Annotated in this window: 53 protein-coding genes (2 of these 53 cut by a window edge); 22 read left to right on the forward strand and 31 right to left on the reverse strand. The window is 63.5% G+C overall.

Features of this window, described 5'->3' with window-relative positions; genetic code table 11:
• The 8 genes from VI26_RS03500 to gatC form a co-directional block, all read right to left on the reverse strand.
• Window positions 1–181: the start of a UDP-N-acetylmuramoyl-L-alanyl-D-glutamate--2,6-diaminopimelate ligase gene (locus VI26_RS03500; RefSeq protein ID WP_048408357.1), read on the reverse strand. It extends 1,298 nt beyond the left edge of the window; 181 of the gene's 1,479 nt are visible here — the first part of the coding sequence; its start codon is at window positions 179–181; the stop codon falls past the left edge of the window.
• A 7-nt stretch (window positions 182–188) separates the two neighbouring features.
• Complete coding sequence (locus tag VI26_RS03505) at window positions 189–1,937, reverse strand: penicillin-binding protein 2 (protein WP_048408358.1); 1,749 nt, start codon at window positions 1,935–1,937, stop codon at window positions 189–191.
• Entirely contained in the window at window positions 1,937–2,209 is a 273-nt protein-coding gene (ftsL, locus tag VI26_RS03510) for a cell division protein FtsL (RefSeq protein ID WP_048408359.1), read from the reverse strand. Before ftsL ends, VI26_RS03505 begins: the two co-directional genes overlap by 1 nt.
• A complete protein-coding gene (rsmH, locus tag VI26_RS03515; RefSeq protein ID WP_048408360.1) occupies window positions 2,206–3,168 on the reverse strand; it encodes a 16S rRNA (cytosine(1402)-N(4))-methyltransferase RsmH in 963 nt (320 codons plus the stop codon). The genes ftsL and rsmH overlap by 4 nt, the downstream gene beginning before the upstream one ends.
• The gene (gene mraZ, locus VI26_RS03520; RefSeq protein ID WP_043635472.1) at window positions 3,165–3,611 is read right to left on the reverse strand and encodes a division/cell wall cluster transcriptional repressor MraZ; all 447 of its coding nucleotides are present in this window, start codon (window positions 3,609–3,611) and stop codon (window positions 3,165–3,167) included. Before mraZ ends, rsmH begins: the two co-directional genes overlap by 4 nt.
• 530 nt (window positions 3,612–4,141) lie before the next feature.
• Window positions 4,142–5,569, reverse strand: a complete 1,428-nt coding sequence (gatB, locus tag VI26_RS03525; protein ID WP_048408361.1) for an Asp-tRNA(Asn)/Glu-tRNA(Gln) amidotransferase subunit GatB — start codon at window positions 5,567–5,569, stop codon at window positions 4,142–4,144.
• Window positions 5,570–5,733: 164 nt separating this feature from the next.
• Window positions 5,734–7,185, reverse strand: a complete 1,452-nt coding sequence (gene gatA, locus VI26_RS03530) for an Asp-tRNA(Asn)/Glu-tRNA(Gln) amidotransferase subunit GatA (protein WP_048408362.1) — start codon at window positions 7,183–7,185, stop codon at window positions 5,734–5,736.
• A gap of 113 nt (window positions 7,186–7,298) precedes the next feature.
• Window positions 7,299–7,586: an Asp-tRNA(Asn)/Glu-tRNA(Gln) amidotransferase subunit GatC gene (gatC, locus tag VI26_RS03535; protein WP_048408435.1), complete on the reverse strand. Its 288-nt coding sequence runs from the start codon at window positions 7,584–7,586 to the stop codon at window positions 7,299–7,301.
• A gap of 298 nt (window positions 7,587–7,884) precedes the next feature.
• Here gatC and VI26_RS03540 point away from each other — a divergent pair, with 298 nt between their 5' ends.
• From VI26_RS03540 to VI26_RS03565, 6 genes are all read left to right on the forward strand, one after another.
• On the forward strand, window positions 7,885–8,928 hold the full coding sequence (locus VI26_RS03540) for a rod shape-determining protein (protein ID WP_043592385.1): 1,044 nt from the start codon (window positions 7,885–7,887) through the stop codon (window positions 8,926–8,928).
• Window positions 8,929–9,063: 135 nt separating this feature from the next.
• Entirely contained in the window at window positions 9,064–9,969 is a 906-nt protein-coding gene (gene mreC, locus VI26_RS03545; RefSeq protein WP_048408363.1) for a rod shape-determining protein MreC, read from the forward strand.
• 6 nt (window positions 9,970–9,975) lie between these two features.
• Complete coding sequence (mreD, locus tag VI26_RS03550) at window positions 9,976–10,479, forward strand: rod shape-determining protein MreD (RefSeq protein ID WP_048408364.1); 504 nt, start codon at window positions 9,976–9,978, stop codon at window positions 10,477–10,479.
• A 15-nt stretch (window positions 10,480–10,494) separates the two neighbouring features.
• The gene (mrdA, locus tag VI26_RS03555; protein ID WP_048408365.1) at window positions 10,495–12,435 is read left to right on the forward strand and encodes a penicillin-binding protein 2; all 1,941 of its coding nucleotides are present in this window, start codon (window positions 10,495–10,497) and stop codon (window positions 12,433–12,435) included.
• Window positions 12,416–13,510 (forward strand): rod shape-determining protein RodA, encoded by a 1,095-nt coding sequence (gene rodA / locus VI26_RS03560; protein ID WP_048408436.1) that lies wholly within the window; start codon window positions 12,416–12,418, stop codon window positions 13,508–13,510. Before mrdA ends, rodA begins: the two co-directional genes overlap by 20 nt.
• Window positions 13,511–13,828: 318 nt before the next feature.
• On the forward strand, window positions 13,829–16,564 hold the full coding sequence (locus VI26_RS03565; protein ID WP_048408366.1) for a pitrilysin family protein: 2,736 nt from the start codon (window positions 13,829–13,831) through the stop codon (window positions 16,562–16,564).
• Window positions 16,565–16,587: 23 nt separating this feature from the next.
• Here VI26_RS03565 and dinB read toward each other — a convergent pair whose 3' ends face one another.
• The 3 genes from dinB to VI26_RS03580 all read right to left on the reverse strand — a co-directional run bounded on the left by dinB (window position 16,588) and on the right by VI26_RS03580 (window position 18,853).
• Window positions 16,588–17,748, reverse strand: coding sequence for a DNA polymerase IV (gene dinB / locus VI26_RS03570; protein WP_082150861.1), 1,161 nt, complete (start codon window positions 17,746–17,748; stop codon window positions 16,588–16,590).
• Between the two features lie 13 nt (window positions 17,749–17,761).
• Complete coding sequence (locus VI26_RS03575) at window positions 17,762–18,067, reverse strand: SelT/SelW/SelH family protein (RefSeq protein WP_048408438.1); 306 nt, start codon at window positions 18,065–18,067, stop codon at window positions 17,762–17,764.
• Window positions 18,068–18,385: 318 nt separating this feature from the next.
• Window positions 18,386–18,853 carry a copper chaperone PCu(A)C gene (locus VI26_RS03580; RefSeq protein ID WP_048408367.1) on the reverse strand — a complete coding sequence of 156 codons (468 nt, stop codon included), beginning with the start codon at window positions 18,851–18,853 and terminating at the stop codon, window positions 18,386–18,388.
• A gap of 189 nt (window positions 18,854–19,042) precedes the next feature.
• Between VI26_RS03580 and VI26_RS03585 the strand changes: the two genes are divergently transcribed.
• From VI26_RS03585 to VI26_RS03600, 4 genes are all read left to right on the forward strand, one after another.
• On the forward strand, window positions 19,043–19,687 hold the full coding sequence (locus VI26_RS03585; protein ID WP_048408368.1) for a MarC family NAAT transporter: 645 nt from the start codon (window positions 19,043–19,045) through the stop codon (window positions 19,685–19,687).
• 21 nt (window positions 19,688–19,708) lie between these two features.
• Window positions 19,709–20,542: an AraC family transcriptional regulator gene (locus tag VI26_RS03590; protein WP_048408369.1), complete on the forward strand. Its 834-nt coding sequence runs from the start codon at window positions 19,709–19,711 to the stop codon at window positions 20,540–20,542.
• A 248-nt stretch (window positions 20,543–20,790) separates the two neighbouring features.
• Entirely contained in the window at window positions 20,791–21,495 is a 705-nt protein-coding gene (locus tag VI26_RS03595; RefSeq protein ID WP_048408370.1) for an AzlC family ABC transporter permease, read from the forward strand.
• Complete coding sequence (locus VI26_RS03600; protein WP_048408371.1) at window positions 21,492–21,803, forward strand: AzlD domain-containing protein; 312 nt, start codon at window positions 21,492–21,494, stop codon at window positions 21,801–21,803. The genes VI26_RS03595 and VI26_RS03600 overlap by 4 nt, the downstream gene beginning before the upstream one ends.
• Window positions 21,804–21,881: 78 nt before the next feature.
• On the opposite strand, the gene VI26_RS03605 is transcribed toward VI26_RS03600, so the two are convergent.
• From VI26_RS03605 to VI26_RS03615, 3 genes are all read right to left on the reverse strand, one after another.
• On the reverse strand, window positions 21,882–23,195 hold the full coding sequence (locus VI26_RS03605) for a sodium-dependent transporter (protein WP_048408372.1): 1,314 nt from the start codon (window positions 23,193–23,195) through the stop codon (window positions 21,882–21,884).
• Between the two features lie 216 nt (window positions 23,196–23,411).
• On the reverse strand, window positions 23,412–24,788 hold the full coding sequence (locus VI26_RS03610; RefSeq protein WP_048408373.1) for an amino acid permease: 1,377 nt from the start codon (window positions 24,786–24,788) through the stop codon (window positions 23,412–23,414).
• A gap of 353 nt (window positions 24,789–25,141) precedes the next feature.
• A complete protein-coding gene (locus VI26_RS03615; RefSeq protein WP_231580949.1) occupies window positions 25,142–26,518 on the reverse strand; it encodes an amino acid permease in 1,377 nt (458 codons plus the stop codon).
• Between the two features lie 512 nt (window positions 26,519–27,030).
• On the opposite strand from VI26_RS03615, the gene VI26_RS23580 reads away from it, so the two are divergent.
• Window positions 27,031–27,762 (forward strand): glycine zipper 2TM domain-containing protein, encoded by a 732-nt coding sequence (locus VI26_RS23580; RefSeq protein WP_082150863.1) that lies wholly within the window; start codon window positions 27,031–27,033, stop codon window positions 27,760–27,762.
• A 117-nt stretch (window positions 27,763–27,879) separates the two neighbouring features.
• On the opposite strand, the gene VI26_RS03625 is transcribed toward VI26_RS23580, so the two are convergent.
• From VI26_RS03625 to bioB, 10 genes are all read right to left on the reverse strand, one after another.
• Window positions 27,880–28,737 carry a sterol desaturase family protein gene (locus VI26_RS03625; protein WP_048408374.1) on the reverse strand — a complete coding sequence of 286 codons (858 nt, stop codon included), beginning with the start codon at window positions 28,735–28,737 and terminating at the stop codon, window positions 27,880–27,882.
• A gap of 121 nt (window positions 28,738–28,858) precedes the next feature.
• Window positions 28,859–29,512: a glutathione S-transferase family protein gene (locus VI26_RS03630; protein ID WP_048408441.1), complete on the reverse strand. Its 654-nt coding sequence runs from the start codon at window positions 29,510–29,512 to the stop codon at window positions 28,859–28,861.
• Between the two features lie 91 nt (window positions 29,513–29,603).
• Window positions 29,604–30,503, reverse strand: a complete 900-nt coding sequence (locus VI26_RS03635) for a patatin-like phospholipase family protein (RefSeq protein ID WP_048408375.1) — start codon at window positions 30,501–30,503, stop codon at window positions 29,604–29,606.
• A gap of 15 nt (window positions 30,504–30,518) precedes the next feature.
• A complete protein-coding gene (locus tag VI26_RS03640) occupies window positions 30,519–31,067 on the reverse strand; it encodes a GNAT family N-acetyltransferase (RefSeq protein ID WP_048408376.1) in 549 nt (182 codons plus the stop codon).
• Window positions 31,068–31,089: 22 nt separating this feature from the next.
• The gene (bioC, locus tag VI26_RS03645) at window positions 31,090–31,998 is read right to left on the reverse strand and encodes a malonyl-ACP O-methyltransferase BioC (RefSeq protein ID WP_048408377.1); all 909 of its coding nucleotides are present in this window, start codon (window positions 31,996–31,998) and stop codon (window positions 31,090–31,092) included.
• Window positions 31,995–32,759, reverse strand: a complete 765-nt coding sequence (bioH, locus tag VI26_RS03650) for a pimeloyl-ACP methyl ester esterase BioH (protein ID WP_048408378.1) — start codon at window positions 32,757–32,759, stop codon at window positions 31,995–31,997. The genes bioC and bioH overlap by 4 nt, the downstream gene beginning before the upstream one ends.
• Before the next feature lie 24 nt (window positions 32,760–32,783).
• Complete coding sequence (locus VI26_RS03655; protein ID WP_048408379.1) at window positions 32,784–33,413, reverse strand: class I SAM-dependent methyltransferase; 630 nt, start codon at window positions 33,411–33,413, stop codon at window positions 32,784–32,786.
• A complete protein-coding gene (locus VI26_RS03660) occupies window positions 33,403–36,252 on the reverse strand; it encodes an EAL domain-containing protein (RefSeq protein ID WP_082150864.1) in 2,850 nt (949 codons plus the stop codon). The genes VI26_RS03655 and VI26_RS03660 overlap by 11 nt, the downstream gene beginning before the upstream one ends.
• Window positions 36,253–36,324: 72 nt before the next feature.
• Window positions 36,325–37,479 (reverse strand): 8-amino-7-oxononanoate synthase, encoded by a 1,155-nt coding sequence (bioF, locus tag VI26_RS03665; protein ID WP_048408381.1) that lies wholly within the window; start codon window positions 37,477–37,479, stop codon window positions 36,325–36,327.
• 114 nt (window positions 37,480–37,593) lie between these two features.
• The gene (bioB, locus tag VI26_RS03670) at window positions 37,594–38,577 is read right to left on the reverse strand and encodes a biotin synthase BioB (protein WP_048408382.1); all 984 of its coding nucleotides are present in this window, start codon (window positions 38,575–38,577) and stop codon (window positions 37,594–37,596) included.
• A gap of 144 nt (window positions 38,578–38,721) precedes the next feature.
• Here bioB and VI26_RS03675 point away from each other — a divergent pair, with 144 nt between their 5' ends.
• The 3 genes from VI26_RS03675 to VI26_RS03685 all read left to right on the forward strand — a co-directional run bounded on the left by VI26_RS03675 (window position 38,722) and on the right by VI26_RS03685 (window position 40,942).
• Window positions 38,722–39,432 (forward strand): ComF family protein, encoded by a 711-nt coding sequence (locus tag VI26_RS03675; RefSeq protein ID WP_048408383.1) that lies wholly within the window; start codon window positions 38,722–38,724, stop codon window positions 39,430–39,432.
• Window positions 39,433–39,472: 40 nt separating this feature from the next.
• Window positions 39,473–39,937 (forward strand): tRNA (cytidine(34)-2'-O)-methyltransferase, encoded by a 465-nt coding sequence (locus tag VI26_RS23585; protein WP_081555202.1) that lies wholly within the window; start codon window positions 39,473–39,475, stop codon window positions 39,935–39,937.
• 132 nt (window positions 39,938–40,069) lie between these two features.
• On the forward strand, window positions 40,070–40,942 hold the full coding sequence (locus VI26_RS03685; RefSeq protein WP_048408385.1) for a septal ring lytic transglycosylase RlpA family protein: 873 nt from the start codon (window positions 40,070–40,072) through the stop codon (window positions 40,940–40,942).
• A 178-nt stretch (window positions 40,943–41,120) separates the two neighbouring features.
• On the opposite strand, the gene yihA is transcribed toward VI26_RS03685, so the two are convergent.
• On the reverse strand, window positions 41,121–41,753 hold the full coding sequence (gene yihA, locus VI26_RS03690; RefSeq protein WP_048408386.1) for a ribosome biogenesis GTP-binding protein YihA/YsxC: 633 nt from the start codon (window positions 41,751–41,753) through the stop codon (window positions 41,121–41,123).
• Between the two features lie 91 nt (window positions 41,754–41,844).
• On the opposite strand from yihA, the gene VI26_RS03695 reads away from it, so the two are divergent.
• The 6 genes from VI26_RS03695 to VI26_RS03720 all read left to right on the forward strand — a co-directional run bounded on the left by VI26_RS03695 (window position 41,845) and on the right by VI26_RS03720 (window position 48,306).
• The gene (locus tag VI26_RS03695) at window positions 41,845–42,462 is read left to right on the forward strand and encodes a cytochrome c (protein WP_048408387.1); all 618 of its coding nucleotides are present in this window, start codon (window positions 41,845–41,847) and stop codon (window positions 42,460–42,462) included.
• Window positions 42,463–42,661: 199 nt separating this feature from the next.
• Entirely contained in the window at window positions 42,662–44,683 is a 2,022-nt protein-coding gene (locus VI26_RS03700; protein ID WP_231580950.1) for a cytochrome c biogenesis protein ResB, read from the forward strand.
• Complete coding sequence (ccsB, locus tag VI26_RS03705) at window positions 44,683–45,828, forward strand: c-type cytochrome biogenesis protein CcsB (protein WP_048408443.1); 1,146 nt, start codon at window positions 44,683–44,685, stop codon at window positions 45,826–45,828. The genes VI26_RS03700 and ccsB overlap by 1 nt, the downstream gene beginning before the upstream one ends.
• A gap of 134 nt (window positions 45,829–45,962) precedes the next feature.
• The gene (locus VI26_RS03710; protein WP_048408388.1) at window positions 45,963–47,543 is read left to right on the forward strand and encodes a TerC family protein; all 1,581 of its coding nucleotides are present in this window, start codon (window positions 45,963–45,965) and stop codon (window positions 47,541–47,543) included.
• Window positions 47,530–47,889 carry a GIY-YIG nuclease family protein gene (locus VI26_RS03715; RefSeq protein WP_048408389.1) on the forward strand — a complete coding sequence of 120 codons (360 nt, stop codon included), beginning with the start codon at window positions 47,530–47,532 and terminating at the stop codon, window positions 47,887–47,889. Before VI26_RS03710 ends, VI26_RS03715 begins: the two co-directional genes overlap by 14 nt.
• Window positions 47,890–47,964: 75 nt before the next feature.
• Window positions 47,965–48,306: a hypothetical protein gene (locus VI26_RS03720; RefSeq protein ID WP_048408390.1), complete on the forward strand. Its 342-nt coding sequence runs from the start codon at window positions 47,965–47,967 to the stop codon at window positions 48,304–48,306.
• Window positions 48,307–48,508: 202 nt separating this feature from the next.
• Here VI26_RS03720 and VI26_RS03725 read toward each other — a convergent pair whose 3' ends face one another.
• The 6 genes from VI26_RS03725 to VI26_RS03750 form a co-directional block, all read right to left on the reverse strand.
• Window positions 48,509–49,243: an amino acid ABC transporter ATP-binding protein gene (locus VI26_RS03725; protein WP_048408391.1), complete on the reverse strand. Its 735-nt coding sequence runs from the start codon at window positions 49,241–49,243 to the stop codon at window positions 48,509–48,511.
• A 5-nt stretch (window positions 49,244–49,248) separates the two neighbouring features.
• Entirely contained in the window at window positions 49,249–49,920 is a 672-nt protein-coding gene (locus VI26_RS03730) for an ABC transporter permease subunit (RefSeq protein ID WP_231461587.1), read from the reverse strand.
• Window positions 49,920–50,660, reverse strand: a complete 741-nt coding sequence (locus VI26_RS03735; RefSeq protein ID WP_048408392.1) for an amino acid ABC transporter permease — start codon at window positions 50,658–50,660, stop codon at window positions 49,920–49,922. The genes VI26_RS03730 and VI26_RS03735 overlap by 1 nt, the downstream gene beginning before the upstream one ends.
• A gap of 150 nt (window positions 50,661–50,810) precedes the next feature.
• A complete protein-coding gene (locus tag VI26_RS03740) occupies window positions 50,811–51,716 on the reverse strand; it encodes a glutamate/aspartate ABC transporter substrate-binding protein (RefSeq protein WP_048408393.1) in 906 nt (301 codons plus the stop codon).
• Window positions 51,717–51,842: 126 nt separating this feature from the next.
• The gene (gene rsmA, locus VI26_RS03745) at window positions 51,843–52,640 is read right to left on the reverse strand and encodes a 16S rRNA (adenine(1518)-N(6)/adenine(1519)-N(6))-dimethyltransferase RsmA (protein ID WP_048408394.1); all 798 of its coding nucleotides are present in this window, start codon (window positions 52,638–52,640) and stop codon (window positions 51,843–51,845) included.
• A 177-nt stretch (window positions 52,641–52,817) separates the two neighbouring features.
• Window positions 52,818–53,942, reverse strand: coding sequence for a multidrug effflux MFS transporter (locus tag VI26_RS03750; RefSeq protein WP_197081368.1), 1,125 nt, complete (start codon window positions 53,940–53,942; stop codon window positions 52,818–52,820).
• Between the two features lie 302 nt (window positions 53,943–54,244).
• Between VI26_RS03750 and VI26_RS03755 the strand changes: the two genes are divergently transcribed.
• Together VI26_RS03755 and rng are read left to right on the forward strand one after the other, a co-directional pair.
• Window positions 54,245–54,841: a nucleoside triphosphate pyrophosphatase gene (locus VI26_RS03755; RefSeq protein WP_048408396.1), complete on the forward strand. Its 597-nt coding sequence runs from the start codon at window positions 54,245–54,247 to the stop codon at window positions 54,839–54,841.
• 17 nt (window positions 54,842–54,858) lie between these two features.
• Window positions 54,859–56,316 carry the 5' portion of a ribonuclease G gene (rng, locus tag VI26_RS03760; protein ID WP_048408397.1) on the forward strand. It continues 39 nt past the right edge of the window, so the window shows 1,458 of its 1,497 coding nt (coding positions 1–1,458); it begins with the start codon at window positions 54,859–54,861; its stop codon lies beyond the right edge, outside the window.

The raw sequence follows: 56,316 nt of genomic DNA on the forward strand, positions 1-56,316 counted from the left end.
CGCCTTTCGCCAGCGCGGCCTGGATGTAGTCGCGGCCGTCGGAATGCAGGCCGGGGCACGCCAGGAACACGTCGCCGGGCAGCACGCGGCGGCTGTCGGTCTCCACCCGCTTGACGGGCAGTCCCAGTTGTTTGATGTCGTCCGGATTCCAGTCCGGCAATGGGGTCAAACGGCTTTTCATGATCTGATCAAAAATCCACCGGCACCGGGGTGGATTCCGGCAATAAAGTGTTGTTGGAGGGTTCGTCCGGCTGCACGTTCAATACTCGCAGCGCGCCACCGGCGATCTGCGAGAACACTGGTGCAGCCACCGCGCCGCCGTAATATTTGCCCGCGGAGGGCTCGTCTATCATCACCGACACGATCACGCGCGGCGATTTGCCCGGCGCGAAGCCCATGAACAGCGCGCGGTGCTTGTTGGCCACATAGGTGCGGCCTTCCAGCTTGCGCGCGGTGCCGCTCTTGCCGCCTATGCTGTAGCCGATGATGCGGCCACCGACGGCGCCGCCGCCCGGCTGGCTGTTGGCGATCAGCAAATCGCGCATCTCGTGCGCGGTCTTTTCCGCCAGCACGCGCTTGCCCGGCATCGGCGTGGCGGTCTTGTACAGCGAGATCGGCAGCATCACGCCATCGTTGGCGAACACGGTATAGGCGCGCGCCATCTGGATCAGGCTGACCGAGATGCCGTAGCCGAAGGACATCGTCGCCTGCTCGATGGGCCGCCAGTTGTGCCAGTCGCGCAGCCGGCCGCCGGCTTCGCCGGGGAAGCCGGTTTCCGGCGCGCGGCCGAAGCCCAGCGCGTCGTAATGCTTCCACGACTGTTCCGGCGAGCTCATCAGCGCCAGCTTGCTGGTGCCGACGTTGGACGATTTCTGGATGATGCCGAGGATGTCCAGGCTGGGGCGCGGCGCCACGTCGCGGATGGTGGCCGGGCCTATCATGTAAGTGTGGGTGTCCAGCACCGTGTTGAGGCCGGCCTTGCCGTTTTCCAGCGCCAGCGAGATCGACAGCGGCTTCATCGTCGAACCCGGCTCGAACAGATCGATCACGCCGCGGTTGCGCATCATTTCCGGCGTCACGCCGCTGCGGTTATTCGGGTTGAACGAGGGGTAATTGGCCAGCGCCAGCAATTCGCCGGTGTGCGCGTCCAGCACCACCACGCTGCCGGCCTTGGCCTTATTCAATTCCACCGCGGCCTTGAGCTCGCGGTAAGCCAGGTACTGGATGCGGTGATCCACCGCCAGCGCCAGCTTCTGGCCGTCGCGCGGCGGCTCGATGGCGGCGACGTCTTCGATGATGTGGCCGCGGCGGTCCTTCAGCACCACGCGGCGGCCGTCCTTGCCGGCCAGCATCTTCTCGCGCGCCAGTTCCACCCCTTCCTGCCCCTTGCCGTCCACGCCGGTGAAACCGATGATGTGGGACACGATTTCCCCGGCCGGGTAGAAGCGGCGGAATTCCTGCTGCTTGGCGATGCCGGGCACGCCCAGCGCCATCACCTTGTCCGCCAGCTCCGGGCTGATCTGGCGTTTGACATAGACGAATTCCTTCTTGCGGTCGGACAGCTTGGCCGACAGTTCTTCCGGCGACAGGTCCAACAGCGCCGCCAGCTCGCGCAGCTTGGCCGGCTGCACCGGCTCCATGTCCGCCGGGCTGGCCCAGATGGTCTGCACCGGCGAGCTGATCGCCAGCGGCTCGCCGTTGCGGTCGGTGATCACGCCACGGTTGGCTTCCAGCGTCAACGCGCGGCGGAAACGCGCCTCGCCCTGGTTTTGCAGGAAATCCTGTTGCACCACTTGCAGGTAGACCGCGCGGCCGATCAAGGCCAGGAACAATAGCGCCAGCATCAGCAATACGAAACGCACGCGGCCCGGCTTCATGCGCAGCGCGGGGCTGGCGTCCGGGATGCGTTGCTGGTGGCGCGGGGAGTAAGTGCGCATCACATCCCCTTCCCAGGCGAAATCACCTGGATCTGACGCGGATCCGGGGTATGCATGTCGAGGCGGCTGGACGCGGCTTTCTCAATCACCGCGTGCGCGCCCCAGGTGCTCTGCTCCAGTTGCAGCTGGCCGAACTCGATCTCCAGCTGCTGGGCGGATTTGCGCTCCTTCTGCAAATCGCTGTAGAGCTTGCGCGACACGTGGGTCGAGGTGACCACCGACCAGGCGGACAACACCACGATGACCAGCAGTATCGCGTTGAGCTTGTTCATGCGTCGACCTCCCGCCACGGCGCGGCGGTGCGCTCGGCCACGCGCATGATGGCGCTGCGGGAGCGCGCGTTGGCGCGCACCTCCTCATCGCTGGCGCGCACCGGCTTGCCCACGGTGGACAGCGGCGGCTGCGCCATGTCGGCGGCGCGCACCATCGCCCAGGCCGGCAGCTTTTCCTCGCTGCTGGCGTCGCGCAGGTATTGCTTGACGATGCGGTCTTCCAGCGAATGAAAGCTGATCACCGCCAGGCGGCCGTTTTCCGCCAGACGGCGCGCCGCCTGCGGCAGCACCGCCTTGAGTTCGTCCAGCTCGCGGTTCACAAAGATCCGGATCGCTTGGAAGGTACGCGTTGCGGGGTCCTGACCCGGTTCCCGAGTACGGACGTTTTGCCCAACGAGCAAGGCGAGCTCACGCGTGGTCTGGAGGGGGGCGTCAGCCCTTTGCGCAACAATGGCTGCTGCGATCTTGCGAGCAAACCGCTCTTCACCATAAGTCTTGATGACCTCTCTGATATCGGCCTCGTCTGCCGTCGCCAACCATTCGGCCGCGGTGATGCCGCGGGTGGTATCCATACGCATGTCCAAGGGCGCGTCGAAGCGGAAGCTGAAACCGCGCCGCCCGTCGTCGATCTGCGGCGATGACACGCCCAGATCCATCAACACGCCGTCCACCTGGGGAATGCCCAGGCGGTCCAATTCCTGTCCCAGCGTTTCGAAACCGTTGTGCACGATTTGAAAACGCGGGTCTTCCTCCGCCAGCCGCGTGGCCACGGCGATGGCTTCGGGATCCTTGTCGAAAGCGACCAGACGGCCTTGCGGTCCCAGTCGCGACAGGATCAAGCGGCTGTGGCCACCTCGACCGAAAGTGCAGTCGACATAGGTGCCATCCGGCCGGATGGCAAGCGCGTCGACCGCCTCGGTCAAGAGCACCGTCAGGTGCACGAAGGGGGTGGTGCTCACAGCGTAAAGTCTCCAAGGTGTTGGGCCAGATCGGTTTGATCGATGGCCAGGGCGTCAGCGGTCTGACTGTCCCATTCCTCGGCATTCCACAGCTCGAAGCGGTTGCCCATGCCCACCAGCGCGACGTCCTTGTCGAGTCCGGTGAGATCGCGCAGGCGCGCGGGCAGCAGAATGCGTCCGGCACTGTCCATTTCCAGCGTTTCCGCGTGGCCGAGCACGAGGCGCTGGTAACGTTTCAGAGTGGGGTTGCCGGTGGGAAGGGCTAGCAGGCGGGCTTCGACCGGACGCCAGTTGGGTTCGGGGTAGATCAGCAAGTGGTCTTGGGACTCGAGGGTGACGATCAGTTTGTGCCCGAAAGCGGACAGCAGTGTCTCGCGGTGTTTGGCCGGAATAGCCAAACGCCCCTTGCTATCGAGAGACAAGATGCTGACGCCACCAATCATGATTTCGAGCCCGCTGACCGAATAAACCTAAGGGGCCGTCGCCCCCTGGGGCAAATGCCCCACTTTCACCCACTTCGCCCCACTTTCCGCCACTATAAGAAAGAACTTCCCCACGGTCAACATCGAGAAGTTCTAATTCACCTTTTGAGACAATGACTTAGCGGGCTGGGCAAAAAGCGGATTCCTTGTCAAATCAGAGGCTTAAAAACATCAGTCAAAGTGAGCTGTTAACACTCGAACCATTACGAAAACACCACATGTCAAGCCTGGGAATATTTCCAAGGACAATCCAGGGCAAGACAACTTGTCGCGCCGCAACACAAAAACAGGGCGGCGGCGCCATAATCGGCGCCGCCGCCCTGGAGTTCCGTTGGCTCAGAACCTGCTCCAAGTCTCGCGAGCTAGAGCGAGACAAGGCGAAAACGGCTGAGAAAGCGGAATGTACATACGGTACATGAGCATTTCGAAGACGGTTTCAACGCCCTTTTCTATCCATCCTGCCGACGCGCAGCAGACTTTGGAATAGGTTCTCAGGCCAGCTTCTGTCGCAGGATATCCTGCACCTGAGCCGGATTGGCCTTGCCCTTGGAAGCCTTCATCACCTGGCCGGCCAAGGCGTTGAGCGCCTTCTCCTTGCCGGCGCGGAATTCTTCCACCGCCTTGGGATTGGCGGCGATCGCTTCTTCCACCATCTTCTCGATGGCGCCGACGTCGGACACCTGCTTCAGGCCATCACGCTCGATGATGGCGTCGGCGGACAGTTCGCTGTCCCACAAGGCGTCGAACACCTGCTTGGCCAGCTTGCTGGACAGCGTGCCGTCGGCGATGCGCGCGATCAGACCGGACAGACGCTCGGCCGAGATCGGGCAATCGGCGATCTCCTTGCCATCGCGGTTCAGCCGCGCGGCGATCTCGCCATTGATCCAGTTGGCGGCCAGCTTGCCCTGACCGGAGGCCTTGGCCGCGGCTTCAAAGTACTGCGCCTGGGCCAGGCTGGACGTCAGCAGCGCCGCGTCGTAGGCGGACACACCGTAAGCCTCCGCCAGACGGACTTGCATCGCCGCCGGCAGTTCCGGCATCTCGCCGCGAATGCGGGCGATCTGTTCGTCGGAAATGCGTACCGGCAGCAGGTCCGGGTCCGGGAAGTAGCGGTAGTCGTGCGCGTCTTCCTTGCTGCGCATCATCCTGGTTTCGCCGGTGTCCGGATCGAACAGCACGGTGGCCTGTTGCACCTTGCCGCCGTCTTCCAGGGTATCGATCTGCCACTGGATTTCGTACTTGGCGGCCTGCTCCAAGAAACGGAAGGAGTTGAGGTTCTTGATCTCGCGGCGGGTGCCGAATTCCTTCTGCCCCTCGGGGCGCACCGACACGTTGACGTCCATGCGGAAGCTGCCTTCCTGCATATTGCCGTCGCAGATGCCCAGCCAGGTCACCAGCGCGTACAAGGCCTTCACATAGGCCAGCGCCTCGTCCACCGAGCGCATGTCCGGCTCGGACACCACTTCCAGCAGCGGCGTGCCGGCGCGATTGAGGTCGATGCCGGACAGGCCGTGGAAGTCTTCGTGCAGACTCTTGCCGGCGTCCTCTTCCATATGGGCGCGGGTCACGCCTATCACCTTCTCCTGCTCGCCGACCAGAATCTTCAACTGACCATGCTCGACGATGGGCAGGTCCATCTGGCTGATCTGGTAGCCCTTGGGGAGATCGGGGTAGAAGTAGTTCTTGCGCGCGAACACGTTCTTCTGATTGATCTTGGCGTCCAGCGCCAGGCCCAGGCGGATGGCCTTGTCAACCGCAGCCTTGTTCAGCACCGGCAGCACGCCGGGGAAGGCCAGCTCCACCGCGGAGGCCTGGGTGTTCGGCTCCGCGCCGAAGGCGGTGCTGGCGCCGGAGAAAATCTTGGAGACGGTATTGAGCTGCACGTGCACCTCGATACCGATGACGACTTCCCATTTCATAGTCGAGTCCTAATAACTATTTTTTGCCACGGAAGCACACCGAAAACACGGAAAACTGAAAACAATGCCAAGTCAAACAGATCAAGATCGCCGCTTTTGCTCTTGTCCGTGTTCTTCCGTGTGATTCCGTGGCTAATTCATCGCTGTTCCGTAGCTAAATTAAATTACAGCGCCGGTGCACGAGCATGCCAATCGGTAGCCAGCTGGAACTGATGCGCGACGTTCAACATCTTGGCTTCGCCGAAGTAGTTGCCGATGATCTGCAAACCGATAGGGCGGCCATTCGCGCTAAAGCCGGCCGGCACGCTCATGCCGGGCAAGCCGGCCAGGTTCACCGACAACGTGTAGATGTCGGACAGATACATCTGCACCGGATCGTCGTTCATCGCGCCGATGTCGAAGGCCGCGGTCGGCGCCACCGGCCCCAGGATCACATCACACTGCTCGAAAGCGGCTTTGAAATCGTTAGCGATCAGGCGACGAATCTTCTGGGCCTTCAGATAGTAGGCGTCGTAATAGCCGTGCGACAGCACATAGCTGCCCACCAGGATGCGGCGCTTGACCTCGCTGCCGAAGCCTTCTGCGCGGGTCTTCTCGTACATGTCCACTAGGTCCTTGTACTCGGCGGCGCGATGGCCGTAGCGCACGCCGTCGTAACGCGACAGATTGGTGGAGGCCTCGGCCGGCGCGATCACGTAGTAGGCCGGGATGGACAGCTCGGTATTGGGCAGACTGATGTCCACCACCTGCGCGCCCTGCTTCTTCAACACCGCCACCGCCTCGTCCACGGCGCGCGCCACGTCGGCGCTCAGGCCGGCGGCGAAGTATTCGCGCGGCAGGCCCACTTTAAGGCCGGCCAGCGGCTGATTCAGATCGCGGGCGTAGTCTTCGCGCGCGCGTTCCAGGCTGGTGGAGTCGCGCTGATCGAAGCCGGCCATCACGTTCAACATCAAGGCGCAGTCCTCGGCGGTCTGCGCGATCGGGCCGCCCTGGTCCAGCGAGGAGGCGTAGGCCACCATGCCGTAGCGCGACACCACGCCGTAGGTCGGCTTGATGCCGGTGACGCCGCAATGGGAAGCCGGCTGGCGGATGGAGCCGCCGGTGTCGGTGGCGGTGGCCACCGGCGTCAGCCGCGCGGCCACGGCGGCGGCGGAACCGCCGGAGCTGCCGCCCGGCACCGCTTGCTGGTCCCAGGGGTTTTTCACCGCGCCGTAAAAGGAATTCTCATTGGACGAACCCATCGCGAACTCGTCCATATTGGCGCGGCCCAGCGTCACCATGCCAGCAGCCTGGCACTGCTCGACCACGTGGGCGCTGTACGGTGACACGAAGTTGTCCAGCATCTTGGAACCGCAGCTGGTTTTCCAGCCCTGCTGGCAGAACAAATCCTTGTGGATGATGGGCACGCCGGTCAGCCCATGGGCGTTGCCGGCGGCGATGCGCGCATCGGCGGCGGCGGCCTCGGCCAGGGTCTTGGCGCGGTCGACGGTGACCAGCGCGTTGAGCGCCGGGTTCAGCGCCTCGATGCGCGCCAGGTACTGCGTGGCCAGCTCGACGCTGGAGACTTCCTTGGCCGCTAGCTGTTGCGACAGTTGCTTTAAAGTAGACTGTGTCATTTGAAATGGAATCTTTAGCTATCCGGGAAGAGCGCCGCCGTCCTTTCAGACAGCGGCCAGCACCGGCAGCCCCCGCGAGCGGGAACCTACGACCGGCACAGGCAATCAGAGCATCACTCGATGACCTTGGGGACCAGGAACAAGCCCTTTTCCACTTGCGGGGCAACGGCCTGGAAAGCTTCGCGCTGATTGGTTTCGGTAACGACATCTTCGCGCAAACGCAAAGAGACATCCTGCGGATGGGCCATCGGCTCGATGCCGTCGGTGTTCACCGCCTGCATCTGTTCGATCAGGCCGAAAATATTATTGAGTTGCTTGCTTGTCGCGGCAATTTCCGCTTCATTGACATTGATGCGGGCAAGCTTGGCAATTCGTGCGACATCCTGATGCGTCAGCGACATGGTGTCCTCGTTCAAAACCTTTAATATTTCAAGCGTTATAGGGTATCATAGCCCGCTTGATTCTCCCAAGATCGACATCGCGCCACGGCGTTATTTCGGCAGCGCTTTCACCACGCGGCCGACGGGCGGCAAGCCGCCGCGCCGGGGCTGGATCGCACGGACCCGATCGATGCGGGCCCGCGTCGGAAAATGATGCGCAAGCGGCCTTCCGGCCGCCGCGCGCCAGGTAACAAACAACAGATAAACGCGGACGCGACGGCGCGTCCGCCACATGACGAAAACTGACCAGGATCGCCCAATGTTTCGTTCGCTGACCGGATACTTCTCCAACGACCTCGCCATTGACCTTGGCACAGCCAACACCCTCATCTACATGCGCGCCAAAGGCATCGTGCTGGACGAGCCCTCGGTTGTCGCCATTCACAGCGACGCGCCCACCAACAAGAAATCCATCCTGGCCGTGGGCCTGGAAGCCAAGCGCATGCTGGGCCGCACCCCGGGCAGCATCCAGGCGATCCGCCCGATGAAGGACGGCGTGATCGCCGACTTCACCGTCACCGAACAGATGCTCAAGCAGTTCATCAAGAAGGTGAACCCCAACCGCTTCTTCGCCGCCAGCCCGCGCATCGTGATCTGCGTGCCCTGCGGCTCCACCCAGGTGGAACGCAAGGCGATCCGCGATTCGGCGCTGGCCGCCGGCGCGCGCCGCGTGGAACTGATCGAAGAGCCGATGGCGGCCGCCATCGGCGCCGGCCTGCCGGTTGAAGAGCCCACCGGCTCCATGGTGGTGGACATCGGCGGCGGCACCACCGAAGTCGGCGTGATCTCGCTGGGCGGCGTGGTGTACTCCAACTCCGTCCGCGTCGGCGGCGACAAGTTCGACGAAGCCATCATCAACTACATCCGCCGCAACTACGGCATGCTGATCGGCGAAACCACCGCCGAGGAAATCAAGAAGACCATCGGTTCCGCCTTCCCGGGCGCCGAAGTGCGCGAAATGGAAGTCAAGGGCCGCAACCTGGCCGAAGGCATTCCGCGCGCCTTCACCGTTTCCTCCAATGAAATCCTGGAAGCGCTGACCGAACCGTTGAACCAAATCGTGTCCGCGGTGAAGATCGCGCTGGAACAGACCCCGCCGGAACTGGGCGCCGACATCGCCGACAAGGGCATGGTGCTGACCGGCGGCGGCGCGCTGCTGAAAGACATCGACCGCCTGCTGGCCGAAGAAACCGGCCTGCCGGTGTTCGTGGCCGAAGAACCGCTGACCTGCGTGGTGCGCGGCTCCGGCAAGGCGCTGGAGAAGATGGACAAGATTGGCACCATTTTCACCAACGTACCTTAAACCGGAACGGCCGACGACCGCCTGAGCCCGGCTCCGGCGGCGCCGGCCGCTCGTAAAGCAAGCAATGACGGCGGACGCTGCTAGCGCGCCCGCCTGATGCACAGCGCCCCGCGTCAAGGGGCGAGGTCTGAGCCGATGGACTTTGCCAACACCCCCAGCTTCTTCCGCTCCGGGCCGCCGCCCGGCGCGCGCTTGGCCATGGCCGTGGCCGCCTCGGTGGCGCTCCTGGTCGGCGACAGCTATTTCGGCCTGATGGAACAGGCGCGCGAAGCCACTTCGCTGGCGCTGTACCCGGTGCAGCGCGCGGTGAACATGCCAGCGCAGGCGATGCGCCATGTCAGCGATTTTCTCAGCTCCCAAACCGAACTGAAGCAGGAAAACACCGCCTTGCGCGCGCGCCAGCTGGAAATGTCGGCGCAGCTGTCGCGGCTGCAAACCCTGCAGCGCGAGCTGGACGAAGTGCGCAAGCTCAACGGCATCAAGTCCAGCTACCACCAGCAGGCGCTGATGGCGGAAACGCTGTACACCGGCCGCGATCCATTCTCCTACAAGATCATCATCGACAAGGGCAGCGACGCCAATCTGAAAGCCGGCCAGCCGGTGGTGGACGCCAGCGGCCTCTTGGGCCAGGTGACCCGGGTGCAGCCGCTGACCGCGGAAGTCACCCTGGTCATAGACAAGAACCAGATGGTGCCGGTGATGGTGGCGCGCACCGGCCAGCGCGCCATCCTGTACGGCTACGGCGGCGGCGTGGAAATCCGCTACCTGCCGCAAAGCGCGGACATCAAGGACGGCGACCACATCGTCACCTCCGGCGTGGACGGCGTCTATCCGGCCGGCATCCCGGTCGCGCGCGTGACCCGGGTGGAGCGCAACCAGGGCGCCACCTTCGCCCGCATCGCCACCGCGCCCTTGGCCGGAGTGCAGCAAACCCGCTACATGCTGGTGCTGGGCGACAAGCAGGCGCCGCCGCGTCCGCCGGAACCGGCCCCCATCGTCAAAAAGAGCAGGGGCGGCAAGAAAGCCGCCGCCGAGGAGTAAGCCCCGATGTCGTTCGAGCGCCCCAAGGAACTGCTCAAACCGGTGAAGCGCCGCTTCATCCTGTTTTCCTTCGTCTTCGCCATTCTGATCGAACTGATCCCGCTGCCGCACGGCAGCACGCGCTGGCTGCCGGACTTCATCGGCATGCTGATCCTGTACTGGGTGATCAACCAGCCGCGCCGGGTCAATATCGGCACCGCCTTCCTGTTGGGACTGGTGGCCGATATCTCCACCGCGGGCTTGTTCGGCCAGCACGCGCTGGCCTATTCGATCACCGCCTATCTGGCGCTGGCGCGCCAGCGCCAGGTGGTGATGTTCAACCTGGGCCAGCAAACGCTGGTGGTGCTTGGCCTGTTGCTGACCAACCAGATCATCATGGTGGTGGTGCGCATGCTCACCGGTTCCGCCTTCGTCGGCTGGGCCTATTTCCTGCCGCCCTTGATCGGCGCGCTGCTGTGGCCGCTGCTGACCAAGCTGATGCTGATGCCCTACCGCCACAACGCGGTGTAGCGCCGCGAACCGTCCATGCCTCAACCGACCCGCTTCAAGAATCCCCAGGCCGAAGACAGCCAGTTTCAGCTGCGCCTGATCGTCGCCTACGCGCTGATCGTGCTGATGTTCCTGGTGCTGCTCTCGCGCTTCATCTGGCTGCAAGTGCTGCAGCACGAGCACTTTTCCACGCTGGCGCAGAACAACCGCATCTCGCTGGTGCCCATCCTGCCCAACCGCGGCCTGATCCTGGACCGCAACGGCGTGGTGCTGGCGCAGAACTACTCCGCCTATACGCTGGAGCTGACGCCGAGCAAGATCGCCGACCTGGCCGCCACCGAGGCCGAGCTGCGCAAGCTGGTGGACATCACCCCGCGCGACGAACGCCAGTTCAAACGCCTGCTGACCGAGAGCAAGAACTTTGAATCCATCCCGCTGAAAACCAAGCTCAGCGAGGAGGAGGCCGCGCGCGTCGCCGCCCAGGCCTGGCGCTTCCCCGGCGTGGAGGTCAAGGCGCGGCTGTTCCGCGACTATCCGTTCAAGGAAATGACCAGCCATGTGCTCGGCTACATCGGCCGCATCAACCAGCGCGACAAGGAAAGGCTGGAAGAGGAAGAGAAAACCGCCAATTACAAGGGCTCCAACTATATTGGCAAGACCGGCCTGGAAGCGGTGTACGAGGATGATCTACACGGCAAGGTCGGTTTCGAGGAAGTGGAGACCGATTCCGGCGGCCGCGCGGTGCGCTCGCTGCGGCGCACGCCGCCGGTCAACGGCAACACCCTGAAGCTGGCGCTGGACATCCGCCTGCAGGAAATGGCGGACAAGCTGTTCGGCAGCCGCCGCGGCGCGCTGGTGGCGATAGAGCCGTCCACCGGCGGCGTGCTCGCCTTCCTGTCCAAGCCGGGCTTCGATCCCAATCTGTTCATAGACGGCATCGACACCCAGACCTGGAGCAATCTGAACAACGACTGGCAGAAGCCGATGATCAACCGCGCGCTGCGCGGCACCTATCCGCCCGGCTCCACCTTCAAGCCCTTCATGGCGATGGCCGCATTGGAAAACCACGCCATCGGCATGCGCGACATCCGCCCGGCGCCCGGCTACTTCACCCTGCCCGGCTCCAGCCACCAGTTCCGCGACAGCAAGAAGGCCGGCAACGGCATGATCAATCTGCAACGCGCGATCGAAGTCTCCAGCGATACCTTCTTCTACAAGCTGGCCTGGGACATGGGCATAGACAAGATCCATCCGGCGCTGGCGCAGTTCGGCCTGGGCAGCAAGAGCGGCATCGACCTGGACGGTGAATCCATAGGCGTGCTGCCGTCCAAGGAATGGAAGGCCAAGCGCTTCGCCCGCTACAAGGAAGAATTCCGCCGCTGGTATCCGGCCGACGTGGTCAGCATCGGCATCGGCCAGGGCTTCAACGCCTATACTCCGCTGCAAATGGCCAACGCCACCGCCATCATGGCCAACGACGGCCAGGTGTTCAAACCGCACCTGGTGCAGCAAGTGGTGGACACCCGCAGCGGCAAGGCGCGCATCATCGAACCGATGCCCACCCGCCAGATTCCGTTCAAGCCGGAAAACTTCGAATACGTGAAGCGCGGCATGGAAGGCGTGATGACGCGCGGCACCGGCGCGCGGCTGGGCGTGGGCCTGCAATACTCCATGGCCGGCAAGACCGGCACCGCCCAGGTGGTGCAGATCAAGCAAGGCGCCAAGTACAACGCCGCCGCGCTGGCCGAGCAATACCGCGACCACAGCTGGTTCATCGCCTTCGCGCCGGTGGACAAGCCGCGCATCGCGGTGGCGGTGATCGTGGAGAACGCCGGCTTCGGCGCCGCCGCCGCCGCGCCCATCGTGCGCGCGCTGTTCGACTACTATTTGCTGGGCAAGGTGCCGAAAGACATCGAAGGCACGCTGAAGACCATGCCCACCGACACCGCCAACGACAATGCAGACCTCTCTAATTAAACGCGTCTGGCAGCAGATCAAGGAACCGCTGGACGGCTGGATGATGCTATTCCTGGGCCTGATCTTCGTGCTCAGCATGGTGCTGCTGTACTCGGCCAACAATCAGTCCTTCGACAAGATAGACAACAAGCTGGTCTACACCAGCCTGTCGCTGATCATCATGTGGGTGATCGCCCGCATGCGGCCGCAAAGCATCATGAACTTCGCGCCGCCCATCTACGGCCTGGGCGTGCTGCTGCTGCTGGCCGTCCACTTCAAGGGCGTCACCGTCAACGGCTCCACCCGCTGGCTGGAACTGGGCATCACCCGCATCCAGCCGTCCGAGATCATGAAGATCGCGCTGCCGATGATGCTGGCCTGGTTCTTCCAGAAATACGAGCTGTCGATGCGCTGGTGGCACTACCTGGTGGCCGCCTTGCTGATGGCGGTGCCCAGCGCGCTGGTGCTGAAGCAGCCGGACCTGGGCACCACGCTGCTGATCGCCGCGGCCGGCCTGTTCGTGCTGTTCTTCGCCGGCCTGCCGTGGAAGGTGATCTTCGCCGGCATCGGCATGGGCGCGGCCAGCCTGCCCATCGTCTGGAACCTGCTGCACGACTATCAGCGCCGCCGGGTGCTGACCATGATAGATCCGACCACCGACCCCTTGGGCGACGGCTACCACATCATCCAGTCCATGATCGCCATCGGCTCCGGCGGCCCCTGGGGCAAGGGCTGGCTCAACGGCACCCAGACCCACCTCGATTACATCCCGGAACGGACCACGGACTTCATCTTCGCGGTGTATTCCGAGGAATTCGGCCTGGCCGGCAATGTGCTGCTGCTGGTGCTCTATCTGCTGGTGCTCAGCCGCGCGATGATGATCACCGCCAGCGCGCAAACGCTGTACGGCCGATTGATGGCCGGCTCCATCACCCTGTCCTTCTTCGTCTACGCCTTCGTCAATATGGGCATGGTATCCGGCATCCTGCCGGTGGTGGGCGTGCCGCTGCCCTTCATGTCCTACGGCGGCACCGCCACCGTCACCCTGTTCGTCGGCATGGGCATGTTGATGAGCATCAGCAATCTAAAACGCTGAGAGCCTGTTTACGATCTGCTGCGCTTCGGCGATACGACGTTGGAAATGACCTCAGAATGCTCATGTACCGTATGTACATTCCGCTTCTTCGGTCATTTCCGCCTTGCCTCGCTCTTGCTCGCGAGATCGTAAACAGGCTCTAAGTTCCATGGCGGGAACCAATTGCCCACCGCGCCGGCCTACCCCTGTTTGCCCCAGACTTACGTCATGCCCGGAATGTTTCCGACTTGACGAAAGCAAGCAAAATCGCAAGCCTATGCAGTTCCGGCGCCGCTGCGCGCCGCCGTCCCGCATTCACGCCAGAGGAAACGCCACCGCATGCGCATCAAGACCCTGAGCCTGCTGCTCGCCCTGTCCCTGGGCCACACCCTGCCGGCCATCGCCGCCGAAGCCGTGACCGCCAGCCAAAGCCAACTGCAAGCCTACACCAGCGTGGAAGGCATCACCGAATACCGGCTGCCAAATGGCCTGCGCGTCCTGCTGGCGCCGGACGCCTCCAAGCCCACCACCACCGTCAACGTCACCTATCTGGTGGGCAGCCGCCACGAAAGCTATGGCGAAACCGGCATGGCCCACTTGCTGGAGCACATGCTGTTCAAGGGCACGCCCAGCAGCGGCAACCTGATGCAGGAACTCGGCAAGCGCGGCATGCAGTTCAACGGCACCACCTTCCTGGACCGCACCAACTACTACGAAACCTTCCCCGCCAACGACGATAATCTGCGCTGGGCGCTGGAGATGGAAGCCGACCGCATGGTCAACAGCAAGATCGCCAGGAGCGATCTGGACACCGAGTTCTCGGTGGTGCGCAATGAAATGGAGATGGGGGAGAACAATCCCCGCCGCGTGCTGTGGAAGCAGATGACCGCGGTCAGCTACGACTGGCACAACTACGGTCACAACACCATAGGCGCGCGCTCCGACGTGGAAAAGGTCCGCATCGACAATCTGCAGGCCTTCTACCGCAAGTACTACCAGCCGGACAACGCGGTGCTGATGATCAGCGGCAAGTTCGATCCGGCGGCGACACTGGCCGTCGTCCAGCGGGCTTTCGGCAAGATCGCCAAGCCGCAGCGCCAGCTGACGCCGACCTGGACCGAGGAACCGCAGCGCGACGGCGCGCGCGAATTGACCGTGGAGCGCGTCGGCGACACCCAACTGGCCGCGGTGCTCTACCCCATCGCCGCCGGCAGCCACCCGGACGCGACCGCGGTGCTGGCCTTGGCCGACATCCTGGCCAACACCCCCAACGGCCGGCTGTACCAGGCGCTGGTGGGCGGCAAGAAAGCCGTGGGCGTCGAGGCCTGGCCGTTCGCGCTGGCCGAACCGGGCTACATCATCTTCTGGGCGGAACTGAACAAGGGCCAGAAGCTGACCGATGCGCGCCAGGCGCTGCTCGCCACGCTGGAAGGCTTCAAGAGCAAACCGGTGACCGAGGCCGAACTCAAGCGCGCCAAGGCCAGCCTGCTCAACGACATCGACAAGACCCTGAACGATCCGCAGCAGTTGGCGGTGGAAATGTCCGAAGCCATCGCCAAGGGCGACTGGCGGCTGTTCTTCCTGAATCGCGACCGCATCGAGGCGCTGAGCGCCAAGGACGTGGAACGGGCGGCCGAGAACTACTTCAAGGCGTCCAACCGCACCTATGGCCAGTTCATGCCCACCGCCAAGCCGGAACGCAGCGTGATCCCGGCCACGCCGGACGTGGCCAAGCTGGTGGACGGCTACAAGGGCCGCGCCGCGATCAGCCAGGGCGAAGCCTTCGATCCCAGCCCGGCCAATATCGACGCGCGCACCGAGAAAACCACGCTGGCCAATGGCGCCAAGCTGGCGCTGCTGGCCAAGAAAACCCGTGGCGAAACCGTCAATGGCAGCTTCAGCTTCGCCTTCGGCGACGAGAAAAGCCTGTTCGGCCGCGGCGCCGTCCCCAGTCTGGTCGCCAGCATGCTGGAGCGCGGCAGCGGCAAGCTCAGCCGCGCCGAGATCAGCGATAGGCTGGATCAGCTGAAGGCCAAGCTCAGCGTCTCCGGCTCCGGCCAAGAGGTCAACGTCGACTTTGAAACCACTCGCGCCAATCTGCCGGCGCTGCTGGACCTGGTCGCCAGCCTGCTCAAGCAGCCCAGCTTCCCGGAACGGGAATTCGAACTGCTGCGCAAAGAGGGCCTGACCGCCATCGACGCCCAGCGCAACGAGCCGCAGGCCATCGCCACCCAGGCCGTGGGCCAGGCGCTCAATGTCTATCGCAAGGGCGATCTGCGCTACCGCCCGACGCTGGACGAAGCCGCCGCCGAACTGAAAACCGCCAAGCTGGACGACATCAAGCGCTTCCACCGCCAGTTCTATGGCGCCAGCCACGCCCGCTTCGCCCTGGTCGGCGATTTCGACGCCAAGGCGACGCAAAACCAGCTGCAAAAACTGTTCGGCGGCTGGAGCAGCCAGGCCGCTTACAGCCGCGCTGCCAGCCAACTGCCGCCGGCCAAGCCCGGTCAACGGCAATTGCAGGTCAAGGACAAGGCCAATGCCTTCTACCTGGCCACCGCGCCGCTGGCGATGCGGGACAGCGACGCCGACTATCCGGCGATGCTGGTCGCCAACAAGATTCTGGGCGGCGGCGTCAAATCGCGGCTGCTGGATCGCCTGCGCCAGAAAGAAGGCATCAGCTACTACGCCGGCAGCCAATTCAGGGCGGGAAGCTTCGAAGCGGTGGCCAGCCTGAGCCTGGTGGCCATCTACGCGCCGCAAAACCTGGACAAGCTGAAACAAGGCGTGACCGAGGAGCTGGCTCACTTCATCCGCGACGGCGTCAACGCCACCGAACTGGCTGACGCCAAGAAGGCCTTGCAGCAGGAAAGGGAAATCGCCCGCGCCCAGGATGGCGCGCTGAGCGCGGCGCTGGACGGCCAGTTGCAGATCGGCCGCGCCATGGCCTTCAACGCCAAGGTGGACGCCGCCATCGCCGCGCTGACGGTGGAACAGGTGAACGCCGCGCTACGCAAGCACATAGACCCGGCCCAGCTGTTCCAGGTCTACGCCGGCGACTTCAAAACCCCCTGATCCCGGCCTTGCGCCGGCCAGCCTTAGCTATGCTGCGGAGGCTGGCCGGCGTCTCTCGCTGCCGGCTCCGCCTCGGCCGCGACAGCGTCCGCCGCCGGCAGGTCCGGCAGCGGGCGACCGTCGCGACCGAACAGGCGCAGCTGGCGCGGCAGATCGTGCTCGTCAGCCAGCTTGACGCCGACGCCGACCAGGCGCACCGGACGCCGGCCGCGCTCGAAACCCACCCGCAGCAGCTCTCCAAAACGCGCCGGCGACAGCTGGCCTCCGCTGTGCTCCACCGTGGTCTGGTTGAAATCATCGAACTTGAGCTTGACCGACAAACCCTTGAACGCGGGGTTGCCGCTGCGCGCGATGCGCGCGCTCAAGCGGTCTATCAGCTCCGGCAGCTTGGACAGGCAGGCGGCGACGTCGGGCAGATCGACGGCATAGGTCTCCTCGACGCTGATCGATTTGCGGCTGCGGTCGGTGGACACCGGCCGCGGATCGACACCGCGCGCCAGCTCATACAGGCGTTCGCCGAAGCGGCCGAAATGGCGCAGCAGATCGGTCAGCTCCCAGGCCAGCATGTCGCCACAGCGTCGAATGCCCAGCTCGTTCAGCCGCTGCGCGGTGACCCGGCCCACGCCATGGATCTTCTCCACCGGCAGCGTGGCGACGAAGCCGGCCACGTCCTGCGGCCGGATCAGGAATTGCCCGTCCGGCTTGTTCCAGTCACTGGCCACCTTGGCCAGGAATTTGTTCGGCGCGATGCCGGCCGATGCGGTGATGCCCACCTCCTCGCGGATCTGGCGACGGATCGCCTCCGCCATCAAGGTGGCGCTGCCCTGCTCATGCGGCTGGCCGCTCACATCCAGATAGGCTTCGTCCAGCGACAGGGGTTCGATCAAGGGGGTGTAGCGCTCATAGATGCGCATGATCTTCTGGCTGGCTTCGCGGTAACGCGCCATGTCCGGCGGCAGGATCAGCAGATCCGGACACAAGCGCAGCGCGCGCGCCGACGACATCGCCGAACGCACGCCGTAGCGGCGCGCGATGTAATTGCAGGTGGCGATCACGCCGCGGCTTTCCGGCCGGCCGCCCACCGCCAGCGGCAGCGGCCGCAGCGAAGGATCGTCGCGCATCTCGATGGCGGCGTAGAAGCAGTCGCAGTCGACGTGGATAATCTTGCGCAGCGGCTCGCTCATGGCGATGACCGGATCAGGAGACGGCGCCGTCGCTATGGCCCAGCGAGCGCTGCGGCGCCACCCGGTCGCGCACTCGCTGTTTCAGCAGCTTGATGTCGGGAAAACCGCCATCGGCCTTGCGGTCCCACAGCAGTTCGCCATCCAGCTCGACGCGGAACACACCACCGCTGCCCGGCTGCAAGGCGACTTCCGCCAACTCCTTCTCGAAGGTGGTCAGCAGTTCCTGCGCCATCCAGGCGGCGCGCAGCAGCCAGCGGCAGCCGGTGCAGTATTCAATGCTCAGGCGCGGAGTTTTGGCGGGGGGAATCAAGGATGTCATGCGGGAAAACGCGGTCGGCAAGAAGATGGCTGACAGCATACATCATGGGAAGGGAAAGGAACTGCCGGCGTCCCTGGATTTTGTTGTGCGCGACCGCTAGCGACCGCTCCTCCATCGTTTCTCTCTTTGTGCAGACTTGGCGTTGAACCTTGTCAGGGAGCCGGCAGTGGCAATGACGTCTTGTTTGCAACACATTCCCGAGGCCAAGTCTGCCCAGTCGCCGACGCGGGGTAAAGCTTTTACTCCAGCCCGCGTCGATTGCTGCGCCGCACGATGTAACTTCGGCGCAACGTTACCGGTAGCATCGCGCCATTCCGCTCAATGCGCGTGTTCAGCCGCTGGCGCGACGCCGTCTTCCACCGCCACATCCACCGTCACGCTGCCAGCTTTCTCGAAACGCAGCGTCAGCGGGAAATGATCGCCGGCACGCAGCGGCTGCTTCAAACCCATCAGCATCACGTGATAGCTACCGGGCGCGAACTTGACTTGCTGACCGGCCGCCACTTCCACGCCGCCGGCCACTTCGCGCATGCGCATCACGCCATTGTCGTTGATGTGGGTATGCAGTTCGGCCTTGGCCGCGCGCGGCGTGCTGGCCGACAATAGCTTGTCGGCGGTCTTGCCGCGATTACTCAGCAGCAGGTAGACACCGCCGGTCGGGCTGCTCTCCGGCATCGCCCGGCTCCACGGATGGCCTATCTTCAGATCGCCCAGCTTGAATTCATGCGCCATCGCGCCGGCGCTCAACAGGCACAGGCCCAGCAGCGCGCTCAATGTCTTTTTCATAAAGGGATTCCTCCGGTTTTCCGCACTCTAGCACAGCCGCCATGGCCAGCTGTGCGGCATAATGCCACAGCCAATGTCATGCCGCGCGCGCTCCCTGCGGCCAATAACAGAATTTCCCTTGTCACTGGCCCGCGGCCTCAGGCAGACTGCGTCCATTCCATGTAATGTTCGCTTCATCAGCGCAGTGCCATGCTCAAGACGTTGTCGCTCCAATTCCTGTTCGGCGGGCTGCTCAGCCTGATCACCATCACCAATCCGCTGTCCAAGATTCCGCTGTTCATCACCCTGACCCGTGAGATGAGCGACTCTGCGCGCGATAATCAGGCGCGCCGCGCCTGCGTGTTCGCCGCCGCCATCATGGTGGTCAGCCTGCTGGCCGGCAACGTGATCATGTCCGCCTTCGGCATTTCCTACGGCGCGCTGCGCATTTCCGGCGGCTTCGTCGTCGCCGTGCTCGGCTACCGCATGCTGTTCCTGTCGCAGGATCCGGGCAACGCGCCCAAGACCGGCGAACGCGAGGATTACGCCTTCTTCCCGCTGGCCATGCCCGGCATCAGCGGCCCCGGCACCATCGCCGTGGTGATAGGCATTTCCACCGAGATCGCCGAACTGACCACGCTGCCGGCCAAGGCGCTGGCCTTCGCGATGACCTTCGCCGCCATCGGCGGCACCTGCTTCGGCATGTGGCTGACGCTGAAATCCTCTCAGCTGATCGCCCAGCGCCTGGGCCGCGGCGGCCGCGAGGTGATGACGCGGTTGATGGGCTTTTTGCTGATCTGCATCGGCGTGCAGTTCGTCGGCTCCGGCATCCGCACCTTCATGGCCGGCTCCTAGGGCCGCTAGCGACGCCCCGCCATGTCCCGCCCGGCGTCCGATCGTTCCGACTTCTTCCGCGCCGACGACATCGGCGCACTGGAATGCCTGGACGCCAGCTACGCCCAGCGAGTATTCCCGCCGCATTTTCACGAAGAATACGTGGTCAACGCGCTGACCCTGGGCGCGCAGTCCTACCGCCATCGCGGCGGCACCCACCGCGCCGGCGTCGGCGCGCTGGTGCTGATCAACCCCGGCGAAGTGCATACCGGCGAGACCGCCGACGCGCGCGGCTGGGCCTACCGCGGCTTCTACCCATCCGCTGATTTCCTGCAGCGGCTGGCCGCCGACATCAGCGGCGACGCCCACGCCCGACCCTATTTTCTCGACACCGTGGTGCTGGACGCGCCGCTGGCCGCCGGCATGGACCAATTGCACCGCCTGCTGCGCGCAAGCCAGGACCGGCTGCTGCGCGAATCGGCGTTGCAGCGAATGTTCGGCGCGGTGCTGCAGCGCCATATGCAAGTTCACGACCAGACTCAAGCCGCCGCCCCGCGCGCGGTGGAGCTGGCGCGGCAAATGCTGGCCGACGCCATCAACGAGAACCTGTCGCTTCAAACGCTGGCGGAAGCGGCCCAGCTCTCGCCGTGGCAGCTGTGCCGCCAGTTTCGCCAGCACTTCGGCCTGCCGCCGGTGGCCTGGCGCAATCAGCTGCGCATCAATCGCGCGCGCCAGTTGCTGGCGCAGGGACAAACGCCCGGCGCGGTGGCACTCAGCCTGGGCTTCGCCGATCAGGCCCATCTGACCCGCGCCTTCCGCCACACCGTGGGCCTGGCGCCAGCGGCCTATCAACGCGCACTGGGCCTGCGCCGCTGAGAACCTGTTCAAAGTCTGCTGCGCTTCGGCGATACGGCGTTGAAACCAAGCTCAAAATGCTCATGTACCACGTGTACATTCCGCTTTTTCGCTCGTTTTCGCCTTGTCTCGCCCTTGCTCGCGAGACTTTGAACAGGCTCTGAGAAGCAGCTCAAAGCCACGCGGCCATCCCCCGCAAAATCGTTCAAGACGATAGCCGGTTTCGGCGGCATGATGAATCCATCTCATTGCCGCAAGGACACGCCCCGATGACCCGCTCCACCCCCGCCGCCTGGGCATGGCAAGGCGCGCGCGACAGCCTGCCGATGCTGATAGGCGCCGCTCCCTTCGGCGTGATCTTCGGCACCCTGGCCATCGCCGCCGGTCTCAGCCCGCTGAGCACTCAAGCCATGTCCTTGCTGGTGTTCGCCGGCTCCTCGCAATTCATCGCCGTCAGCCTGGTGGCGGCCGGCGCCGCGCTGCCGGTGATCTGGCTGACCACCTTCGTGGTCAATCTGCGCCACGCGCTGTACAGCGCCACCCTGTTGCCCTATGCGCGACCATGGCCGCTGGCCTGGCGCTGGCCGCTGGCGTTCTGGCTCACCGATGAAACCTTCGCCGTGGTCGAACATCGCTTCCGCACCCAGGGCGCCGCCGGCGGCCAGTGGTATTGGCTGGGCTCTTCGCTGGCGATGTACGGCAACTGGCAGGCGTGGACGCTGGCCGGCGTGCTGCTGGGACGCTCGGTGCCGGGGCTGGCGCAACTGGGCCTGGATTTCGCCATGGTGGCCACTTTCGCCGCCATCGTCGCGCCGCAATTGAAAAAGCGGCCCACGCTGGCGGCCGCGGCGGTGGCCGGCCTGACCGCGCTGCTGGCGCGCGGCCTACCCTACAAGCTGGACCTGATGCTGGCGGCGCTGCTCGGCGTCGGCGCCGGACTCTTGCTGGAAGGCAAGCGCAAGGAGGCGGCATGAACTCTTGGTGGATGATTTTCGGCATGCTGGCGGCCACCTTGCTGATCCGCGCCAGCTTTCTGGTGTTCGGCCAGCGGCTGGCCTTCCCTGACTGGCTGAACCGCGCGCTGCACTATGTGCCGGCGGCGGTGCTGTCGGCGCTGGTGGTGCCGATGGCGCTGGCCCCGGCCGGGCGCATTGATCTGTCGCTGGGCAACGCCTATCTGATCGGCACTCTGGTCGCCATCGCGGTGGCGTGGAAGAACGGCAAGACCCTGCTCGCGATTGTGGTCAGCTTCATCGTCTATGGCTTGCTGCGCTGGCTCTGAGCAGCTGTCCAGAGCCCACGGAACAACACGCGCTCGCCGTGCGCCGCTTCGCGGCGCGCGGCAGGCATTGCCCTAGGCTCAGATATTGTAAATCAGCACCAGGCCGATCAAGGCGGGCGCGACCCAGCAGTAGATGAAGCGCACGCCGGCGCTCAGCGCCACGGGCAATTGCAGCTCGGCGCGCATGGTCGGCCAGATCACCCAGCCGGCGAAGCAGGCGGTGCCGATGCCGCCCAGCGGCAGCAGGATGTTGGACGCGGTGTAGTCCATCAACTCGAACACATTGCGGCCGAACAGCTTCCAGTCCGCCAGCACGCCGAAGGACAGCGCCGCCGGAATGCCGGCGCAAAACACCAGCAGGCCGATCGCCAGCGTCGCCTTGCGGCGGCTGACGCCCCATTCATCGATGGGAAACACCGCCACCAGCTCCAGCAAGGATACCGACGAAGTCAGCGCCGCCATCAGCAGCAGCAGAAAGAAGGCCGCCGCCAAGCCTTGGCCGAAAGGCAGGTGATTGAACACCACCGGCATGGTCATATAGGTCAGGCCCGGTCCGGCTTGCGGATTCAGGCCGAAGGCGTAAATCGCCGGAAAAATCATCAAACCGGCCAGGACCGAGGTCAGCGTGGTCAGGCCGGTGACCCACAACGCGGCGCCGCCCAGCCGCGTGTCCGGGCCCAGGTAGGAGCCATAAGCGATCATGCAGCCGGCGCCCACCGACAAGGAAAAGAAGGCCAGGCCCAGCGCTTCCACCAGCATGCCCGGCGTCACCTTGGAGAAGTCCGGCGTCAGCAGCGCCGCCACGCCGGCTTCCGCGCCGGGCAGGGTCAGCGAGCGCGCGATCAGGCCCAGCATCAACAGGAATAATAAGGGCATCAACACCTTGCCGGCGCGCTCAATCCCCTTCTGCACCCCGCACATCACCACCAACAGGGTCAGCCCGGCAAACAGCGCATGGGTCAGCAGGGATTCGAAGGGATCGGACACATAATCGCCGAACAAGCGCGCCAGCGCCGCCGGGTCATTGCTCATCACCCGGCCGTCCACCGCGCGCAGCAGATAACCCAGCGTCCAGCCGCCCACCACGCTGTAAAAGGAAAACACCAGGAAGCCGCACAGCACGCCGGCGTAGCCCACCAGCTTCCAATGACGCGAGCCCAGCCGCGCGAAGGCGCTCACCGCGCCGCAGGCCGCCGCGCGGCCGATGGCGATCTCGGCCATCAACAAGGCAATGCCCAGGGTGAAGGTCAACAGCAGATAGATCAGCAGAAACGCGCCGCCGCCATTCATCGCGGTGACGTAGGGAAACTTCCAGATGGAGCCCAGGCCAACCGTGGCGCCGGCCGAAGCCAGAATGAAACCGAGGCGGGAACCCCATTGCGTGCGAGACATGACAACTCCTGAGTCAAAACGATTTGCCGCCGCACGGGGTAACGCTGGATACAACTAGGCCGCCCATGACGGCGGCCCGGAAAGCAGATACGAAAATCCCTGGCGCGCCGATTAGCTGCGCCACCACCACGACTTGGTCTGGAAAGGGATGATCTGCTTCATAAGTTTGGAAGCATGCCGGTTTACGCACCAGTACGTCAAGCCCGGCATACGTGCTCACGCCTTGTCGACGGCCAGACCGGCCGCGTCCGCCCCCATCCGCTTCAGCCGGAAACCCAGCCACAAAACCAGCAGCCAAGCCGGCAATACATACACCGATACCGCAATGCCCGGCGTGAACAGCATCACGCCCAGGATCATCAGCATGAAGGCCAGGCACAGCCAATTGGCGAACGGATGCCACAGCGAGGCGAACACCAGCTTGCGGCCGGCCTGGGCGCGGCGAAACTTCAGGTGGGTCAGGCTGATCAGCGCCCAATTGATCACCAGGGCGGTGACCACCAGCGACATCAACAAGGCCAGCGCGCCGCTGGGCAGCAGGTAGTTGAGTACCACGCCGGCGAAAGTCGCCAGCGCCGACAGCAAGGTGGCGTTGACCGGCACCCCGCGCTTGTCCAGCTTGGCCATGCTCTTGGGCGCATTGCCCTGCCGGGCCAGGCTGAACAGCATGCGGCTGGTGGCGTAGACGCCGCCGTTGTACACCGACAAGGCCGCGGTCAACACCACGAAATTAAGCCCGTGCGCGGCGAAGCCGGCGCCGATCTGCTCGAAAATCATCACGAAGGGGCTGCCGCCGGCGGCCACCTTGCTCCATGGATACAGGGACAACAGCACCAGCAGCGAGCCGATGTAGAAGATCAGCACGCGGTAGATCACCTGGTTCACCGCCTTGGGAATGGTTTTCTGCGGGTCTTGGGTCTCCGCCGCCGCCATGCCGATCAGTTCCAAGCCGCCGAAGGAGAACATGATTACCGCCATCGTCATGAACAGGCCGCCTACGCCATGCGGAAAGAAGCCGCCGTCGCGCCACAGATTGCTCACCGAAGCCTGCGGGCCGCCGTTGCCGGACAAGAGCAGATAGCCGCCGAACACGATCATCGCGATCACCGCGCCCACCTTGATCAGCGCGAACCAGAACTCCGTCTCGCCATAGTATTTGACGCTGCTCAGATTAACGCCGGTGATCGCCGTGAAGAAAACCAGCGCGGTAAGCCAGGTGGGCACATCCGGCCACCAATAGCGCACATACTCGCCGGCGGCGGTCAGTTCGGCCATGCCGGCCAGCACATACAGCGCCCAATAATTCCAACCGGACAGGAAGGCGGGGAACTTGCCCCAGTAGCGGTCGGCGAAATGGCTGAGCGAACCGGCCACCGGCTCCTCGGCCAGCATCTCGCCCAATTGGCGCATGATCAGGAAAATAATGAAGCCGGCGACGGCGTAGCCGACAATCATCGCCGGTCCGGCCGCTTTCAACACGCTGGCCGAGCCCAAGAACAAGCCGGTACCGATCGCGCCGCCCAGCGCGATCAATTGGATATGGCGGTTTTTCAGCTCGCGCTTCAAACCGGTGGAAGTGGGGGTAACGCTCACCTTGGCGCCTCCTGCTGATTAGTGAATGGAACGGTGTTGCTTCATCAATGCAGCAAGGCCCTCACCACTCGCCAATTAGACAAAAAGTCCAATAAAGCCTGTAAGACATTCCCAGCAGATACATCAACTTCAAACAAACCACGATCAGACTAAACAAAATACGACATAAGGTCAAAAGTCTTTTTCAATACATTTAGAATCCATCCAAAGATGACAGCCCTTGTCATGAACAAATAGACATTATGTCCAAAATCGCAGCGCCAACTCAGTGTTCCACTCGCCCCAAAAAGGCAGGGCCGCCCAAATCAGGCGGCCCTGCCGATGCGCCCACTGCGTGAGCGCGGAAGCCCTACTCAGGGTGTCTGACGCGCGGGTTCCCCCGTCGGCGCGCCCTTGGCGCGATAGCCTACCCACAGCAGCCCCAGCCATATCGGCAACACATAGACCGATACCGCGGCGCCCGGAGTCAGCAGCAGGATCAACAGAATCATCGCCATGAAAGCCAGGCAGATCCAGTTGGTCAGCGGGAACCAGAACGATTTGAACACCAGTTGCTCGCCGGTCTCGACCTTGGCGCGGCGGAACTTCAGATGGGTCAGGCTGATCATCGCCCAGTTGGTCACCAGCGCGGCCACCACCAAGGACATCAGGATGCCCAAGGCCTCGCCCGGCAGCACATAGTTGAGGATCACGCAGGCGAAGGTCGCCAACGCCGACACCAGGATCGCCGACACCGGCACGCCGCGCTTGTCCACCTGCATCAAGGCCTTGGGCGCGTTGCCCTGTCTGGCCAGGCCGTACAGCATGCGGCTATTGGCGTAAACGCTGCTGTTGTACACCGACAGCGCAGCGGTCAGCACCACGAAGTTGAGCAGATTGGCGGTGAGGCCAGAGCCGATCTGCTGGAAAATCATCACGAAGGGACTGCCGCCGGACGCGACCTTGCTCCACGGATACAGCGACAGCAGCACCACCAGCGAACCGATGTAGAAGATCAGGATGCGGTAGATCACCTGGTTCACCGCCTTGGGGATGGTGGTGCGCGGGTTATCCGCCTCGGCCGCGGTCAGGCCGATCAACTCCAGCCCGCCGAAGGAGAACATGATCACCGCCATCATCATGAACAAGCCGCTGAAGCCATGCGGGAAGAAACCGCCATCGCTCCACAGATTGCTGAACGAGGCCTGCGGACCGCCGGTGCCGGTCAGCAGCAGATAGCCGCCGAACAGAATCATCGCGATCACCGCCACTACCTTGATCAGCGCGAACCAGAACTCCGCCTCGCCATAAACCTTGACGTTGGCCAGGTTGATGCCGTTGATACAGACGAAGAACACCAGCGCCGATACCCAGGCGGGCACATGCGGCCACCAGTACTGCACATAGGCGCCGACGGCGGTGAGTTCCGCCATGCTGACCAGGATGTACAGCACCCAGTAGTTCCAGCCGGACAGGAAACCGGCGAAATCGCCCCAGTAGCGGTAGGCGAAGTGGCTGAACGAGCCGGCCACCGGCTCCTGCGCCACCATTTCGCCCAGTTGGCGCATGATCATGAAGGCGATCAGGCCGGCGATGGCATAGCCCAGGATCATCGATGGGCCAGCGGCCTTCAGCACGCTGGCGGAGCCCAGGAACAGCCCGGTGCCCACCGCGCCGCCTAGCGCGATCAATTGGATGTGGCGGTTTTTCAAACCGCGCTTCAAACCGGCTTCGGTTGATATCTCAGTCAAGGCAAGCCCCTCAATCATCATTTCCCAGCAACATTAATACCAACAGCATGACAATTCAGGCAAGCCGCGTCGATTCTGTTGCAAACATCGACAAGCAGAACATTAAGCACTCAAGCCGAGCTTGCGTCAAACCAAGCGATTGAAGTTTTATGCCTTATACGCGTCATAAATTGAACACAATGGAATTAAATTCGATTAATTGAACAAAAACTTTGCTCTAATTGCCGAAAATCCCCCAGACTACTGCGAACTTATGCCAAGCCGCCCGTCAGCCCTTCCATCCAGCCAAATCGCATAAAAGCAAGTGAATGCTCGCGCATATATTGATATAAATCAAATTCATACCCGGCGTCACTTAGTCGCGAGGCCAGCGGAAACACTAACGATTCGCCACTTTTAGTAACAAATGGAAAACATTTGATTTGCAACTGTCTGCCACTATGAAGTGTCTGAATTTCATCTCACTCATCATGATTACGGCCGCATAGACGGCCCCGTTTTGGAGACGAAGCATGAAACAATCCGTATTGATCGCCAGCGTGCTGGGCGGCGGCATCGCCCTAGGCGGCCTGGGCGTGGCCGGCTTCCAGGCCATCAAGTCCAACCCGCAAACCGCCGCCGCGCCGCAACAGCAAGTCGCCAGCGCGCCGGTCGCCGCTTCCGCTCCCGCGGCTAGCCTGCCCCCGGCCGTGGCTTCCGCGCCGGCGGTGCTTGCCGCAGCTGCGCCCGCAGCCGTGGCCGCCACGGACAAACCGGCGGCGAAACCCGCCGAACCCAGCGCGCCGGCCAAGCCGGCCACTCCGGTCCACGCCACCCACGCCCGCATTCTGGCGGTAACGCCGATCAAGGAAACCGTCAACGCGCCCAAGCAGGTCTGCCACCAGGAGCAAGTGACGCATCAAGCGCCGGTCCAGGATCAGAACCGCATCGCCGGCTCGGTGATAGGCGGCGTGCTCGGCGGCGTGCTCGGCAACCAAGTAGGCGGCGGCAACGGCAAGAAAGCCGCCACCGTGATCGGCGCGCTGGCTGGCGGCCTGGCCGGCAACAAGGTGCAGGAAGGCATGCAGCAACGCGACCAGGTCAGCAGCACCCAGACCATCTGCAATGAGGTGAACGAAAGCAGCGAGAAAGTCGTTGGCTACGACGTCAAGTATTCGCTGGACGGCAAGACCGACACCGTGCGCATGAACCACAAGCCCAAGGGCAAGACCTTGCCGGCCAAGAACGGCAAGGTACTGGTTTAAAACCCGCCCACGATCTGTTGCGCATCGGCGATACCGCGTTGAAACGTTCTTCAAGCGACAAACCATCCTGATGCCACCACGCAAAAGCGGACCTCCCGGTCCGCTTTTTTCATGTCCTCAGCGCCAGCGCGCGGCCGCCGCTTCCGCCTCTTCCGGCGGGCCGAACAATACCGTCCAGCGGTCTTTCCAATTGGGCGCGCGCCAGGCCTCGCGCAGCATGTCGCGCCATTCCACCACGCTGACCCATAGCGGATTGAAGCTGTTCACCGGCTTGACCGTGCCGTAGTCGCAGGGATCGTCGGCGCTTTCCTCGACATAGCTGCCGAACAGGCGGTCCCAGATCACCAGCACGCCGGCGTAATTGTGGTCGATATAGCGCGGATTCTTGGCATGATGGCCGCGATGGATGGACGGGGTATTGAACACATATTCCAGCCAGCCCAGCTTGGGGCAGGCCTGGGTATGCACGAAGAACTGGAAGGCCAGGTTCAGCAATACCACTCCGACCACCTGTTCGGGCGGGAAACCCAGCCAGGCCAGCGGCAGCCAGAACACCCACATGCCGGCCAATGGATACATCAGGCTCTGGCGGAAGGCGGTGGTGAAATTCATGCGGGTGGAGCTGTGATGCACGCTGTGCGCAGCCCACAGCCAGCGCACGCGGTGGCTGACGCGATGGAACCAGTAATAGAGGAAATCCTGGCCGATGAACAACAGCAGGAAGCTGAGCCAGGAATCGGCGAACTGAAACAGCCGGTGCTGCTGGTAAATCCACGCATACAAGGGCAGCACCAGCACCCAGGCCAGCTTGTCCGCCCCCTGGTGCAGCAAGCCCAGGCAGGCGCAGCACACCGAGTCGCGCCAGTCGTAAAGGCTGAGCCGGCCCTGGCGACGCAAATACCACAGCTCGCCGGCGACGCAGGCCAGGAATACCGGCGCCAATGCCAGCAGCAGCAGCTGAATATCGAACTTCATCACCGCCTCCCGCTTGGGAATGGTGTTCGCGCTAACGCAAACACTTGATTGGAGTTTGAACTCTATAATTGCTCAAACGCCGCATTCCGGCAAGCGGCTCAGCGGTGCCCCACGCTCTATCCTACTGCTGTTGACGCGCGCGGAACGCGCTCAATGCCGCCTCGCGCTCGCTCCAGCAGCGGTTCACGCTCTTGCGGGCGGACAGTTGCTGCAGATAACTGTCACGCTCGGGGAAGGCCGCGGTGATGTCCTCGCCCAACAGCGCCTGGCTCATCTGCGCCAGCGCCGGCAGAATGCAGGCGGCGCTGATGTCGGCGTGGCTGAAATCCTCGCCACAGGCCCAGGGGCCATAGTCCAGCATCTGGCCGGCGGCGGCCAGGCCGCGCGCCACCTGCTGGCGGGCCGTGTCCACGGCATTGGCTTCCAGCGGGCTGCCGAACAGCCAATGGCGGTATAAGGGCAGCGCCGGCATCAACACGTACAAATCCAATATCGCGCTCAATTGGCGCGCGTGAGCGCGGCCGTTCGGCGTCGGCGGCAGCAGGGAGGCGGTGGGATAGGCGTCTTCCAGCCATTCCAGGATCACCGATGATTCCGCCATCGCGTGGCCGCCGACTTCGACAAAGGGAATCTTGCCCATCGGGCTCTTCGCCAGCAGTTCTTCTTGCTGCGAAGGGGCGGTGAGGATTTCTTGGAAGTTGACGCCCTTTTCCAGCAAGGCGATTTTTACCTTGTTGTAATAAGGGGACAGCGCTGCGCCGTAAAGCTTGATCATCCAGGTCTCCAGGCGGGCCGGAGCCCGCGGTTGCTGATGGTGGGCGGCCGGCCATGCTGCGGTGCAGGGCCGGCCCGGCAGCATTATGCCATTACTTATTCATGGCAACGGCTTTTTGCTGCAGCAACTGCCGGATTTGCGGCAAGGCCGCCTGCGCCGCGCGTTCCCCTTCCAGAATGGCCTGGTGGCGCGCGTCGAACTGGGCGGAGCCGATGTCCTGCACCTGCGGGCGGATCACCACGTCGGCCTGCTTCAGTTCCTGCGCCAGCGCCGGACCGTTCATGATGTTCAGGCTTTGGTCCAGCATGGACAGGAAACCGGTGGCGGCGCCCTTGCGCGGCCGCGCCGAGATGTCGACGGCGATGACGAAGTCGGCGCCCATCTCGCGCGCGGCGCTGACCGGCACCGGGCTGACCAGGCCGCCGTCCACATAGCTCTTGCTGCCTATCTTCACCGGCAGGAACACATTGGGGATGCTGGCCGAGGCGCGCACCGCCTGGCCGGTGTTGCCCAGGCGGAATACCACTTTGCGGCCGCTGTCCAGCTCGGTCGCCACCGCGCCGAACGGGCGCGGCAGCTGCTCTATGCTCTTGTTCACCACTTGGGCGTTGATCCAGTTCTGCAGCTTCTCGCCCTTGATCACGCCCTTGCTCGACAAGGTCCAGTCGGTGAGGTTGGATTCGTCCAGCTGGATGGCGCGGCTCTGCAGCTGCATGCCGCTAAGGCCGGACGCGTACAGGCTGCCGACCACGCTGCCGGCGCTGGTGCCGGTGATCAGGTCCGGCTTGATGCCGGCCGCTTCCAGCACCTTGATCACGCCGACATGGGCGAAGCCCTTGGCCGCGCCGCCGCCTAGCGCCAGCCCGATCCTGGGTTTTTGCAGCGGCTTGGGCGGCTGTGCCGCCGGCGGAGGGGACAAGGTGGAGCAGGCAGCCAGCAGCGCGGCCATGCTCGCCAGCAGCCAGGGCCGGAGTATGTGTTTGCTAATCATGATTCCATCAGGCTTTCAGACATCGGCGGCAATCAGCGCCGCCCCAACGGACGCGGAATCCAGCATCACATAGTTCAGATGCCGCGCGCCCTCCAATTCGAAATAGCATTCGCCGTGGACGTCCATCTCCAGTCGGCGGTAGAACGCGATCGCGCGCTCATTGCCGTGCCACACCGTCAGCCACAGGCGAGCGGGCTCCGGCAGGGCGAGCGCCCAACGCCGCGCCGCTTCCAGCAAGCGCCGGCCCAGGCCTTCGCCGCTACGGCTTTCCACCAGATAGAGCCGCTCGACTTCCACGGTGGCGAAGTCGCAGCCCTGACAGCGGCTGTCCCGCTTCAACAGCGCGTAGCCGATCAGGAAATCATCCTGCTCCATCACCAGCAGATGATGCGCGGGATCGGCGATCAAGGCCTCGAAATTCGCCGGCGTGAATTCGCTCAACACATAGTTGGCCATGTCCCGACGCACACCATCGGTGACATAGGTACTGAGCCACACCTGGATGGACAGGGCGGCGAGACAACTGGCGTCCCCTGGGCGCGCTGCGCGGATTTCCACTCCCATTCAGGGCTCCTGATTGCGCCGTCTATTCGGCGCGCGGCGGTTTCTTGACGAACTCGATCACCTGGCGGCCATCGTCGCTGACCTTGGCCAGCTTCTTGCCGCTGCCCTTCCACGCATGGCCGTACACCACTTCGTAGGTGGCCGGCAGCTTGCCGTCGCGGCGCCGGTCCTCATAAGCCGCCTCCACCCGCTGCCAGGCATGCTTGCCCATCAGGCCGCGGCCGCGGCCGCTGGTGGCGTTGTGCGCGCCTATCGCTTTCAGGTCGGCCATCACATCGCGCGCGCGACCATAGGTCAGCACGATTTTTTCCATGTCCATCACCGGCTCGGCGAAACCGGCGCGCATCAGCGCATCGCCCAGGTCATGCATGTCGATGAACTGGTTGACGTGAGTGGCGCGGTCGATGCCGGCGAAGGCATCGCGCAGCTCGTGCAGGGTGTCCGGCCCCAGCGTGGAGAACATCAGCATGCCTTCCGGCTTCAGCACGCGGCGGAATTCGGCGAACACCTTGTCCGGCACATTGACCCACTGTATCGCCAGGCTGGACCAGATCATGTCCACGCTGGCGTCGGCCAGCGGCAGCCGCTCGATGTCGGCCACCACCTGCCACGGCAGGCTGGGGCGGAACAGCTTCTTCAGCAAGCCGTCGCCGCTTTGCTGCTTGGCGCGCGAGGCCTGCAGCATCGCCCGCGCCAGGTCCAGTTCCAGTACCCGCGCCTCCGGATACTGGCTGCGCAATTGCGCCGCGCCGTAGCCGGTGCCGGCGCCGGCGTCCAGCACCACTTGCGGCTGGAACTTGATGTACTGCAGCCGTTCGGCCATCCGGTCGGAGACTTCGCGCTGCAACACCGCGGCGGAATCGTAGCTGGCCGCGGCCTTCTCGAATGAGGCGCGCACCCGCGCCTTGTCGGTGTAGAACGCTTCTGTCATGCGTGGGCATCCAAATGCTGGGCAAGCGCGGCGAGGAACTCGGCCTCGTGCGACAAGAACGGCGCATGCGACGCTTGCGGGAATTCATAAAGCCGGGCGTCGGCCAGCTCGGCGGCCAGCCAACGGCCGGCGCCGATCGGGGTAATGGCGTCGCGGACGCCGTAGAACAAGCCCACCGGGCAGCGGATGCGGCCAGCCAGCGCGCGCGCATCGGCTTCCAGCAGCAATTCCAGCGCCGGCAGCAGGCCTTGCGGCCGGCCATGGGAGAACAATTCCGCGCGCAAGGCCTTCAAGGTGTCGCGCGCCGACGGCGCGCCCATCATCTGCAAGGCGAGAAAACGCTCCAGCGTTTGCTCGAAGGCGCCGTCCAGGCTGGCGGCCACCGCCTCGATGGATTTGCGCTCCTGCGCGTGCGGCCAACTCTCGTCGCGCACGAAGCGCGGGCTGGTCGCCACCAAGGCCAGGCTCTTTATCTTGTCCGGATAGCGAGCGGCCCAATGCTGGGCGACCAGGCCGCCCAACGACCAGCCCACCACCTGCGCCGGCAGCGGAAAGGCCTGGTCCAGCAGATCGGCCACCGCGTCGGCGTCGAAGGAGGCCAGCGGGGCGGAAGCGCCGTGGCCCGGCAGGTCGACCAGATGCACGCAATGGCTGGCGGCCAAGCGCTCCGCCACGCGGCTGAACACGCCGCCGTGCAAACCCCAGCCGTGCAGCATCACCACGTCCGGGCCCTGGCCCAGCGTTTCAACAAACAGACTCATGGACGATTAAATGAGGGGAAACCGTCATTTTCGCAAGATCGCGATGCGAAAGAAACCTCCAAGGCCGGCATCTTCGTCATGAACCTTGCGCAAGCGACACGCCGCCAGGATATCCGCCAGCCTCCGGTTGATATCGGTGGCGATCACGCGCGACAGCAGATTGCCGGCGCTGCGCAATAGCGAGGGCCGCTGATCGTCGTGCAGGAACTTGTCGAACACCGCCACCCGGCCGCCGGGCTTGAGCACGCGCTCCACTTCGCGAATGCAGGCCCGCGGGTCCGGCACCACCGCCAGCGCCAGGTGCAGCACCACCGCGTCGAAGCTGGCGTCGGCGAACTCCAGCGCCTGCGCGTCCATCACCCGGGCATCCACCTCCATGCCCAGCGTCGCGGCGTGGGCGCGCAAGCGCGCCAGCATGCCGTCGGAGATATCGATGGCGACCAAGTGGCGACAACGCACCATGAAGTCCAGGTCCAGGCCGGTGCCGGCCGCGACCAGCAGGATGCGCTCCTCCGGCTGGGGATTGAGCAGCGCGATGGAACGGCGCCGGCGCGCGGCGAAAGCCTGCGCCAGCCGGTCGTAAACCGGCGCGTACAGATTGTAGCGCCAGCGGTTGAAAACCTGCGGCCAGCGCCGCCAGCGGCTAGGCTCCATGCTGGAACTCCCGGCGGAAGCGCGCCAGCCGCTCCCAGTCCATGCCCTGGGCCGGCGCCGGGGCGGCGAAATAGAAACCCTGCAGCTTGCCGCAGCCCATCTCCTTGAGCATGGCCAGCTGGGCGGCGGTTTCCACGCCCTCGGCCACCACGTCCAGGTCCAGCGCCTTGGCCAGCGCCAGAATCGCGCGCACGATGGCCACCGATTCCTGCTGACGGTCGAGATCGAAGACAAAGGATTGGTCTATCTTCAACACATCGAAACGAAAGCGGTGCAGATAGGACAGCGCGGAATAGCCGGTGCCGAAATCGTCCAGCGCCAGCCTCACGCCCAATTCATGCAGCGCGTGCATCACCGTGGCCGCGATCTCAGGCTGGTCTATCAGCGCGCTCTCGGTGATTTCAAGATGCAGCATCGCCGGCGGCAGGCCGTAATGGCGGATGCGCTCGCCTATCCAGCCAGCCAGTTCCGGATCGTGGAAATGCGCCGAGGACAGATTGATGTGCAAGGCCACTTCCGGGCCCACCCTGCCTTGGGCGCGCCACAGTCCCATCTGCGCGCAGGCGGCGTTCAGGATGTAGCGGTCCAGCCGGGTGATCAGCCCGCTTTCCTCGGCGATGGGCAGGAACAAGCCGGGCGAAATCAGGCCGCGCAGCGGATGCTGCCAGCGCGCCAGCGCCTCGAAGCCGACCAGTTCACCGCTGTGACCGTCGATGAAAGGCTGGAAATACGGCTGTAACTGCCCTTCCTCTTCCAACGCGCGGCGCAGTTCGCTCTCCAGCGCCAGTTGGTCCGCCTGGTTGATGCGCAGCTCGTGATTGAACAGAGTATAGCCCTGCCGCCCCTGCTGCTTGGTGCAGTACATCGCGTGATCGGCGTCGCGCAGCAGGTCATCGGCCTTGTGATAATGCTCGAGATCGGCCAGCACCACGCCGACGCTGGCGGTGGAAAACACCTCGCGGCCGGCCAGAATCACCGGCCGATCGAACTCGTTGACGATGCGCTGCGCGATGCGCTCGCAGTCGCCGCCGCCATCCATGCCGAACATCAGCACCGCGAACTCGTCGCCGCCCAGCCGCGCCAGAAAGTCGTAATGGCGCAGGCAGGTACGGATCCGCGCGCCGGCCTCGAACAAAAGATGGTCGCCGGCCAGGTGACCAAGGGTGTCGTTGACCAGCTTGAAACGGTCCAGATCGATGAACAGCACCGCGAAGCGCTCGCCGCTACCATGGATATACGCGTCCCAGGCCCGGCGCAGGGTCTTGGAGAAATAGCTGCGGTTGGGCAACTTGGTCAGCGGATCGTGCAGGCTGTCGAACTCCAGCTGGGCGTTGACCGCGTCCAGCTCGCTGGTGCGTTCGCGCACCCGCTGCTCCAGTTCGGCGTAGGCCGCTTGCAGGCTCTCCAAGGCCTTGACCCGGGTCAGCGCCGCGCCGATATGGTTGGCGACGAACTCCAGCACTTCCTGATCGCGGAAGTTATAGCTCACGTCCTCGTCGTAACTCTGCACCGCCAACACACCCAAGAGATCGGTCCCGCAATACAGCGGCACGCCCAGCCAACTCTTGGGCCGCGGCAAATCGGCGCTGGCTTCCGGCTGGCGGTTCTGTTGCGAATAGGGGTCGATCAGCAAGGGGCGGCCGCTATGCAACACCTGCTCGATAAAGCCCTTGCCCGGACGGTGCGGCTGTAACGGCGGCGCGTACTCATCTGCGCAATAGGGAAAGCTGATGCGGTCTTCCAATTGATCGTACAAGGCCACCAGGCAGTTGCGCGCCGGCACCATCTCCGCCAGCAAGCGGTGCAGCCCGCCGAGGAAGGCTTCCAGCGACAGACTGGTATTCGACAACTCGGCGATGCTGAACAAGGCGCCCTGGAAACGCTCGGCGCGCTGGCGCTCGGCCACTTCGGCGCGCAGCCTCGCGTTGGCGCCTTCCAGCTCGCTGGTGCGCAGCCAGACCTGGCGCTCCAATTGGCTGCGGTGCAGCACCCGTTCCAACACGAAGCCGACATGGCGGGCGGCGAACAGGAACAGCTGCTGCTCGGCCGAGGTCAATTGCGTCTGATTTTCGTACAGCTGCAGCACCACCGCGCCTATCACATGGCCGCCGGCATTGAGCAAGGGCGCGCCCATCCAGCTGGCCGGCAGCAGCCCTTGCCGGCTCAGTCCCTCCTGCTGGCACACTTCCAGCAAACGCTCCCGGCTCAGCACCACCGGCTTGCCGCCGCGTATCAGCCAGGCGGTCAGCGACGGCGCCTGGCCGGCCAGCGGGAAGACGGCATCGCTGGCGGGAGGAGCGGGATCGCGCTGGTCGACATAAAACGGGAAATGGATGACTTGGGCCTCGTCATCGTACAAGGCGATGTAGAAATTGCTGGCGTCCATCAGCCGCATCATCTGCCGATGCAGGCAGGGCAGCACTTGATCGATGGTGCCGCACTCCTCGGCCAGTTGCGAGATATCGAGCAAGGCGTCGTTGGCCGCGCGCGACGCCGCCTGCTCCGCGCCCAACCGCGCGCACAGCAAATGGGCGCACAGCAGCGCGGCGGCCTCGTTCAACGCCGGCCCGGCATCGCCGCGCCACACCAGCCAGCCCAGCAATTGCTCGCCGGCGCGCAAAGGCATCGCCTCGCAGCCCGCTTCCAGCCGGCCGCCGCCGGCCAGCGTTTCGGCACTGGGCAGCGCATCGGCGGCGCCGATGGCGGCCAGCAATTGCCAGGCCTCGCCCAGCTGCCGCCACACCGCGGCAATGCGCACCCCGCCCTGCCCTTGCAGCAGAGACAGCGCCATCGCGGCGGCCTGCTCAGGCGTCGCCAGATATTCAGCCATGCTCTTCATGTGATTATCGTAGTATGAGTTAGCTGGAAAATCCGGCCATGCCGGCGCGCCCCTCCCCATGGGCGCGCGGACTCAGGGCGCCGCGTCGCCCCGAATACAGGACAACAAGCGCTGCAAGTGCTCCGGCTCATGCATGGCCGACAAGGACAGGCGCAAACGCGCCGCGCCTTCCGGCACCGTGGGCGGGCGAATCGCCGGCACCCACAGCCCGTGATCGCGCAGGCGGCCGGCCAACGCCAGCGCCTGTTCATCGCTACCTATGATAAGTGGCTGAATCGGCGTCCGGGAAGCCCCTACGGAGTATTCTCCTCCGGACAGTCCGCATCTAATGGTTTCGATCGACGCCCTCAAGCGCGCGCGCCTGTCGTCGGCCGCCTCTATCAAACGCAGGCTGGCCAAGATCGCACAGGCCAACGCTGGCGGCTGGGAGGTGGTGTAGATATAGCTGCGCGCCGAATTGATCAGCCAATCGATTAGCTCGCCGCCGCCGGCGATGAAGGCGCCGGCCACGCCGGCGGCCTTGCCCAGTGTCGCCATATAGATCAGCCGCGGGCTGGATAGGCCGTGCTCGACCAGCGCGCCGCGCCCCTCGCCCAGCACGCCGAAACCATGCGCGTCATCCACGTACAACCAGGCATCGTAACGCTCGGCCAAGGCCAGCAGCGCCGCCAGCGGCGCCTCGTCGCCATCCATGCTGTACACCGACTCCACCGCGATCAGCTTGGTTTTGGCGTCGGACTCGGCCAGCAGCCGCTCCAGCTGCGCCAAGTCGTTGTGATGGAAACGCTTGAACTCGGCGCGGCTCAGCCGGCAGGCGTCGTTCAGCGACGCATGGTTCAGACGGTCGGCGAACACCGCGTCGCCGCGGTCCAGCAGGCTGCTGACAATCGCCAGATTGGCCGCGTAGCCGGAGCCGAACAATAATGCCGCCTCTTGGCCGACGAATTCCGCCAGCGCCTCTTCGGCTTCTTGCTGCACGCTGAAATGACCGGCCAGCAAATGGGAAGATCCGCCGCCCACGCCCCAGCGCTCAAGGCCCTGCTGCGCTGCGCGCACCAGCGCGGGATGGTCGGCCAGTCCCAGATAGTCGTTGCTGGCGAAAGAAAGATAGGAACGTCCGTCCACCACCACCTCGACCCCTTGTGGGCTATCGATGACCGCGCGTTGGCGGCGGCGGTGGGTGGCGGAAAGGTCCAACAGGGCGGCAGGCAGGTCTTGAAGGCGCATATCGGCTCAAATATCCCGTGAAAAGGGCTTGGCGGCGGCCGGCAGGCCGAGCGCCGAAGCTACTCCTTATATATACATTTTTTACATCGCCCGCGAATCCGCCGCCCAAACCACTCAAAGCGGCGCCAGATCAAGCTTTTCCAGCAGTTGCCGGTCGGCGTCCACTTCGGGGTTGCCGGTGGTCAGCAGCTTGTCGCCGTAGAAGATGGAATTGGCTCCGGCGAGGAAGCACAAAGCCTGGGTGGACTCGTCCATTTCACGGCGACCGGCGGACAAGCGCACATAGGTTTTGGGCATCACGATGCGGGCTACGGCGATGGTGCGCACAAACTCGGTCCAGTCCAGCGGCGCGGCGCCTTCCAGCGGCGTGCCCTCTACCTTGACCAACTTGTTGATCGGCACCGATTCCGGCTGCGGCTCTAGATTCGCTAGCTGTGCAATCAGACCCGCGCGATCGTTGCGGGTTTCATTCATGCCAACAATACCACCGCAGCACACCGACAAACCGGCATTGCGTACTTTTCCCAAAGTGTCGAGTCTGTCCTCGTAGTCGCGCGTGGCTATGATATCGGAATATTTGTCCGGTGAGGTATCCAGATTGTGATTGTAATAATCCAGGCCCGCAGCCTTCAGCTGTTCGGCCTGGCCCTCCCTCAGCAAACCGAAGGTGGCGCAGGTTTCCAGACCCAGTGCCTTGACCTCCTTCACCATTTCCAGCGTTTTCTGCAGGTCCGCGTCCTTGGGGCCGCGCCAGGCGGCGCCCATGCAGAAACGGCCGGCGCCATTGGCCTTGGCCGCGCGCGCGGCGCTCAATACCTCGTCCACGGTCAGCATCGGCTGATTGGGTACCGGGGTGTCGTGATGCGCCGACTGCGGACAATAACCGCAGTCCTCGGGACAGCCACCTGTCTTGATGGAAATCAGCGTCGACAGCTGCACCTTGGTCGGGTCGAAGAACTGGCGGTGGATCTCGGCGGCGCGAAACACCAGCTCCATGAAGGGCAGCGCCAACAGCGCCTCGATTTCCGCCACAGCCCAGCTGGCGGACTCGCGGTGCGGGGTGGCGGAAGGCTTGAATTCGATAGCGGAAGAATGCATGGTCAATCCTGGCAGTGGTCTCGTCCCGACGGAGGAAGCCCTTGATCGATCAAAGGAATTCCGGATTGCGCCGCCGGGATCGTCGGAATGCCACGCCCGGCCGGGCGTGGAGCGAATCAGCCGCATCTTGCTGGGGAGGGACGGATGCTGTCAAACCTAACGCAGCTCATAATTGACAAGTGCACAATATTTAATCAACCCTGCCTGCTCTGCGGCGACTGGCGCGCTCGGCGTGGTTTTTGCGCCGCTTGCCGCGAACAACTGCCGCGGCTGCCCGCCACCCAATGCGCGCGTTGCGCCGAGCCCCTGGCCGCGGCCGGCCTGTGCGGGCAGTGCCAACGCCGCCCTCCCGCCTTCGACGCGCTGCACGCGCCCTATTTGTTCGACTACCCGATCGCTGCGCTGATCCATGCGTTCAAATACGGCAAGCAACTGCAAATGGGCGTGGCGCTGGGCAGTCTATTGGCTGATTTCGCCGCCGGCCACGCCCATGAATATCACTTTGTCATTCCCGTTCCATTGGCAAAAGAACGACTTGCCGAACGCGGTTTCAACCAAAGCCATGAGCTGGCGAAAGCAATCACTGTTACAATGGCAAGCCGTTTGAGCGCGGACTTGTGTTGGCGAAAATACAACACTCGGCCGCAAGCCTCGCTCGGGCGCGCCGAACGCCGGAAAAACCTCCGCCATGCTTTCGGCGTAAATTGCCGCTGTGACGGGCTTTCCATCGCCATTGTCGATGACGTCGCCACCAGCGGCGCCACCCTGTCGGCACTGGCCGAAATTTTGAAAAAACAGGGGGCAAAACGGGTCGATGGCTGGGTGCTCGCCAGGGCCTTTTCTCCTAAAACTTGACCAAGATTTTGATTCTTTGGAACAATCCAGCCTGCCAACGATGTTCACTGTAATTCTTTTTCAGCCGGAAATACCGCCCAACACGGGCAATGTGATTCGTTTATGTGCCAACACCGGCTGTGAACTGCATCTGGTCAAGCCCATGGGCTTCCCTTTGGAGGATGCCAAGCTGCGACGCGCGGGACTCGATTATCACGAGTACGCTCGCGTTGTGGTTCATGAGGATTGGGCGGCTTGTCAAGAGACTTTGCGCGGACGGCGGATTTTCGCCGCCACCACCAAGGGCTCCGAGCGCCATGACCGGATTTCCTATCAACCTGGGGACGTTTTTTTGTTCGGTCCCGAATCCCGCGGTCTGCCGCCTGAAGTGCTGGAGTCATTGCCTCCGCAGCAGAGGATTCGTTTGCCGATGCGTCCCGAATCAAGAAGTCTCAATCTTTCGAACGCGGTCGCGGTGACAGTGTTCGAGGCTTGGCGACAGCTCGATTTCGCAGGGGGAAGCTGAAGCGGTTCGCAGATCGGCCCAACAAGGGACTCTGGAAAGCCTAGCCCAAGCGCTTGCGGGCAAGCGTTTAGCGTCATGATGTTCAACGGCGCGCAAGGTTTTGCAGTGGTTCCGACAGCATAAGGGAGATCTATGCAATCAGTACTCCGATGGCTGTGGCTTGTGTTCGTCAGTCTCGTACTCGTGGCCTGTTCCACCGTGAAGACGGCCAGCGCCACCAACCAGTCGGCGTCCTCGTCGACCGGCAACAAGAAAACCGTTGCCAAGAATGGAGCTTATTTCCAGAACGATGGTCCCGCCGACCATATTCCGGTCAACCTGAACCTGGTGCCGGATGCCGTGCCGCAGGAAGAGCCGCTGATCAAGTCAGCCAACCTGCCCTATACGGCGCTGGGCATGAGCTTCCGCCCCGACACGCGCGAAAAGCCCTATCAAGCCACGGGCCGTGCCTCCTGGTACGGCAAGCAGTTCCATGGCCGCAAGACGTCCTCCGGCGAGCGCTACGATATGTTCGCGATGACCGCCGCCCATCCAACGCTGCCGATCCCGAGCTATGCCCGGGTCACCAATTTGAACAACGGCAAATCGGTGGTGGTGCGCGTCAATGATCGCGGCCCCTTCCACCGGAACCGCCTGATGGACCTGTCCTACGCCGCGGCCTACCGCCTGGGCTTCATCAAGCAAGGCAGCGCCAAGATCGCCATCGAGCGCGTATGGCCGGACGCCGGCGGCGAGAACATCGCCAGCACCCGTCCCGTCAGTGCCGCGCTGCGCGCCGAGGACACGCCCAAGTTCCTGCAGCTGGGCAGCTTCTCCAAGCTGTCCAACGCCGAAGCCATGGTGCAGAAGATGCTGGGCGAGATGGACGACAAGTACGAATCCAAACTCGGCATCGTGAACCAGGAAGGCGTCTACAAGGTTCGCCTGGGGCCGTTCCGCTCCAGCGACGCGGTGCGCAACGCCGCCGAGAACCTGCATGTGGAGACCGTGGTCACCAGCCTGTAAGGCTTCCACGCAGTCATAAAGCAAAGGCGAAGGATGATTCCTTCGCCTTTGTCGTTTTCGTCGCCCATAAAAAACCCCGGCAAGCTGCTGCCGGGGGTAAGCCTGATCAATCAGGCCCCGCTCAGGGAGGCAAGCGGGAGGTGTTGGCCACCTGCTAGCTTAGGTCCGCGGCCGCGGCTTAAAGTTCCGGCTCCGCCTCGTCCTCGGCGGCCGGCTGTCCCAAGTGCTGGTCGAACCAGTTGTTCACCACTTGCTCCACTTCCTCCACGCCGCTCTTCTTCAGGCTGGAGAACATCTGCACGCTGACGTCCGGATAATCGTTCAGCTCGCGCTTGACCAGCGCCAGCACCTTGGACTGCTCCTGGCGCGACAGCTTGTCGGCCTTGGACAGCAGGATGTGCACCGGCCGCCGGGTCACCCGGAAGAACTCCAACATCTTGCGGTCCAGCTCTTTCAAGGGATGACGCGCGTCCATGATCAGCAGCAGGCCGATCAGGCTCTGGCGCGATTGCAGATAGCGGCCCAACAGTTCCACCCAGTGCGCGCGCACCGCTTCCGGCACCTCGGCATAGCCATAACCGGGCAAATCGACTAGAAAACATTCGTTGCCCAGCTCAAAAAAGTTAATGTGCTGAGTACGGCCCGGCGTCTTGGAAACCCGCGCCAGGCGGGCATGGTTGGCCAGGGTGTTGATGGCGCTGGACTTGCCGGCGTTGGAGCGGCCGACGAAAGCGACTTCGGCTCGCGTCGGCGGCAAGTCCTTCATATGATTGACAGTGGTATAAAATCTGGCGTTTTGAAAAGTCGACATAGTAGTAAGGGTGAAATCAGTTGGTATAGAATAGCAGGTTTGAAATTGCCACTTTTACAGATATTTAGGGATAGCCCCTAAAGGAGCGACCATGAAACGTATGATGCTGTTGGCGATGGCGGCTGCAACCCTGGCCGGAAACGCGTTGGCGGCGGCCCCGGTAGCCGCCAAGGCCGACCCGGTGAAGGCCAAACAGATCGTCGAAACGGTTTGCGCGGCTTGCCACGGCACCGACGGCAACAGCGTAGCCGCGGCCAATCCCTCGCTGGCGGGTCAGAACGCGCATTATCTGTACACCCAGTTGAAGGCGTTCAAGGAAGGCGTACGCAAGAACCCGACCATGCTGGGCATGGCTTCCACGCTGTCCGAGGACGATATGCGCAATGTCGCCGCCTACTACAGCGAGCAGAAGCCCAAAGATCGCGAAGCGTCCGACAAGACCCAAATGCCGCTGGGCGCCAAGATCTACCGCATCGGCAACAACGGCACCCACGTGCCGGCCTGTATGTCCTGCCACGGTCCCTCCGGCAAAGGCCTGCCCGACCAATACCCGCGCCTGGGCAGCCAGCACGCCGGCTACATCGTCAAGCAGCTGAACGACTTCAAAGCCGGCGCCGATCGCAAGAACGGCCCGATGCAGGATATCGCCAGCCGCATGAGCGACGCGGAAATGAAGGCCGTGGCCGAATACATTTCCGGCCTGCGCTGAGCGCCAATGCCGGCCGGCCGCGCCGCCTTCGCGGCCGGCCGGACATGACGGCCCGCAAGGGCCGCGCCGTGTTGGGAACTCCGCGCCGCTTGCGCCAGACGGCGCCATCCGCACTTCGAGACGCGCCGGCAACTTTGTCCGGCACCCCGGCTCAAAAGGGAAGACCCGTTCACGGGCTTTCCTTTTTGCACTTTACGCCATGATGAAAAAAACTAGCCGCAACGGCCTGGCGCATGCCTGGTATGAATTGCTCAGCTCGATGCGCTTCGCCATCGGCCTGCTGACGATACTGGCCATCGCCTCGATAATCGGGACCGTGCTCAAGCAGAACGAGCCTTATCCCAACTATGCCTTCGAGTTCGGTCAATTCTGGTTCCAGGCCTTCGAATGGCTGGGCTTATACGACGTCTACCACTCCGCGTGGTTCCTCACCATCCTCGCCTTCCTGGTGATTTCCACCAGCTTGTGCATCCTGCGCAACGGTCCCGGCTTCATCAAGGACATGCGCGCCTTCCGCGAAAAAGCCTCCGACAACTCGCTGGCGGCGATGAAGCACAGCGCCAGCTTCCCGGCCGCCGGCTTCGACGCCGACGCCGCGCGCGCCTATCTACAGGCGCAGGGCTTCCGCGTCAAGGAACAGGCGCGCGACGACGGCCTGATGCTGGCGGCCAAGAAGGGCGCGGCCGGCAAGCTCGGCTACTTCTTCGCCCACATCGCGCTGGTGGTGATCTGCATCGGCGGTCTGCTGGACGGCAACCTGCCGCTGAAAATCGCGGAGCTGGTGGGCAGCGTGGTGCCGGAGACCCGCGACATCCCGCAAAGCCAGATTCCGGCCGCCAGCCGGCTAGACGCCAGCAATCTGTCCTTCCGCGGCAATGTCACCATCGCCGAGAACAAGAGCGCCGACGTCACCTTCCTCAACGCCGGCAACGGCTATCTGGTGCAGGAACTGCCCTTCATCATCACGCTGAAGAAGTTCCATGTCGATTACTACAGCAACGGCATGCCCAAGCTGTTCGCCAGCGACATCGTGGTCACCGACAAGGCCAGCGGCAAGAGCACCGAGGCCACGGTCAAGGTCAACCACCCGCTGATCGTGGATGGCGTCGCCATCTACCAGTCCAGCTTCGGCGATGGCGCCTCCCCGCTCACCTTCAAGGCCTGGAACCTGGCCGCGCCGCAATCGCGCCCGGTGGAGGTCAAGGCGGTGTCCATGTCCAGCCAGCCGCTGAAGGCCAATGGCAAGGATTACACGCTGGAGCTGGGCGAATTGCGCGTGTTCAATATCGAGAACACCGGCAAGCCGCAGGACGGCGCGCCGCGCACCCTGTCCCAGCGCATGCAGGACGCGCGCGAGGTCAAACAGGACAAGCAGCTGAAAAACCAGGGCCCGTCGATCAGCTTCAAGCTGCGCGACGCCCAGGGCCAGGCGGTGGAATACCTGCATTATATGGCGCCCATCCAGCAGGACGGCGCCAGCTACCTGATGGCCGGCGTGCGCAAGACCGTGGCCGAGCCCTTGCAATACGTGCGCATCCCGCTGGACGACGAGATGAGCGTGGAGCGCTTCATGCGCTTGCGCGCCGCGCTGCTGGACCCGGCGCGCTATGATGAAATCGCCCGCCGCGCCGCGCAAAAGGCGCTGAAGGGCGACGCCATCAGCCCGGCGATGCAGCAGCAGTTCACCGACAGCGTCAAATGGGTGCTGGCGCGCTTCGGCGACAGCGGCTTCATCGGCCTGGAGAAATTCCTGGACGATAGGGTGCCGCAGGATAAACGCCAGGCGGTGGCGCAGACTTACATCAAGATCCTGCAAGGCGCGGTAGTCGATGTGATGGCGGTGGCCGATGAAAAAGCCGGCCAGAAACCGATGCCGCTGGACAGCGGCCATTACCGCTTCCTGCTGGACAGCCTGGTGGCGGTCAGCGCGCTGCATGATTACGGCACACCGGTGTTCCTGCAGCTGGACGGCTTCGAGCAGGTACAGGCCTCTGGCCTGCAACTGACCCGTTCGCCGGGCAAAACCCTGGTCTACCTGGGTTCGCTGCTGCTGGTATTCGGCATCATCCTGATGTTCTACGTGCGCGAACTGCGCCTGTGGGTGCGCGTCAACAGTACCGAAGTACGGGTGGCGATGACGTCGAACCGGCATAATCGCGACCTGGACGGCGACTTTGCGCGCCATACTCAACTCATCAAACAGCTGGTACGAGGTGCATGATGGAACTGGCCCACGCTTCTTTCTCGCAGCAGCCGCTTTTGAAACGGCTGAACCTGGCCGACTGGCTGTACGCGCTGCTGGTGCTGGCCGCCGCCGGCTACAGCTATGTGCTGTACAACCATTACATGGACGTCTACGAGCAGGCCATCCTGGCCGGCTCGGCGCTGGGCCTGATCGGACTCGGCTGGTTCTGGAAATCCTGGCGCTGGTTCTTCCCGCTGGCCGGCTGTATCTCGCTGCTGGCGATACAGGTCTACCAGCATGAGCTGGCGCGCGGCCAAACCGCCTTCCTGCTCAAATACATGCTGTCCAGCCAGTCCTCCATCATGTGGATGTGCACGCTGTTCTTCCTGGCCGCCTTCGCTTACTGGTGCGGGCTGCTGACCCGCTCCGACACGCTGAACCGCATGGGCAGCGGCCTGACCTGGGCCGCGGCGGTGATGGGGCTGGCCGGCTTGTTCACCCGCTGGTACGAAAGCTATCTGATCAGCCCGGACATCGGCCACATCCCGGTATCCAATCTGTACGAAGTCTTCGTGCTGTTCACGCTGATCACCGCGCTGATGTATCTGTACTACGAAGCCAAGTACGCGGCGCGCCAGATGGGCGGCTTCGTGCTGCTGGTGATCTGCGCCTCGGTCGGCTTCATCCTGTGGTATACCTTCGACCGCCAGGCCCATGAAATCCAGCCGCTGATCCCCGCGCTGCAATCCTGGTGGATGAAGATACACGTGCCGGCCAACTTCGTCGGCTACGGCGCCTTCGCCATCGCCGCCATGCTCGGCGTCGCCGAACTGCTGGCGCTGAAGGGCTGGCTGCGGGACAAGCTGCCGCCGGCCGAAGTGCTGGACGAGGTGATGTACAAGGCCATCGCCGTCGGCTTCCTGTTCTTCACCATCGCCACCATCCTGGGCGCGATGTGGGCCGCCGACGCCTGGGGCGGCTACTGGAGCTGGGACCCGAAGGAAACCTGGGCCTTGATCGTGTGGCTGAACTACGCCGCCTGGCTGCACATCCGCCTGGTCAAGGGCTGGCGCGGCGCGCCGCTGGCGTGGTGGGCGGTGGCGGGCTTGCTGGTCACCAGCTTCGCCTTCCTCGGCGTCAATATGTTCCTGGCCGGCCTGCACTCCTACGGCGGCCTGTGAGCCGAGTGGACGAACCCCGCCGCGGCGGGGTTTTTTCATGAGTTCCGCGCATCGGACAAGGGAATTTTGTTAATCCCACTCCGACTGTGCTATTTTTACCCCGTTTTTATTTATAAGGAATTTGCGCTTTCATCATGGACGTTTCGTGGCTGTCTGATCCTTCTGCCTGGCTGGGCCTCCTCACGCTGATCATCCTGGAGGTGGTGCTAGGCGTTGACAACCTGATCTTCGTCGCCATCCTGGCGGAAAAACTCCCCCCGCACCAACGCGACCGCGCGCGCATCACCGGCTTGTCGCTGGCCCTGATCATGCGCCTGATCCTGCTGGCCAGCATTTCCTGGCTGGTGACGCTGACCGCGCCGCTGTTCCACGTGTTCAGCCAGCCCTTCTCCGGGCGCGATCTCATCATGCTCGGCGGCGGCGTGTTCCTGCTGTTCAAGGCCACCACGGAATTGCACGAACGCCTGGAAGGCGTGGATGAAGTCAAAAGCAACGGCCAGAAAGCCTATGCCGCCTTCGGCACCGTCGTCGCCCAAATCCTGGTGCTGGACGCGGTGTTCTCCATCGACTCGGTGGTCACCGCCATCGGCATGGCCGAACACCTGCCGGTGATGATGCTCGCCGTCATCATCGCCATGATGATGATGATTGCCGCCAGCAAGCCGCTGACCGCCTTCGTCAACGCCCACCCCACCGTGGTGATGCTCTGCCTGGGCTTCCTGCTGATGATTGGCTTCAGCCTGGTGGCCGAAGGCTTCGGCTTCCATATTCCCAAGGGCTATCTGTACGCGGCCATCGGCTTCTCGGTGCTGATCGAAGCCTTCAACCAGGTGTCGCAGGCCAACCGCATCCGCTATCTGAACCGCAGCCAGTCGCTGCGCGAGCGTACCGCCAACGCGGTGCTGAGCCTGATGGGCAGCAAGCTGACCAGCCCCAGCGCCGACGAAGGCAAGGTGGAGGACAGCAAGGATGCAGAAGCCCAGGAAGCCTTCGCCCAGAACGAGCGCGCGATGATACACAGCGTGCTGACGCTGGCTGAGCGGCCTATCCGCGTGATCGCCACCCCGCGCGCCGATGTGCACCGCCTGGATTTGAGCCAGGGCCAGGACGCACAGCGCAAGGTGCTGCGCGACAGCCCCTACTCGCGGCTGGTGGTGATCAAGGATGGCAGCATAGACGAGCCGCTGGGCATCGTCGCGCGCAAGGATCTGCTGACCCAGCTGCTGGACGGCGGTGAAATGAATATCGACGCCGCGCTGCGCCAGCCGCTGGTGCTGCCGGAAACCGTCTCCGTGCTCAAGGCGCTGGAAAGCTTCCGCCAGCATTCGGCGGACATGGCCTTCGTGGTCAACGAGTTCGGCAGCCTGGAAGGCATCGTCACCCAGAAGGACCTGATGGAAGCGATTGCCGGCGAGTTCCCGGAAGAGCACGAGCGCCACGAGCGGCCGGCCATCATGGCGCTGGCCGACGGCAGCTACGACGTGGAAGGCAGCCTGGAGCTGGTGACGCTGGAGCAGCACATCGTGCTGGGCGATTTCGAGGATGAAGACTTCCACACCGTGGCCGGCCTGTTGATGGACTGCCTGGAGCGCATTCCGCGCGAGGGCGATGAAATCACCGTCGGCGAATGGAAGCTGCGCGTCACCTTGCAAAAAGGCAACCGTACCGAGCGGGTGCTGATCAGCCCGCTGGCCAATCTGGATGCCAGCATCTAAGTCCGCCGTTTCCACGCAGACACAGGGCCGGGGCACTCCCCGGCCCTGGTTTTTATATGTGCTGCGCTGCCGCGACGGCGCGCTCTACACCGGAGTCACCACCGATGTGGCGCGCCGCTACGCCCAGCATGCCGCGGGCAAGGGCGCGCGCTACACCCGGCTCAATCCGCCGCAAGCGCTGGCCCTGGTGCTGGTCTGCGCCGGCCGCTCCGAGGCGCTGAAGGCCGAACACGCGTTCAAGCGCCTGGACCGCGCCGCCAAGCTGGCCTTTCTGCAGCGACACGCTCCCGCGGACGGGGATTTCTCAGTTTTCATGTCGCCACCGGCCTGCGGCAACACAGATTAACCAGCCTTAACAAACACTTGCGGCATTCTCTCCTAGGCTCACATCTGGCAGTCATTGCCATCCAAGGAGATCAAGATGAAAACGAACGCTCGCCCCCTCATGCTGGCCAGCCTGCTCGCCGCCAGCCTATTGTTCGCCGCCCAGGCCCGGGCCGAATCCGAATGGCAGAAAGAGCATCCGCGCCGCGAGGAAATCAATCAGCGCCTGCACCATCAGGACCACCGCATCAATCGGGAGCTGAAGGACGGCAAGATCAGCCGCGACGAAGCTCGCAAGCTGCACCGCGAAGACCGCGACATCCGCCAGCAGGAACAAGGCATGGCCAAGATGGACCACGGCCACATCACCAAGCAGGAGCAAAACACGCTGAACCAGGAAGAAAACCAGGTCAGCCAACAGATCAAGAACGGCAACTGATCGCGCCGTCCAAAGAAAAAGCCCGCCAAACGGCGGGCTTCTCTTTAGCCAGAACCTGGCTTAGAACCTGTTCATAGTCTGCTGCGCTTCGGCGATACGGCGTTGAAAACAACTTCGAAATGCTCATGTACCGCGGTACATTCCGCTTTCTCAGCCGTTTTCTCCTTGTCTCGCTCTTGCTCGCGAGACTTTGAACAGGCTCTTAGTGCTGCAGGATCTTGGACAGGAAGTGACGGGCACGCTCGGAGCGGCCATCGATATCGCCAAAGAATTCGTCCTTGTCGCAATCCTCGACGATGTGGCCCTGGTCCATGAAGATCACGCGATTGGCCACGCGGCGGGCAAAGCCCATCTCGTGGGTCACGCACATCATGGTCATCCCTTCGTGCGCCAACTCGGTCATCACGTCCAGCACCTCGTTGATCATCTCCGGGTCCAGCGCGCTAGTCGGCTCGTCGAACAGCATCGCGATCGGGTCCATCGCCAAGGCGCGCGCAATCGCCACCCGCTGCTGCTGGCCGCCGGACAACTGGCTGGGAAACTTGTCGGCGTGCGCCTTCAGGCCCACCCGGTCCAACAGTTTCAGGCCCTTGTCGCGCGCCTCGTCCTGGCCACGACCCAACACCTTGACCTGGGCGATGGCCAGGTTCTCGGTGATGGACAAGTGCGGAAACAACTCGAAATGCTGGAACACCATGCCGACGCGGCTGCGCAGCTTGGGCAGATCGGTCTTGGGATCACCCACCGAAATGCCGTCGACGATGATCTCGCCCTTCTGGAACGGCTCCAGCGCATTGACGCACTTGATCAGCGTGGACTTGCCGGAACCGGACGGCCCGCACACCACCACCACCTCGCCCTTGGCGACCTGGGTGCTGCAATCGGTCAACACCTGGAACTGACCGTACCACTTGCTGACTTGCTTCAGGGAAATCATTGCGCTCATACAGCCAACCTTTTCTGCATGCGCTTCACCAACACGGAAGCGCCGAAACTGATCACGAAATAGACTGCGCCGGCAAACAGCAGAAACTCATGCGGCAAGCCGACGATATCGCCCTTGGAGCGGGCGGTATTGAGGAAATCCATCAAACCGACAGCGTACACCAGCGAAGTGTCCTGGAACAGGATGATGGACTGCTGCAACAGCAGCGGCGTCATCTTGCGGAAGGCCTGCGGCAGGATCACCAGCCGCATCACCTGGCCGTAATTCATCCCCAGCGCGTAGGCGGCGCCGGCCTGGCCCTTGGGAATGGCCTGGATGCCGGCGCGCACGATCTCGGAGAAATACGCCGCCTCGAACATCACGAAGGCCACCAGGCAGGAGGTGAACGCGCCCACCGGCTCCAGATTGCCGGTGATCCAGTTCAACAGCATGGGCACCACCAGGTAGAACCAGGAGATCACCAGCAGCAGCGGAATCGAACGGAAGTAGTTGACGTAGAACTTGGCGAGCGGCGCCAGCACCCGGTGGTCGGACAGCCGCGCCAAGGCCAGCAAGGTGCCCAGCACCACGCCGCCCAATACCGCCATCACCAACAACTTCAGGGTCAGCTGCATGCCCTGCCACAATCCCGGCAGCGCCGGAACGATCTGACTGAAATCCAATTCCATCACTTGCCCCCCATCATGCCGGGAATGCGCACGCGCCGCTCGATCCAGGCCATCAGCGTCATCAAGCTCATATTGAGCACGAAATAGATGATGGTGGCCAGGGTGAAGGCCTCAAAGATGTTGGCGGAAAACTCCGCGGTCTGCTTGGTCTGCGCCAGCAGTTCCATCAGGCCGATCAGCGAGGCCACCGAGGAGTTCTTGAAAATATTCAAAAACTCGCTGGTCAGCGGCGGGATGATGATGCGGAAAGCCTGCGGCAGCAGCACATGGCGGTAGACCTGCGGCAGGGTAAAACCCATGGCCTGCGCCGCATTGCGCTGGCCGCGCGGCAAGGCCTCGATGCCGGTGCGCACCTGTTCGCACACCCGCGCAGCGGTGAACAGCCCCAGGCACACCACCACCGACAAAAAGGCGGAAGTGGCCGGCGCCAGGTCCTGCTTGAACCAGGTCTGCATGCCCTCGGGCAGCAGATCCGGAATCAGGAAGTACCAGACAAAGAGCTGCACCAGCAAGGGCACATTGCGGAACAACTCGACATAGGCGGTGGCGATGCCGGCCACCCAGCGATTCGGCACCGTGCGCATCACGCCCAGCACCGAGCCCAGCGCCAAGGCGATCGCCCAGCCGGCCAGCGCCACGGCGATGGTCCAGCCCAGGCCGGTGACGAACCAGTTCAGATAGATTTCGCTACCCACCCCGGTGGACTTGAAAAACACCATCCAGTCCCAGTGGTAATTCATGCTTCACTCCCACAACGCCAGCCCGCCGGCTGCCGGCGGGCCGCGGCCGGCGCACACGGCCAGCCACACACAAAGAAAGCGGGTACGGCCGCGCGCGCCGTCCTCCGCGCGACAGCGAGGAGGACGGGGCGGCGACGCGCCAACCGCGACTTACATCTGCTCGGCAGACTTGTCGGTCGGCTTGGCGATCAGCTCCTTGAATTCATCGGACATCGGGAAGTTCAGGTTCAGGCCCTTGGGCGGCACCGGGCTGGTGAACCACTTGGCGTAGATCTTGTTGACCTCGCCGGACTTGAAGGTATTGCTCAGCGCGCTGTCCACCACCTTCTTGAAGGCGGCGTCTTCCTTGCGCAGCATGCAGCCGTAGATCTCGTAGGACTGGGCCTTGCCGGTCACCACCCAGTTGGCCGGATTCTTGGCCTTGGCCATTTCGCCGTACAACAGCGCGTCGTCCATCATGAAGGCGGCGGCGCGGCCGGATTCCAGCATCAGGAAGGATTCGCCGTGGTCCTTGGCCGAGATGATGTTCATGCCCATCTTCTTGTCGGCGTTCATCGCCTTGATCAGACGCTCGGAGGTGGTGCCGGCGGTGGTCACCACGTTCTTGCCCTTCAGATCCGGGAAGTCCTTGATGCCGGAGGTCTTGGCGGTCAGCAAGCGGGTGCCGATCTCGAAGATGCCCACCGAGAAGCCCACTTGCTTCTGGCGTTCCACATTATTGGTGGTGGAGCCGCACTCCAGATCCACGGTACCGTTCTGCACCAGCGGAATCCGGGTCTGGGAGGTCACCAGATTGTACTTGACCTGCAGGTTCGGCATTTTCAGCTCTTTTTTCACCTGCTCTACCACTTTATTGGCCAGGTCCACCGAATAGCCCACCGGCTTCTGGTTGTTGTCGTAGTAGGAAAACGGGATCGAGGCATCGCGGTTGCCCAGCACGATCACGCCGGAATCTTTGATCTTCTTCAAGGTGCCGGTCAGTTCGGCGGCCATAGCCGGAGCGGCGCAGAAGGCGCCCAGAGTGGCGGCACAGATCAGGGTAGAGCGAATACGCATGAAGTTTCTCCTTGTTCACTTCCTGTGATAGACAATCCCCGCCGATCAAGCGGCGGGAACGGACGACTCTTTGTAGTGCGGCGGGCGCTGAACGCCCGCTCGTATTTTTTGGTGTGTAAGGCCCGCTTACTGACGCTTGGCCTTGTGGCCCTTCGCGCTCAGATAATTGGCCAGCCGAACGTAATCCTCCACCGGCAGGTTTTCCGGGCGCAGGCCGGGGTCCATCTCCAGCGCGGCGAAGCCGTCCGCGTCCAGCAGGCCCTTCAAATTGTTCTTCAGCGTCTTGCGCCGCTGCGAGAACGCCGTGGTCACCACTTGCTCCAGCAAAAGCTCGTCGCTGGCCACACCGCAACGGCCCGGCGCCGGAATCATCCGCACCACGGCGGAGTCCACCTTCGGCGGCGGCCAGAACGCTTCCGGCGGCACGTGCAGGATGTTCTCCATTTCAAAACGGTACTGCAACATCACCGTCAGCCGTCCGTAATCGGCGGTGGACGGTTCCGCCACCATGCGCTCGATCACCTCTTTTTGCAGCATGAAGTGCATGTCGGTGACCTTCTGGCCGTAAGTGGCCAGATAGAACAGCAGCGGCGTGGAAATGTTGTACGGCAAATTGCCGACTATCTTCAGCTTGCCTTCCGCCACCGAGGCGAAATCGAAAGCCAGCGCGTCGCCGGCATGTATGCTCAGACGCTCGGCCGGAAACTCCGTCTGCAGGCGGCTGATGATGTCGCGGTCGATCTCAACCACGTGCAAATGCTTGAGCGCGGCCAGCAGCGGCTTGGTGATCGCGCCCAGGCCGGGGCCGATTTCGATGACGACATCGTCCGGCTGCGGATTCACCGCATGCACGATATTGGCGATGACGCTGGCGTCCTGCAGGAAATTCTGGCCGAAACGCTTGCGCGGAATATGTTTGTTCATGAAACCTGCTAATCAGTGCGAAAGAGCGGAGAAGCGCCGGGCGGCTTGCCGCCGCGCTTCATTGTAGAAGTCAATTTTCAAGTTTGGGCCAATTGTCTGCCGATTGTAGGCTGCCAGACAAGCGCTAAAGCGGGACCGGCGCCACAAATCTCACAATACATGTCAAACGCTTGAAAATCAGTGGGTATTTTCCCGAATCGCCGCCGTCGAACGGGTCAGCCAACGGCAGGCGCCGGCCAAGAGCAATACCGTCGCGCCCAGCGCCCACTCGCCCGGCAGCGGCAAGGCGGCGAGGCCGGCCGACACCGCCGATGCGAACAGCATCTGAGCGCAGCCGAGCAAGGCGGCGGCGCGGCCGGCGGCCTGGGAGAACGGCGCCATCGCCATGCCGCTGGCGGGACCCAGCGTCCAGGCGAAACCCACGCTCAGCACGCCTATCGGCAGCATATAGTGCCAGGCGCCCGGCTGGCCGGACAAAGCCAGCAGCAAGACCCCGGCCAGCAACATGATGTTGAGGCCGTAGCGCAGCATGGCCTTCTGGCCGAAACGGCCGATCAGCTTCAGGCCGAGGAAGCTGGCCGCCATCACCAACAAGGCATTGCCGCCGAACAGCAGGCCGAAGGTCGTGGTGCTGATGCCGCCGCGCTCGATCAACACCATCGGCGCCAGCGTCACATAGCTGACGATCAAGGCCAGCGCGGTCGCGCAGCAAGCGCCGTAACGACGCAGCGCCGGGGTGGCCAGCACCTGGCGCATGCCCATCGCCGGGCCGGCGGCGCTGGAAGCCGCGGGCCGGGTTTCCGGCATCTTCCAGGCCAGCCACGCGCTGGCCAGCACCGCGCTGCCGCCCAGCACCAGGAAGCAGGACTGCCAGCCCCAGCGCGCGGTCAGCCAGCCGCCCAACAGCGGCGCCATCGCCGGCACCACGTTCAGCGCGGCGTTGAGCAGGCTATAGCGCTGCGCCGCGGCATTGCCGGAAAAACAATCACGCACCAGGGTGAACGCGCACACCGAGCTGGCGCTGGCGCCCAGGCCCTGCAGCATGCGCAAGGCCAGAAAGCCGCTCAGGCTGTCGCTGCGGCTGGCGCCAAACGCGGCCGCCGCGTACAGCAACAGGCCGCCCAGCGCCACCGGCTTGCGGCCGAAGCGGTCAGCCATCGGACCGAACAGCAACTGTCCCAGCCCCAGGCTGAAGATGAACACGCTGAGACTGAGCGCGACATCGGCCTGGAAATGCAACTGCATCGCCGGCATCGCCGACAGGTAAAGATCGATGCCCAAGGGATTGAACAGGATCAACAAAATGGCCGCCAAGGTGGCGGCACGGGCATACGGGGGAGGGCTAGCGTTCGGCATCGGGGTATGACGGCAGGGGCATCGGAAGCAAACCGGCATGATACCGGGGACAGCGCCGCGCCGCAGCAGAGCCCTGGAAAAAAACCCGCCCGCGCGCCGCGCCCATGTCTTTAAAAACAGCGAATTGACACCATTTAAACCCGACCGTACCGGCCTGAAAACGCCCGGAGCCTGACGGATTCGATGGTTGCGGCATCACGCGTCTGGTAACCTAGGCAGCGACCCAAAGAACAAATGAGCAGACTATCATGACCGCAAATGACACCCGGATTTACCTGTCTTCCGGCAGCCCGCGCCGCCGCGAAATTCTGGAACAGCTGGGCATGCACCTGGAGCGCATCCACGCCGATATCGATGAATCGGTGCTGCCCGGCGAGTCCGCCGTCGCCTATACCGAACGGCTGGCGCTGTCCAAGGCCGAAGCCGGCTGGCAGGTGGTGATGTCCTGCGGTCTGCCGTCGCGGCCCTTGCTGGCCGCCGACACCACGGTGGCGATGGACGGCGAAATCTTCGGCAAGCCGGAAAACGCCGACGACGCCCGCCGCATGCTGCGCGCCTTTTCCGGCCGCAACCACCAGGCGATCACCAGCGTGGCCGTGCGCGAGGACGACAAGGTACGGCTCAAGACCTCGGTCACCGATGTATTCTTCCGCCCGCTCAGCGAACAGGACATCGAACGCTACCTGGCCAGCGGCGAGCCCTTCGACAAGGCCGGCGCCTACGGCATCCAGGGCAAGGCCGGCGTCTTCGTCGAGCGCATCCACGGCAGCCATAGCGGCGTCATGGGCTTGCCCATCTTCGAAACCGCGGCGCTGCTCGGCGAATTCGGCTTTCAATTTCCTTAAGCGCGCGGGGGACCACCATGCTGCATCAATCGATACCCCTGCCGCGCGATCTGCCGCGGCCCAAGGAACAGATCCTGGTCAACATCACGCCGCAGGAAACCCGGGTCGCGGTGCTGGAAGACGCCGTGGTCCAGGAGCTGCACGTGGAACGCGCCGCCAGCCGCGGCATCGTCGGCAACATCTATCTGGGTCAGGTCAAGCGCGTGCTGCCCGGCATGCAGAGCGCCTTCATTGAAATCGGCCTGGAGCGCGCCGCCTTCCTGCACATCGCCGATGTGCTGGAGCAACGCCAGCACCCGACCGAGCCGCAACGCATCGAAAAAATGCTGTTCGAAGGCCAGACCGTGCTGGTGCAGGTGATCAAGGATCCGATCGGCACCAAGGGCGCGCGCCTGTCCACCCAGATATCGCTGGCCGGCCGCTTCCTGGTGCACCTGCCGCAGGAAGAACACATCGGCGTTTCGCAGAAAATAGACAGCGAGAACGAACGCCACAGCCTGAAATCCCGGCTGGAAAAGCTGCTGCCGGCCAACAGCCCGCGCGGCTACATCATCCGCACCAGCGCCGAGACCGCCCGCGACGACGAACTGGCCGCCGACATCGGCTACCTGTCCAAGCTGTGGTCCGACATCCGCCACAAGTCCCAGCACCTGCCGGCGCAAAGCCTGCTGTACGAAGACCTGCCATTGGCGGTGCGCGTGCTGCGCGACATGGTCAGCGGCTTCACCGACCAAGTGGTGGTGGATTCCACCGAGAATTACAGCCGCATGGTGGAGTTCGCCGAGCAATACGTGCAGATCGCAGTGGACAAGATCGAACGCTACAGCGGCGAACGCCCGCTGTTCGAACTGCACGGCATCGAGGCCGAGATCGACAAGGCGCTGGCGCGCCGCGTCAACCTCAAGTTCGGCGGCTACCTGATCATCGACCAGACCGAGGCGATGACCACGATAGACGTCAACACCGGCGGCTTCGTCGGCAACCGCAACTTCGACGAAACCATCTTCAAGACCAATCTGGAAGCCACCCAGACTATTGCGCGGCAACTGCGGCTGCGCAACCTCGGCGGCATCATCATCGTCGACTTCATCGACATGGACAACGACGAGCACCAGTCCGCGGTGCTGGCGGAACTGGCCAAGGCGATGGCGCGCGACCGCACCCGCGTCACCCTCAACGGCTTCACCAGCCTGGGCCTGGTGGAAATCACCCGCAAGCGCACCCGCGAGAGCCTGGCCCACGTGCTGTGCGAGCCCTGCCCCACCTGCCAGGGCCGCGGCGAGATCAAGACCGCGCAGACCGTGTGCTACGAGATCCAGCGCGAGATCGTGCGCGAGGCGCGCCAGTTCGACGCCAAGGGCTACCGCATCCTGGCCGCGCAATCGGTGATCGACATGTTCATAGACGAGGAATCGCAAAGCCTGGCGATGCTGATCGACTTCATCGGCAAGCCGATCTCCCTGTCGGTGGAAGCC

The sequence above is a fragment of the Chromobacterium sp. LK1 genome, from assembly GCF_001043555.1.
GTDB lineage: Bacteria > Pseudomonadota > Gammaproteobacteria > Burkholderiales > Chromobacteriaceae > Chromobacterium > Chromobacterium aquaticum.

What these genes read in the sequence shown, in the direction of transcription:
- VI26_RS03505 (WP_048408358.1), bottom strand. Translation starts at nt 1,937, where the DNA reads ATGCGCACTTACTCCCCGCGCCACCAGCAACGCATCCCGGACGCCAGC.
- ftsL (WP_048408359.1), bottom strand. Translation starts at nt 2,209, where the DNA reads ATGAACAAGCTCAACGCGATACTGCTGGTCATCGTGGTGTTGTCCGCC.
- mraZ (WP_043635472.1), bottom strand. Translation starts at nt 3,611, where the DNA reads ATGATTGGTGGCGTCAGCATCTTGTCTCTCGATAGCAAGGGGCGTTTG.
- gatB (WP_048408361.1), bottom strand. Translation starts at nt 5,569, where the DNA reads ATGAAATGGGAAGTCGTCATCGGTATCGAGGTGCACGTGCAGCTCAAT.
- gatA (WP_048408362.1), bottom strand. Translation starts at nt 7,185, where the DNA reads ATGACACAGTCTACTTTAAAGCAACTGTCGCAACAGCTAGCGGCCAAG.
- gatC (WP_048408435.1), bottom strand. Translation starts at nt 7,586, where the DNA reads ATGTCGCTGACGCATCAGGATGTCGCACGAATTGCCAAGCTTGCCCGC.
- VI26_RS03540 (WP_043592385.1), top strand. Translation starts at nt 7,885, where the DNA reads ATGTTTCGTTCGCTGACCGGATACTTCTCCAACGACCTCGCCATTGAC.
- mreC (WP_048408363.1), top strand. Translation starts at nt 9,064, where the DNA reads ATGGACTTTGCCAACACCCCCAGCTTCTTCCGCTCCGGGCCGCCGCCC.
- mreD (WP_048408364.1), top strand. Translation starts at nt 9,976, where the DNA reads ATGTCGTTCGAGCGCCCCAAGGAACTGCTCAAACCGGTGAAGCGCCGC.
- mrdA (WP_048408365.1), top strand. Translation starts at nt 10,495, where the DNA reads ATGCCTCAACCGACCCGCTTCAAGAATCCCCAGGCCGAAGACAGCCAG.
- rodA (WP_048408436.1), top strand. Translation starts at nt 12,416, where the DNA reads ATGCAGACCTCTCTAATTAAACGCGTCTGGCAGCAGATCAAGGAACCG.
- VI26_RS03565 (WP_048408366.1), top strand. Translation starts at nt 13,829, where the DNA reads ATGCGCATCAAGACCCTGAGCCTGCTGCTCGCCCTGTCCCTGGGCCAC.
- dinB (WP_082150861.1), bottom strand. Translation starts at nt 17,748, where the DNA reads ATGAGCGAGCCGCTGCGCAAGATTATCCACGTCGACTGCGACTGCTTC.
- VI26_RS03575 (WP_048408438.1), bottom strand. Translation starts at nt 18,067, where the DNA reads ATGACATCCTTGATTCCCCCCGCCAAAACTCCGCGCCTGAGCATTGAA.
- VI26_RS03580 (WP_048408367.1), bottom strand. Translation starts at nt 18,853, where the DNA reads ATGAAAAAGACATTGAGCGCGCTGCTGGGCCTGTGCCTGTTGAGCGCC.
- VI26_RS03585 (WP_048408368.1), top strand. Translation starts at nt 19,043, where the DNA reads ATGCTCAAGACGTTGTCGCTCCAATTCCTGTTCGGCGGGCTGCTCAGC.
- VI26_RS03590 (WP_048408369.1), top strand. Translation starts at nt 19,709, where the DNA reads ATGTCCCGCCCGGCGTCCGATCGTTCCGACTTCTTCCGCGCCGACGAC.
- VI26_RS03595 (WP_048408370.1), top strand. Translation starts at nt 20,791, where the DNA reads ATGACCCGCTCCACCCCCGCCGCCTGGGCATGGCAAGGCGCGCGCGAC.
- VI26_RS03600 (WP_048408371.1), top strand. Translation starts at nt 21,492, where the DNA reads ATGAACTCTTGGTGGATGATTTTCGGCATGCTGGCGGCCACCTTGCTG.
- VI26_RS03605 (WP_048408372.1), bottom strand. Translation starts at nt 23,195, where the DNA reads ATGTCTCGCACGCAATGGGGTTCCCGCCTCGGTTTCATTCTGGCTTCG.
- VI26_RS23580 (WP_082150863.1), top strand. Translation starts at nt 27,031, where the DNA reads ATGAAACAATCCGTATTGATCGCCAGCGTGCTGGGCGGCGGCATCGCC.
- VI26_RS03625 (WP_048408374.1), bottom strand. Translation starts at nt 28,737, where the DNA reads ATGAAGTTCGATATTCAGCTGCTGCTGCTGGCATTGGCGCCGGTATTC.
- VI26_RS03630 (WP_048408441.1), bottom strand. Translation starts at nt 29,512, where the DNA reads ATGATCAAGCTTTACGGCGCAGCGCTGTCCCCTTATTACAACAAGGTA.
- VI26_RS03635 (WP_048408375.1), bottom strand. Translation starts at nt 30,503, where the DNA reads ATGATTAGCAAACACATACTCCGGCCCTGGCTGCTGGCGAGCATGGCC.
- VI26_RS03640 (WP_048408376.1), bottom strand. Translation starts at nt 31,067, where the DNA reads ATGGGAGTGGAAATCCGCGCAGCGCGCCCAGGGGACGCCAGTTGTCTC.
- bioC (WP_048408377.1), bottom strand. Translation starts at nt 31,998, where the DNA reads ATGACAGAAGCGTTCTACACCGACAAGGCGCGGGTGCGCGCCTCATTC.
- bioH (WP_048408378.1), bottom strand. Translation starts at nt 32,759, where the DNA reads ATGAGTCTGTTTGTTGAAACGCTGGGCCAGGGCCCGGACGTGGTGATG.
- VI26_RS03655 (WP_048408379.1), bottom strand. Translation starts at nt 33,413, where the DNA reads ATGGAGCCTAGCCGCTGGCGGCGCTGGCCGCAGGTTTTCAACCGCTGG.
- VI26_RS03660 (WP_082150864.1), bottom strand. Translation starts at nt 36,252, where the DNA reads ATGAAGAGCATGGCTGAATATCTGGCGACGCCTGAGCAGGCCGCCGCG.
- bioF (WP_048408381.1), bottom strand. Translation starts at nt 37,479, where the DNA reads ATGCGCCTTCAAGACCTGCCTGCCGCCCTGTTGGACCTTTCCGCCACC.
- bioB (WP_048408382.1), bottom strand. Translation starts at nt 38,577, where the DNA reads ATGCATTCTTCCGCTATCGAATTCAAGCCTTCCGCCACCCCGCACCGC.
- VI26_RS03675 (WP_048408383.1), top strand. Translation starts at nt 38,722, where the DNA reads ATGCTGTCAAACCTAACGCAGCTCATAATTGACAAGTGCACAATATTT.
- VI26_RS23585 (WP_081555202.1), top strand. Translation starts at nt 39,473, where the DNA reads ATGTTCACTGTAATTCTTTTTCAGCCGGAAATACCGCCCAACACGGGC.
- VI26_RS03685 (WP_048408385.1), top strand. Translation starts at nt 40,070, where the DNA reads ATGCAATCAGTACTCCGATGGCTGTGGCTTGTGTTCGTCAGTCTCGTA.
- yihA (WP_048408386.1), bottom strand. Translation starts at nt 41,753, where the DNA reads ATGTCGACTTTTCAAAACGCCAGATTTTATACCACTGTCAATCATATG.
- VI26_RS03695 (WP_048408387.1), top strand. Translation starts at nt 41,845, where the DNA reads ATGAAACGTATGATGCTGTTGGCGATGGCGGCTGCAACCCTGGCCGGA.
- VI26_RS03700 (WP_231580950.1), top strand. Translation starts at nt 42,662, where the DNA reads ATGATGAAAAAAACTAGCCGCAACGGCCTGGCGCATGCCTGGTATGAA.
- ccsB (WP_048408443.1), top strand. Translation starts at nt 44,683, where the DNA reads ATGGAACTGGCCCACGCTTCTTTCTCGCAGCAGCCGCTTTTGAAACGG.
- VI26_RS03710 (WP_048408388.1), top strand. Translation starts at nt 45,963, where the DNA reads ATGGACGTTTCGTGGCTGTCTGATCCTTCTGCCTGGCTGGGCCTCCTC.
- VI26_RS03715 (WP_048408389.1), top strand. Translation starts at nt 47,530, where the DNA reads ATGCCAGCATCTAAGTCCGCCGTTTCCACGCAGACACAGGGCCGGGGC.
- VI26_RS03720 (WP_048408390.1), top strand. Translation starts at nt 47,965, where the DNA reads ATGAAAACGAACGCTCGCCCCCTCATGCTGGCCAGCCTGCTCGCCGCC.
- VI26_RS03725 (WP_048408391.1), bottom strand. Translation starts at nt 49,243, where the DNA reads ATGATTTCCCTGAAGCAAGTCAGCAAGTGGTACGGTCAGTTCCAGGTG.
- VI26_RS03730 (WP_231461587.1), bottom strand. Translation starts at nt 49,920, where the DNA reads ATGGAATTGGATTTCAGTCAGATCGTTCCGGCGCTGCCGGGATTGTGG.
- VI26_RS03735 (WP_048408392.1), bottom strand. Translation starts at nt 50,660, where the DNA reads ATGAATTACCACTGGGACTGGATGGTGTTTTTCAAGTCCACCGGGGTG.
- VI26_RS03740 (WP_048408393.1), bottom strand. Translation starts at nt 51,716, where the DNA reads ATGCGTATTCGCTCTACCCTGATCTGTGCCGCCACTCTGGGCGCCTTC.
- rsmA (WP_048408394.1), bottom strand. Translation starts at nt 52,640, where the DNA reads ATGAACAAACATATTCCGCGCAAGCGTTTCGGCCAGAATTTCCTGCAG.
- VI26_RS03755 (WP_048408396.1), top strand. Translation starts at nt 54,245, where the DNA reads ATGACCGCAAATGACACCCGGATTTACCTGTCTTCCGGCAGCCCGCGC.